66 protein-coding genes and 2 pseudogenes are annotated in these 56,531 nt (G+C 36.9%); 33 read left to right on the top strand and 35 right to left on the bottom strand.

Annotation, left to right across the window (positions count from 1 at the left end):
* Positions 1-8: 8 nt before the first annotated feature.
* A complete protein-coding gene (locus AN486_RS00340) occupies positions 9-1,436 on the bottom strand; it encodes a DUF1565 domain-containing protein (RefSeq protein WP_234413425.1) in 1,428 nt (475 codons plus the stop codon).
* 355 nt (positions 1,437-1,791) lie between these two features.
* Here AN486_RS00340 and AN486_RS00335 point away from each other — a divergent pair, with 355 nt between their 5' ends.
* Together AN486_RS00335 and AN486_RS00330 are read left to right on the top strand one after the other, a co-directional pair.
* Positions 1,792-2,829, top strand: coding sequence for a thiamine phosphate synthase (locus tag AN486_RS00335; RefSeq protein WP_053540378.1), 1,038 nt, complete (start codon positions 1,792-1,794; stop codon positions 2,827-2,829).
* A 121-nt stretch (positions 2,830-2,950) separates the two neighbouring features.
* Positions 2,951-3,217: a hypothetical protein gene (locus AN486_RS00330; protein ID WP_290598552.1), complete on the top strand. Its 267-nt coding sequence runs from the start codon at positions 2,951-2,953 to the stop codon at positions 3,215-3,217.
* A 75-nt stretch (positions 3,218-3,292) separates the two neighbouring features.
* Here AN486_RS00330 and AN486_RS00325 read toward each other — a convergent pair whose 3' ends face one another.
* On the bottom strand, positions 3,293-3,439 hold the full coding sequence (locus AN486_RS00325) for a hypothetical protein (protein WP_290598550.1): 147 nt from the start codon (positions 3,437-3,439) through the stop codon (positions 3,293-3,295).
* Between the two features lie 60 nt (positions 3,440-3,499).
* Between AN486_RS00325 and thiS the strand changes: the two genes are divergently transcribed.
* Positions 3,500-3,712: a sulfur carrier protein ThiS gene (gene thiS / locus AN486_RS00320; RefSeq protein WP_168636610.1), complete on the top strand. Its 213-nt coding sequence runs from the start codon at positions 3,500-3,502 to the stop codon at positions 3,710-3,712.
* A 141-nt stretch (positions 3,713-3,853) separates the two neighbouring features.
* The gene (locus AN486_RS00315) at positions 3,854-4,270 is read left to right on the top strand and encodes a cobalamin biosynthesis protein (RefSeq protein WP_234413230.1); all 417 of its coding nucleotides are present in this window, start codon (positions 3,854-3,856) and stop codon (positions 4,268-4,270) included.
* Positions 4,271-4,281: 11 nt separating this feature from the next.
* Here the strand turns inward: AN486_RS00315 and AN486_RS00310 are convergent, their stop codons facing one another.
* The 5 genes from AN486_RS00310 to AN486_RS00290 form a co-directional block, all read right to left on the bottom strand.
* Positions 4,282-4,635, bottom strand: coding sequence for a phage holin family protein (locus AN486_RS00310; RefSeq protein WP_168636611.1), 354 nt, complete (start codon positions 4,633-4,635; stop codon positions 4,282-4,284).
* Between the two features lie 130 nt (positions 4,636-4,765).
* A complete protein-coding gene (locus tag AN486_RS00305; protein ID WP_168636612.1) occupies positions 4,766-5,533 on the bottom strand; it encodes a peptidoglycan-binding domain-containing protein in 768 nt (255 codons plus the stop codon).
* A 310-nt stretch (positions 5,534-5,843) separates the two neighbouring features.
* The gene (locus AN486_RS00300) at positions 5,844-7,115 is read right to left on the bottom strand and encodes a pitrilysin family protein (protein WP_190383134.1); all 1,272 of its coding nucleotides are present in this window, start codon (positions 7,113-7,115) and stop codon (positions 5,844-5,846) included.
* Between the two features lie 13 nt (positions 7,116-7,128).
* Positions 7,129-8,370 carry a pitrilysin family protein gene (locus AN486_RS00295; RefSeq protein WP_053540360.1) on the bottom strand — a complete coding sequence of 414 codons (1,242 nt, stop codon included), beginning with the start codon at positions 8,368-8,370 and terminating at the stop codon, positions 7,129-7,131.
* A gap of 144 nt (positions 8,371-8,514) precedes the next feature.
* Positions 8,515-9,090 carry a cold shock and DUF1294 domain-containing protein gene (locus AN486_RS00290; protein ID WP_053540359.1) on the bottom strand — a complete coding sequence of 192 codons (576 nt, stop codon included), beginning with the start codon at positions 9,088-9,090 and terminating at the stop codon, positions 8,515-8,517.
* A gap of 94 nt (positions 9,091-9,184) precedes the next feature.
* On the opposite strand from AN486_RS00290, the gene AN486_RS00285 reads away from it, so the two are divergent.
* A complete protein-coding gene (locus AN486_RS00285; protein WP_053540358.1) occupies positions 9,185-9,478 on the top strand; it encodes a hypothetical protein in 294 nt (97 codons plus the stop codon).
* A 19-nt stretch (positions 9,479-9,497) separates the two neighbouring features.
* Here AN486_RS00285 and trmFO read toward each other — a convergent pair whose 3' ends face one another.
* The 3 genes from trmFO to AN486_RS00270 form a co-directional block, all read right to left on the bottom strand.
* Positions 9,498-10,820: an FADH(2)-oxidizing methylenetetrahydrofolate--tRNA-(uracil(54)-C(5))-methyltransferase TrmFO gene (gene trmFO, locus AN486_RS00280; RefSeq protein WP_027404427.1), complete on the bottom strand. Its 1,323-nt coding sequence runs from the start codon at positions 10,818-10,820 to the stop codon at positions 9,498-9,500.
* A 17-nt stretch (positions 10,821-10,837) separates the two neighbouring features.
* Positions 10,838-11,053 carry a hypothetical protein gene (locus AN486_RS00275; protein WP_081424281.1) on the bottom strand — a complete coding sequence of 72 codons (216 nt, stop codon included), beginning with the start codon at positions 11,051-11,053 and terminating at the stop codon, positions 10,838-10,840.
* Between the two features lie 264 nt (positions 11,054-11,317).
* Positions 11,318-11,575 carry a hypothetical protein gene (locus tag AN486_RS00270; RefSeq protein ID WP_053540357.1) on the bottom strand — a complete coding sequence of 86 codons (258 nt, stop codon included), beginning with the start codon at positions 11,573-11,575 and terminating at the stop codon, positions 11,318-11,320.
* A gap of 334 nt (positions 11,576-11,909) precedes the next feature.
* On the opposite strand from AN486_RS00270, the pseudogene AN486_RS00265 reads away from it, so the two are divergent.
* A pseudogene (locus AN486_RS00265) lies at positions 11,910-12,125 on the top strand (pyrroline-5-carboxylate reductase family protein); the annotation flags it as partial.
* Positions 12,126-12,172: 47 nt separating this feature from the next.
* On the opposite strand, the gene AN486_RS00260 reads toward AN486_RS00265, so the two are convergent.
* The 8 genes from AN486_RS00260 to AN486_RS00225 all read right to left on the bottom strand — a co-directional run bounded on the left by AN486_RS00260 (position 12,173) and on the right by AN486_RS00225 (position 15,557).
* A complete protein-coding gene (locus tag AN486_RS00260; RefSeq protein ID WP_053540356.1) occupies positions 12,173-12,436 on the bottom strand; it encodes a type II toxin-antitoxin system RelE/ParE family toxin in 264 nt (87 codons plus the stop codon).
* Entirely contained in the window at positions 12,429-12,698 is a 270-nt protein-coding gene (locus AN486_RS00255) for a hypothetical protein (RefSeq protein WP_234413229.1), read from the bottom strand. The genes AN486_RS00260 and AN486_RS00255 overlap by 8 nt, the downstream gene beginning before the upstream one ends.
* Positions 12,699-12,724: 26 nt before the next feature.
* Entirely contained in the window at positions 12,725-12,943 is a 219-nt protein-coding gene (locus AN486_RS00250; RefSeq protein ID WP_081424280.1) for a DUF433 domain-containing protein, read from the bottom strand.
* A gap of 34 nt (positions 12,944-12,977) precedes the next feature.
* Positions 12,978-13,220 carry a DUF2281 domain-containing protein gene (locus tag AN486_RS00245; RefSeq protein ID WP_234413228.1) on the bottom strand — a complete coding sequence of 81 codons (243 nt, stop codon included), beginning with the start codon at positions 13,218-13,220 and terminating at the stop codon, positions 12,978-12,980.
* A gap of 108 nt (positions 13,221-13,328) precedes the next feature.
* Positions 13,329-13,580 carry a hypothetical protein gene (locus tag AN486_RS00240; protein WP_053540354.1) on the bottom strand — a complete coding sequence of 84 codons (252 nt, stop codon included), beginning with the start codon at positions 13,578-13,580 and terminating at the stop codon, positions 13,329-13,331.
* Between the two features lie 89 nt (positions 13,581-13,669).
* Positions 13,670-13,804: a hypothetical protein gene (locus tag AN486_RS00235; RefSeq protein ID WP_256369542.1), complete on the bottom strand. Its 135-nt coding sequence runs from the start codon at positions 13,802-13,804 to the stop codon at positions 13,670-13,672.
* A gap of 16 nt (positions 13,805-13,820) precedes the next feature.
* Positions 13,821-14,561, bottom strand: coding sequence for a hypothetical protein (locus AN486_RS00230; protein WP_053540353.1), 741 nt, complete (start codon positions 14,559-14,561; stop codon positions 13,821-13,823).
* A 33-nt stretch (positions 14,562-14,594) separates the two neighbouring features.
* Positions 14,595-15,557, bottom strand: coding sequence for a hypothetical protein (locus tag AN486_RS00225; protein ID WP_053540352.1), 963 nt, complete (start codon positions 15,555-15,557; stop codon positions 14,595-14,597).
* Between the two features lie 230 nt (positions 15,558-15,787).
* Here AN486_RS00225 and AN486_RS00220 point away from each other — a divergent pair, with 230 nt between their 5' ends.
* On the top strand, positions 15,788-15,970 hold the full coding sequence (locus AN486_RS00220) for a type II toxin-antitoxin system HicA family toxin (RefSeq protein WP_053540351.1): 183 nt from the start codon (positions 15,788-15,790) through the stop codon (positions 15,968-15,970).
* Entirely contained in the window at positions 15,967-16,194 is a 228-nt protein-coding gene (locus tag AN486_RS00215; protein ID WP_199924304.1) for a type II toxin-antitoxin system HicB family antitoxin, read from the top strand. Before AN486_RS00220 ends, AN486_RS00215 begins: the two co-directional genes overlap by 4 nt.
* A gap of 61 nt (positions 16,195-16,255) precedes the next feature.
* Here the strand turns inward: AN486_RS00215 and AN486_RS00210 are convergent, their stop codons facing one another.
* A complete protein-coding gene (locus AN486_RS00210) occupies positions 16,256-16,648 on the bottom strand; it encodes a type II toxin-antitoxin system VapC family toxin (RefSeq protein WP_053540350.1) in 393 nt (130 codons plus the stop codon).
* Entirely contained in the window at positions 16,649-16,897 is a 249-nt protein-coding gene (locus AN486_RS00205) for a hypothetical protein (protein ID WP_053540349.1), read from the bottom strand. It abuts the gene before it with no gap.
* Between the two features lie 74 nt (positions 16,898-16,971).
* On the opposite strand from AN486_RS00205, the gene AN486_RS00200 reads away from it, so the two are divergent.
* From AN486_RS00200 to AN486_RS00190, 3 genes are all read left to right on the top strand, one after another.
* Complete coding sequence (locus AN486_RS00200; RefSeq protein WP_053541349.1) at positions 16,972-17,592, top strand: hypothetical protein; 621 nt, start codon at positions 16,972-16,974, stop codon at positions 17,590-17,592.
* A 37-nt stretch (positions 17,593-17,629) separates the two neighbouring features.
* Positions 17,630-18,064, top strand: a complete 435-nt coding sequence (locus AN486_RS00195; protein WP_015078603.1) for a DUF29 domain-containing protein — start codon at positions 17,630-17,632, stop codon at positions 18,062-18,064.
* Between the two features lie 160 nt (positions 18,065-18,224).
* Positions 18,225-20,906 (top strand): RNA helicase, encoded by a 2,682-nt coding sequence (locus AN486_RS00190; protein ID WP_053540348.1) that lies wholly within the window; start codon positions 18,225-18,227, stop codon positions 20,904-20,906.
* A 77-nt stretch (positions 20,907-20,983) separates the two neighbouring features.
* Here AN486_RS00190 and AN486_RS00185 read toward each other — a convergent pair whose 3' ends face one another.
* From AN486_RS00185 to AN486_RS00160, 6 genes are all read right to left on the bottom strand, one after another.
* Complete coding sequence (locus AN486_RS00185) at positions 20,984-21,292, bottom strand: hypothetical protein (RefSeq protein ID WP_053540347.1); 309 nt, start codon at positions 21,290-21,292, stop codon at positions 20,984-20,986.
* A gap of 126 nt (positions 21,293-21,418) precedes the next feature.
* Positions 21,419-22,270, bottom strand: a complete 852-nt coding sequence (locus AN486_RS00180; protein WP_053540346.1) for a hypothetical protein — start codon at positions 22,268-22,270, stop codon at positions 21,419-21,421.
* Positions 22,271-22,276: 6 nt separating this feature from the next.
* Positions 22,277-22,687 carry a hypothetical protein gene (locus AN486_RS00175; protein ID WP_053540345.1) on the bottom strand — a complete coding sequence of 137 codons (411 nt, stop codon included), beginning with the start codon at positions 22,685-22,687 and terminating at the stop codon, positions 22,277-22,279.
* A gap of 46 nt (positions 22,688-22,733) precedes the next feature.
* Positions 22,734-22,916, bottom strand: a complete 183-nt coding sequence (locus tag AN486_RS00170) for a hypothetical protein (RefSeq protein ID WP_053540344.1) — start codon at positions 22,914-22,916, stop codon at positions 22,734-22,736.
* 91 nt (positions 22,917-23,007) lie between these two features.
* Positions 23,008-23,964 carry a tetratricopeptide repeat protein gene (locus AN486_RS00165; protein WP_053540343.1) on the bottom strand — a complete coding sequence of 319 codons (957 nt, stop codon included), beginning with the start codon at positions 23,962-23,964 and terminating at the stop codon, positions 23,008-23,010.
* A 20-nt stretch (positions 23,965-23,984) separates the two neighbouring features.
* On the bottom strand, positions 23,985-25,292 hold the full coding sequence (locus AN486_RS00160; RefSeq protein WP_290598515.1) for an NB-ARC domain-containing protein: 1,308 nt from the start codon (positions 25,290-25,292) through the stop codon (positions 23,985-23,987).
* Positions 25,293-25,471: 179 nt separating this feature from the next.
* Here AN486_RS00160 and AN486_RS00155 point away from each other — a divergent pair, with 179 nt between their 5' ends.
* The 3 genes and pseudogenes from AN486_RS00155 to AN486_RS00145 all read left to right on the top strand — a co-directional run bounded on the left by AN486_RS00155 (position 25,472) and on the right by AN486_RS00145 (position 27,575).
* Positions 25,472-26,017 carry an RICIN domain-containing protein gene (locus AN486_RS00155; protein ID WP_053540339.1) on the top strand — a complete coding sequence of 182 codons (546 nt, stop codon included), beginning with the start codon at positions 25,472-25,474 and terminating at the stop codon, positions 26,015-26,017.
* A 131-nt stretch (positions 26,018-26,148) separates the two neighbouring features.
* On the top strand, positions 26,149-26,673 hold the full coding sequence (locus AN486_RS00150) for a hypothetical protein (protein WP_053540338.1): 525 nt from the start codon (positions 26,149-26,151) through the stop codon (positions 26,671-26,673).
* A gap of 323 nt (positions 26,674-26,996) precedes the next feature.
* Positions 26,997-27,575 (top strand): annotated as a pseudogene (locus AN486_RS00145) (Uma2 family endonuclease).
* A 62-nt stretch (positions 27,576-27,637) separates the two neighbouring features.
* Here AN486_RS00145 and AN486_RS00140 read toward each other — a convergent pair.
* Positions 27,638-29,134 (bottom strand): HlyD family efflux transporter periplasmic adaptor subunit, encoded by a 1,497-nt coding sequence (locus AN486_RS00140; protein ID WP_290598511.1) that lies wholly within the window; start codon positions 29,132-29,134, stop codon positions 27,638-27,640.
* Positions 29,135-29,454: 320 nt separating this feature from the next.
* Here AN486_RS00140 and AN486_RS00135 point away from each other — a divergent pair, with 320 nt between their 5' ends.
* Positions 29,455-30,360 (top strand): alpha/beta hydrolase, encoded by a 906-nt coding sequence (locus tag AN486_RS00135; RefSeq protein WP_053540335.1) that lies wholly within the window; start codon positions 29,455-29,457, stop codon positions 30,358-30,360.
* A gap of 155 nt (positions 30,361-30,515) precedes the next feature.
* On the opposite strand, the gene AN486_RS00130 is transcribed toward AN486_RS00135, so the two are convergent.
* From AN486_RS00130 to AN486_RS00115, 4 genes are all read right to left on the bottom strand, one after another.
* Positions 30,516-30,878 (bottom strand): hypothetical protein, encoded by a 363-nt coding sequence (locus tag AN486_RS00130; protein ID WP_174763450.1) that lies wholly within the window; start codon positions 30,876-30,878, stop codon positions 30,516-30,518.
* Between the two features lie 11 nt (positions 30,879-30,889).
* Entirely contained in the window at positions 30,890-31,333 is a 444-nt protein-coding gene (locus AN486_RS00125) for a hypothetical protein (protein ID WP_340626559.1), read from the bottom strand.
* Between the two features lie 214 nt (positions 31,334-31,547).
* Positions 31,548-31,784 (bottom strand): DNA-directed RNA polymerase subunit omega, encoded by a 237-nt coding sequence (locus tag AN486_RS00120; RefSeq protein WP_027404411.1) that lies wholly within the window; start codon positions 31,782-31,784, stop codon positions 31,548-31,550.
* A gap of 20 nt (positions 31,785-31,804) precedes the next feature.
* Positions 31,805-32,140, bottom strand: coding sequence for a hypothetical protein (locus AN486_RS00115; protein ID WP_053540333.1), 336 nt, complete (start codon positions 32,138-32,140; stop codon positions 31,805-31,807).
* 494 nt (positions 32,141-32,634) lie between these two features.
* Here AN486_RS00115 and AN486_RS00110 point away from each other — a divergent pair, with 494 nt between their 5' ends.
* The 5 genes from AN486_RS00110 to AN486_RS00090 all read left to right on the top strand — a co-directional run bounded on the left by AN486_RS00110 (position 32,635) and on the right by AN486_RS00090 (position 39,779).
* Positions 32,635-33,423, top strand: coding sequence for a TIGR01548 family HAD-type hydrolase (locus AN486_RS00110; protein WP_053540332.1), 789 nt, complete (start codon positions 32,635-32,637; stop codon positions 33,421-33,423).
* Positions 33,424-33,477: 54 nt separating this feature from the next.
* The gene (locus tag AN486_RS00105) at positions 33,478-34,851 is read left to right on the top strand and encodes a cytochrome P450 (RefSeq protein ID WP_290598501.1); all 1,374 of its coding nucleotides are present in this window, start codon (positions 33,478-33,480) and stop codon (positions 34,849-34,851) included.
* A 146-nt stretch (positions 34,852-34,997) separates the two neighbouring features.
* Complete coding sequence (leuS, locus tag AN486_RS00100) at positions 34,998-37,841, top strand: leucine--tRNA ligase (RefSeq protein WP_053540330.1); 2,844 nt, start codon at positions 34,998-35,000, stop codon at positions 37,839-37,841.
* A gap of 118 nt (positions 37,842-37,959) precedes the next feature.
* Positions 37,960-38,580: a DUF4433 domain-containing protein gene (locus AN486_RS00095; protein ID WP_290598498.1), complete on the top strand. Its 621-nt coding sequence runs from the start codon at positions 37,960-37,962 to the stop codon at positions 38,578-38,580.
* Between the two features lie 8 nt (positions 38,581-38,588).
* Complete coding sequence (locus tag AN486_RS00090) at positions 38,589-39,779, top strand: macro domain-containing protein (protein WP_081424279.1); 1,191 nt, start codon at positions 38,589-38,591, stop codon at positions 39,777-39,779.
* Positions 39,780-39,924: 145 nt separating this feature from the next.
* On the opposite strand, the gene AN486_RS00085 is transcribed toward AN486_RS00090, so the two are convergent.
* Positions 39,925-40,863, bottom strand: coding sequence for an STM4504/CBY_0614 family protein (locus AN486_RS00085; protein WP_290598496.1), 939 nt, complete (start codon positions 40,861-40,863; stop codon positions 39,925-39,927).
* Positions 40,864-41,119: 256 nt separating this feature from the next.
* On the opposite strand from AN486_RS00085, the gene AN486_RS00080 reads away from it, so the two are divergent.
* The 7 genes from AN486_RS00080 to AN486_RS00050 all read left to right on the top strand — a co-directional run bounded on the left by AN486_RS00080 (position 41,120) and on the right by AN486_RS00050 (position 45,965).
* Positions 41,120-42,310 (top strand): AAA family ATPase, encoded by a 1,191-nt coding sequence (locus AN486_RS00080; RefSeq protein ID WP_053540328.1) that lies wholly within the window; start codon positions 41,120-41,122, stop codon positions 42,308-42,310.
* 17 nt (positions 42,311-42,327) lie between these two features.
* Entirely contained in the window at positions 42,328-43,284 is a 957-nt protein-coding gene (locus AN486_RS00075; RefSeq protein ID WP_053540327.1) for a hypothetical protein, read from the top strand.
* 71 nt (positions 43,285-43,355) lie between these two features.
* Positions 43,356-43,787, top strand: a complete 432-nt coding sequence (locus tag AN486_RS00070) for a helix-turn-helix domain-containing protein (RefSeq protein WP_053540326.1) — start codon at positions 43,356-43,358, stop codon at positions 43,785-43,787.
* Positions 43,788-44,141, top strand: a complete 354-nt coding sequence (locus AN486_RS00065) for a PIN domain-containing protein (RefSeq protein ID WP_081424278.1) — start codon at positions 43,788-43,790, stop codon at positions 44,139-44,141. It abuts the gene before it with no gap.
* 171 nt (positions 44,142-44,312) lie between these two features.
* Positions 44,313-44,783: a hypothetical protein gene (locus AN486_RS00060; protein WP_053540325.1), complete on the top strand. Its 471-nt coding sequence runs from the start codon at positions 44,313-44,315 to the stop codon at positions 44,781-44,783.
* Positions 44,780-45,541 carry a DUF1828 domain-containing protein gene (locus tag AN486_RS00055; protein ID WP_053540324.1) on the top strand — a complete coding sequence of 254 codons (762 nt, stop codon included), beginning with the start codon at positions 44,780-44,782 and terminating at the stop codon, positions 45,539-45,541. The genes AN486_RS00060 and AN486_RS00055 overlap by 4 nt, the downstream gene beginning before the upstream one ends.
* Positions 45,542-45,683: 142 nt before the next feature.
* A complete protein-coding gene (locus AN486_RS00050) occupies positions 45,684-45,965 on the top strand; it encodes an antibiotic biosynthesis monooxygenase (protein ID WP_053540323.1) in 282 nt (93 codons plus the stop codon).
* A gap of 24 nt (positions 45,966-45,989) precedes the next feature.
* Here AN486_RS00050 and AN486_RS00045 read toward each other — a convergent pair whose 3' ends face one another.
* Positions 45,990-48,131, bottom strand: coding sequence for a serine/threonine-protein kinase (locus AN486_RS00045; RefSeq protein WP_168636632.1), 2,142 nt, complete (start codon positions 48,129-48,131; stop codon positions 45,990-45,992).
* A 991-nt stretch (positions 48,132-49,122) separates the two neighbouring features.
* Here AN486_RS00045 and AN486_RS00040 point away from each other — a divergent pair.
* From AN486_RS00040 to AN486_RS00025, 4 genes are all read left to right on the top strand, one after another.
* A complete protein-coding gene (locus AN486_RS00040; RefSeq protein WP_168636633.1) occupies positions 49,123-49,611 on the top strand; it encodes a helix-turn-helix domain-containing protein in 489 nt (162 codons plus the stop codon).
* Between the two features lies 1 nt (position 49,612).
* A complete protein-coding gene (locus AN486_RS00035) occupies positions 49,613-50,464 on the top strand; it encodes a PIN domain-containing protein (RefSeq protein WP_290598486.1) in 852 nt (283 codons plus the stop codon).
* Between the two features lie 56 nt (positions 50,465-50,520).
* A complete protein-coding gene (locus AN486_RS00030; RefSeq protein ID WP_053540319.1) occupies positions 50,521-51,567 on the top strand; it encodes a zinc-dependent dehydrogenase in 1,047 nt (348 codons plus the stop codon).
* Positions 51,568-51,945: 378 nt separating this feature from the next.
* Entirely contained in the window at positions 51,946-52,146 is a 201-nt protein-coding gene (locus AN486_RS00025) for a hypothetical protein (RefSeq protein ID WP_039200542.1), read from the top strand.
* Between the two features lie 68 nt (positions 52,147-52,214).
* Here AN486_RS00025 and glnA read toward each other — a convergent pair whose 3' ends face one another.
* Positions 52,215-53,630, bottom strand: coding sequence for a type I glutamate--ammonia ligase (gene glnA, locus AN486_RS00020; protein ID WP_290598477.1), 1,416 nt, complete (start codon positions 53,628-53,630; stop codon positions 52,215-52,217).
* Positions 53,631-54,003: 373 nt separating this feature from the next.
* On the opposite strand from glnA, the gene apcB reads away from it, so the two are divergent.
* Both apcB and AN486_RS00010 read left to right on the top strand, forming a co-directional pair.
* Positions 54,004-54,513: an allophycocyanin subunit beta gene (gene apcB, locus AN486_RS00015; RefSeq protein ID WP_168636636.1), complete on the top strand. Its 510-nt coding sequence runs from the start codon at positions 54,004-54,006 to the stop codon at positions 54,511-54,513.
* Between the two features lie 356 nt (positions 54,514-54,869).
* Positions 54,870-55,451 (top strand): WG repeat-containing protein, encoded by a 582-nt coding sequence (locus AN486_RS00010; protein ID WP_290598472.1) that lies wholly within the window; start codon positions 54,870-54,872, stop codon positions 55,449-55,451.
* Between the two features lie 251 nt (positions 55,452-55,702).
* Here AN486_RS00010 and AN486_RS00005 read toward each other — a convergent pair whose 3' ends face one another.
* A complete protein-coding gene (locus tag AN486_RS00005) occupies positions 55,703-56,104 on the bottom strand; it encodes a hypothetical protein (RefSeq protein ID WP_053540314.1) in 402 nt (133 codons plus the stop codon).
* Positions 56,105-56,531 lie beyond the last annotated feature (427 nt).

The following is a 56,531-nucleotide window of genomic DNA, read 5'->3' as shown; positions in this document are numbered from 1 at the left end:
ATTACCCATTACTTCACAGTCTCAACCACTGATTTTAACCCTTTGCTATTAAAGAGGTTTACTGCTTTAGCGGCACTTTCTTGACTATTGAAAATTCCCACCTGCATCACCCTACGACCTTGCCAAACCTTGGGAAAAGCATCATTAACTAGAGAAACGACTAAATTCTCTTGCTGCTTATTGGCAACCATCACTAACACCCGGTAACTGACATTTTGACCAGTAGCCGTAGACATTTCGGGGTTTGATACAATAGCTGCTTGAGGGGCGACAAATTCAATAGCGCCCGAATCAAGTTGGGTATAATTAAACCGAGGGGAATCCGCTAAATTATTGGGTAATGATGGTAATTGATTGGGATTGGCAACAGGTTGAACTTTTAAGGGTGTTACCGTTCTTTGAGAGGGAGTAAAAGTGATAGGTTTGCGGACTGAACTTGGTGTTAGTGAAGGATTAGTACCAGAAATTCTGTCTGTAGATGCGGTTGTACCTTTCAAATCCACATTACCGCTGATGCGATCGCTAACCAAATTATTTCCAGCCGCAGAAATTACCAATTTAGCAGCTTTGGCATTGATGTCAAGACGACCATTATTGCGAAAGATATTCTTGCCTGGGTCATAACTACTACCTAAATCTGGTTTAGCTTGGGCAATTACAACTAGACCATCTTCTCTGTTATTTTGAATAAAATTATTCCTTAACATCGGTGTAGCATTGGCTTGGATAATAATCCCTGATCTGTTATTCTGAATTTGGTTAGCTACCACCACCGGAGACGCATTTTGGGCAATATTAATCCCAAAACCAGTTTCTTGAAAGATATTTTCCCTGATTTCGGGGCGAGCATTCCCAGAAATAGTTATGCCATTAGCACCATTGCGAACAAAAACATTTTTACTAATACTGGGTGTGCCATCACCAGCGATCGCAATTCCGTCTTGGGTATTATTAGTAAAGGTACTTTCCCGAACTACAATGTTACTGGATTCAATCCATAGTCCATAACCACGAGGATTGGTATTAGTAACGGTAACACCACTCAAACTAGCTTGGTTAGCACCAACAATAGTCACATTTTGACCACCAAACTTGCGACTGAGAAATTCGCCACCACCAGTAATTGTCACAGTTTGGCCTTTATTGTTAATATTGCCCTGAATGGCTATACCTGGTTTCAAAATTAAAGGAAATACTTCTCCACTTTGGGCGCTATATGTACCAGAAGAGAGGATAATTACACTATTGGATGGTGATGCTTCCAAGGCTTGGCTAATTGTCCGCCAAGGTGCGCTGATACTACCATTACCTGTTTTGTCATTTCCTGTACTGGGGTTGACAAATGACTGGTTAATCTGAGAAATTGTTTTTTCACCTTGAAGTATTTGTTCGCCGACCGTCGGAACTTGAGCAAATACACTACTTACACTTGTCATCAAGAGTATTGTACTCGTCACTCCTAAACCAACTGTTAAACTCAGAATTGAGCAACTCAGGGAGTTATGCAGGGTGTTCACAGATTTTTGGGGGATTATCATTGTTTCTAAAACTCCTCTGAAACTTATAGTAACAACACTGAAAGTCTATTTGGATCTGAGACTGGATATCAACAGCTATCTGGCAACTGCTATACAATCAATTTTTATACTATTTATATAGTAGTATGTCCATGATGTTACTTGTATCTTGACAAATTGACCGCGATTAGTTAGCAAATATTTAATAATCAAAATATTAAAATATGAATCAAGCTGGCTATTACTATAAAAACATTAAAAATGAGGTTTTGTAATGGTTTCAGCCCATAGTCACACACAACAAACTGTTTATCGCATTTTAGATGCTAATTTGGATCGCGCTCGTGAGGGTTTGCGAATTATTGAAGAGTGGTGTCGGTTTGGTTTAAATAATGCCCAGTTTTCAGGTATATGTAAACACTTGCGCCAAGAGTTGGGTGCTTGGCATACGGCAGAAATCCGCGCAGCCCGCGATACACCGGGTGATACAGGAACGGATTTAAGTCACCCCCAAGAGGAACAAAGGGCTGATATTACATCGCTATTACAGGCTAATTTTTGCCGTGTGCAAGAAGCATTGCGTGTATTAGAAGAATATGGCAAACTTTATCATGGAAATATGGGGATAGCTTGTAAACAAATGCGTTATCAGGTTTATACCCTAGAAAGTAATTTGATGGGTTATCAGCGTCATCAGTTATTATGGCGATCGCATTTATATCTAGTAACATCTCCCACAGATAACTTATTCGCCATTGCCGAAGCGGCTCTTCAAGGTGGTTTAACTCTGTTACAGTATCGGGAAAAGACTGCTGATGATTTAGTCCGCCTAGAACGGGCGACAAGACTGCGGGAATTATGTCACCATTACGGTGCTTTATTCATTATTAATGATCGGGTGGATTTGGCTTTGGCTGTGGACGCTGATGGTGTCCATTTGGGACAACAGGATATGCCCATTGCTATAGCGCGTCAATTACTAGGAACTCAGCGTATTATCGGACGCTCTACCACAAATCCTCAAGAAATGCAAGGGGCAATTGCCGAAGGTGCGGATTATATTGGTGTGGGACCTGTGTATGAAACACCGACGAAAGCGGGTAAAGCCGCAGCGGGTTTAGAATATGTGAAATATGTATCCCAAAATTGTCAAATTCCCTGGTTTGCGATTGGGGGAATAGATATGAGTAATTTGAATGATGTGATGAATGCAGGAGCGCAACGGGTAGCTGTAGTGCGATCGCTTATCGAATCAGATCAACCTACATTGTCAACTCAGTATTTTCTTTCGCAACTGCACCGAATTAAATAAATCAGGAATGTTGACAGTAATTATGGTAACTGTTCACACTCCCCCCTATCTTTAACGATGAAGTGTGGTCCTTAATATATCGTGTTACCATTATTAATAAATAACCTTGGGAGTTTGACAGATGAATAATTTTAATGTCATCACTTTACCCGATCAACTATATCAAGAACTACAAAAATTAGCTGAATCTGAAAATGATTCCATAGAATCTCAAGTTGTGACACTATTACATAAAGCCTTACAGGAAAAACAACAGCAAACAGAAACACAACGTCGTCAAAATGTTCTAAAAGTCCTAGAGGAAAGTCGCAATCGTCGGCGCTTAAATCCTGCCGATTTTGGATTACCAGATAGTACAGAAATGATTAGAGCAGATCGGGACAGATGACTACTACTTTTAGATGCGTATTAGATACCAGCGTGTGTATCAAATATTTTATTGCAGATCCACTCACCCCTAAAGTTATTGAACTTTTTGCTCATCTTGCTTATCCACCTTTACCATGACAATACCTTGGTCAAAACCCTGAAACCCTTGATTTTTCATTGGTCTACGTAGGTGGACTTCGTTTGTGTAGTAGCGGTAGTAGCGATTTATAATCGCCGTCAACTATAAATGTAACCCAAACTCCTATAATTTTTATAATTCCTAAATTCAAAGTTTTTATTTATGTCCAATCAAATTCATCTCCAAGTCAATGGAGAAACGCGAAATTGTGTATCCCCAACTGCTTTACCAGAATTACTGCAACAGTTGGGTTTTAATCTGCGCTTAATCGCAGTAGAATACAACGGTGAAATATTACATCGTCAATTTTGGACAGAAACTCAAATCAAAAATGGCGATCGCTTAGAAGTAGTCACAATAGTTGGTGGTGGTTAGTTCAACAAGCAGGAATAGATTCAGGACTATATAACCAGCAATGATAGGTTTTCCGTATTTTAAGGATTACAAATCGGCAGATTTTAAGCTAATTAGTTCTTATTTGCGGGATACTCAATATTACAAAACAAAGTGCATAATGTGACAGACAAAAAATTGTTATGGGTAGGAATTGGTTGTCAAAAGGGAGTTTCTCAGAACCTAATTAATACTGCAATTAAACAGGTTTTTCAAGAATACCAACTTATATATAGTGAAATATCTGGAATTGCAACTATTGATAAGAAAGCCTCAGAAATTGGTTTAGTAGAATTTTGTAACTCAGAACAGTTACTTTTGAAAGTCTTTAGTGCTGAACTTTTAAATAGTGTCCTTGTTCCCCATCCTAATCATAGTATTACTAAGTTTGTGGAAACATCTAGCGTAGCTGAGGCTTCGGCTATGCTGGCAGTCTCGAAAATCACATCTGCGAAAATAATATTATTAGTTCCTAAACAGATTTTTCGATTATCAGGGGAAATGGGAGCAGTCACAGTAGCTGTGGCTAAAAGTGATTAGAAACTAAATATTTAGTCAAGCATATTAACTATTTGGTTAATAATACCAGAGACAATTGATAAAACAATTGAACCTAAAAAAGCAGGAATAAAACCCCGAATTTCAAAACCATAACCGGGAGTTATCGCACTAGCAAACCATAGAGTTAAACCATTAATTACAAGGGTAAATAAACCTAAAGTTATTAAGGTAATGGGAAATGCTAAAATCTGCAAAATTGGCCGGACAATGGCATTTACTAAACCAATGATAACAGCGGCAATTAAGGCAGCAGTAAAACTCGTGAGAATAATTCCGGGGACAATTTTAGAGGTAATTAACAATGCTACCGCAGTACCAAGCCAAGTTAAAATAAAGTGCTTCATAGTTTAATGTTAAGTAGGTTGGCGTTGAAAATTGTCGTTATGGCAAAGCAAAAGGCAAGAGGCAAGAGGCAAGAGGGTTTGGGCGATTTTACGTTTCTTTACACAGTTTGTTTTTATTGTGTTCACCTACTTATTGGGAAGTGCGTTTTAAGAAAACTTTCCATGTACCACCACCGACTACACCGTCAGGTTTTAAGCCATAACGAACTTGTGCAGCTTTGACTGCGGTTTCTGTGGATAGTCCGAAATATCCGTCTATTTTACCATTTAAGAACCCCAAGTTTTGTAGTTGTTTTTGCAATTTAATCACTTCTGTACCACTCATGGGTAAACGCAAAATTGGCCATCCTTCGTCAGTATATTGGATACCGGGCATTTGTTGATGGGGAGGAGTGGGTTGAATGCTGGTATTTTGTGGATTTTTGGTGGTTGGGCGTTTGGTAATTTGTGGTTTTGTAACTCTTACCGGTTGGGTGGGAACAGTTGTAAAACTACTGGCAGGTTTGGCTGTGGTAGCGGTAATAGTTGAGGGGCTGGGAAATAGTTTTTGCCATGTGATATTATCTACATTACCAGTGGGGTTTAAACTGGCAGCTTGTTGAAATTGGGCAACGGCAATGACTGTACTTTGTTGATATTTACCATCTACAGCGCCCGCGTAAAAGCCTAAAAGTTTTAAAGCGGCTTGAAGTTCGGTAACTCGTTCACCTTGACTACCCATGTTCAGGGACGGACGATTAATTTTAATGTCTGTGTTAACTTGGACAATTTTGAGTGGTGTGGCTGTGGAAATGAACCCAGTGGAAGTAATTAAGGCGGGTGTTGTGGTTAACAAGATTAAGCAATACCAAGAATTTGCGCCCATGTTGGGAATACTAGCTATCAAAGTATTTTTCATACAACTTTTGTATAATTTTCTGATGCTGATCTTACACCTATTGCGATCGCTTTGTTAGTTGTTAATTTTTTGGGCATGAAGATCAAACATCACCGCATATTTCCAGGATTTTACTAGGTTGGGTTTTCTTGCGTCAACCCAACCTAGTAAGTAATTGGACAAAAATATTTACAGTCATTGCGAGCGAAGGGAAGCAATCACAACCCTTGGAATTGCTTGATTTCACTTCGTTCCATATGGCTAACGCCACGCTGCGCTAACGCAATGACATTGTGTAATTAATTCTGTCTCACTACTTAAATTTAAGGTTTCACAAAATAGCTGTCTGAATGGCTTCTTCTGGTCCAACTAAAGATAGGTATGGTGCTTGTAAATACTTACAAGCGGATGTAATTGCTTCCGTTGCAGTGACATTATTAATTAATTCGGGAAATTGTTGATCAAATTCAATCCCTAAACCCAAAATTTCGTACCAACCATATATTTGAGCAATATGTCCATTAGTTTGTTTACCCAAAGCATATTGACCAATGATTTTATTTTTAGCAGTTTGTAATGCTTCTGCTGACAGTTCGGTGCTACACAATAGTTCTACTTCCTGGCGAAGTCCATTAAAAGCAACTTTGGTATTTTCCGGTGCAGTGCCAATATAAACTACAAAGGCAGCGGGAAAAAGTCGAGTTGAATAAATAGCAGATACGTCATAAGCTAAACCTTGCTTTTCCCGTAATTCTACAAATAAACGACTAGAAAGACCATTGCCTAAATAGGTAGCAAGTAACTTGAGGGCTGCATATTCTGGGTTAGTTACTGATGGTCCTAAATAACCCAGCATGATAATTGATTGTTGTGTATTTAAGGGTTTGAGGCAAGGTTTAGGTGATACAGTAATTGGTGGTAAATTCAGGGTAGGTTGGGCAGAATTTGGTATTTCCCAATCACCAAAAATCTTTGTTACTAATTTCTCAGCTTCTGCTGGGGTAATGCGTCCAGCAATGCTAATGACAATATTATCAGGACGGAAATGAGTTTGGTGATATTCTACTAAGTCAGACCGGGTAATGCTGCTCATCGTTGTTTCATCACCTAAAACTGACATAGAATAGGGATGATTTGGGTACATTACCTGACGCAATTGTTCAAAAGCCAGACTAAAAGGTTGCTCTTTTTGGGAACGAATATCTTGGATTGCTAACCGCTTTTCTAGTTCTACCTGATTTTCAGGAAAAGTAGGCGATCGCAATAATTGTCCGGCTAATGATAAAATGTCAATAAAATCAGTAGTGACAGTTTTCAAAGATAGCAAAAAATAGTCTGTAGCCGCATCTGTGCTTAAACTAGCTCCCACAGATTCAACTTTTTCGGCAATTTCTAAACTCGATAAACCATCACATCCCTTTGTCATCACCGCTGACAACAAATGAGCTAACCCTGCTTTTTCTCGCTGTTCATGACAACTACCAGCGCGAATAAAAATCCGTCCCGCAATAATATCAGCAGCTTGATTTTCTGATACTAACAAAACAATGCCATTACTTAATACGGTGCGATGAATCAGAGAGCGACTATTAATAGTTTGCATTTTCAGTTAATAATTAACAAGGTTTGAGCATGGTGACCGCATAATTAGCTGATGAAAGATACTGTTGAGCTAATTTTTGCAGTTCTTGAGGATTGAAAGACTGGATTTCTTGAGGATAGGTAACAGCTAATTCAGCGTTAGCAATAGTATGATAATAACCATAAAAATTAGTTAGCTGATTTGGTGTTTCCGTAGAAAAGGCATAATCATTACATAAAAACCTTTGAATACGATTTAGTTCTGACGTGCTAATTTCTTGATCTTGTAATTCTTGTAAATGATCACAAATCAAATCCTCAACTCGTTCTAGATATTCTGATTCTAACCAAGCCGTAATTGTCAATAAACTTGATTCTTGTTGGAGAGAAAAATTACAGCAAATCTCTTGAACAAGTTGCTTTTCTTCCCGCAAATCAGATACTAACCGAGAAATTCTCCCTTCTCCTAGCAGGACTGATAATAATTCTAAACCATGAACAGCCCGAATTTCTTCTACTCCCGGTACTTTCCAAGCCATCATTAACCGCGCTTGTTCTAGTCTGGGTAAGATTAACTCATGACGACGAATTCCGTTAATTAGCGGTGCTGGAACTTTGGTAAATTGGGGACAATTATCCCGTTGCGGAAAATCTGCAAACGAACGGTTAACCAATTCCCTCGCGGCTTTTTCACCAATTCCTCCCACCACAACCACAGTCATATTTTCTGGTTGATAGTAACTGCGATAAAAGCAGCGCATAGCTTCCGGGGAATGCTGCATTAATTCTTCCTCAGTTCCCAGTACAGAACGTCCATAAGGGTGGCGTTGGTAAACATTTTTCACAAGAGATTGAAAACCAACCCAATCGGGATCATCATTGTAACTACGGATTTCTTCTAACACCACATCCCGTTCTCTGATAAATTCATCGTCAGGAATGGCTGCATTCAGGAGTAATTCCCCTAAATGGGGAAGAGTATGCTCTAGGTGATTAGCAGCGGTTGTAATGGAATAATGGGCGTAATCGTGGCTTGTTGCGGCATTACTCACCCCGCCAATTTTTTCGATGTGATAATCAAATTCTCCAGGAAGCAGGTTTGATGTCCCTTTGAAAATCATGTGTTCTAGAAAATGTGCCATTCCAAACCAAGGTTCTGGTTCTAGGTTAGTTCCCGCACGCACCCAAACGTCAGCTACCACTACGGGTGTAGTGGATATCTCTTGGTGAATGAGTGTTAAACCATTATCTAGTTTGACAACAGAACCGGGAAACACATTGTTAGTTAGTTGTTTTGACAATTTTTATAGTTTCAAGCACAATATAATTTTGTCATTCTAACCTTGTATTTGCTAAAAAATAAAGTTAAGTCATACAGATTTAGTAAATCACCAAGTTTTACGGATAAACAATGCTTACACTCATCCCAGTCTCAAATTGTATGGCTGCAAAAATAACCAATACGTCCAACCAGCCAAATGAATAGCTACAATAATCCAATAAACTGACTGATAGGAAGACTTTTTACTCTTATGGTGAAGTGTATTCTGAGCAATAAAACCACCAATCCATCCACCGATTAACTCCCAGAAATGTAAAGTTTGTTCAGGAGTACGCCAATTTCCATCAGTTGCTTGTTTTTTATCATGTGCATAAAACCAATAAGTAATTAATCCTGTCATTGGATAAATAGCTATCGGTAAAGGATTTCTATAAATCATTGACAGCTTGACTGTTCCCCAAATAGGTAAAATTGATAAAACAAGTAAACCAATCATCCACCCTAGAAATTTCTCCTGAATAGAGGCGTTAATAGCCGTGAGTTTGCCTTTTTCATCAGTTGTTAGTTGGTATTTAATAATATCTCCTTCTTGAGGGCGTTTGCGCTTATTTCTTAAACTGGAGATATGCAAGAAAACTTTCTTTTCTGTATCATCTAATTGAATAAATCCAAATCCGCGATCATCTTTCCAGATCGTTAATTTCCCTTTGTGCATTTAAAAATTTTTGAGGTTATTTAACTTGATTGTGGTTTAATTAATTTTATACATTATTTTTGTGTATAATAAACTAAAAATATTAAATGTTTTTATGAAGACACGCCCAGGAATTTTATTACTTACTTTAGTCATCCCTGGTTTATTGGTAGTATTGATATCCCTTTATTATTTTGGTACTGATTATGACGCACTAATAAAAGCTGAAAATTATTTAGAAAAATTGGTAAAAGAGGAAAAGCCTAATGAAAGAACTTTACAATTTGCATATCATCGAGCTTTAGCCCATCGAATTAATGTTTTTGCTGATGCTACTTGGGGATTATTGGGAGGTGTGATTACAGCAGTGGGAATACATGGTTTAGTGATGTTGAAGGAGAAAGATTAAAACACTTCCTCCTATTAATTTAAACGGCTAAATTTTCCGTTTTCCAAGTTGCCAAATCTGCCAAGGATCTATCCCGATAACGTCCGTATTTTTCCGGTTTACTCTTAATTTTCACACCCAAATCTGGCACAATGCCAAAATTAGGAGCCATCGGTTGAAAATGCTTTGGTGCGGCGGATCTGATAAACTCAAATAAAGCCCCCATCATCGTTGTCACGGGCAAAATTAGGGGTTCTTTTCCTAAAGCTAATCTAGCAGCATTTGTTCCCGCTAACCAACCTCCAGCAGATGCAGCAGTATAACCTTCTGTTCCTATTAATTGTCCCGCAGCCAATAACGTTGGACGTTCTTTAAATTGCAAACTTGCAGACATCAACTGTGGTGCATTTAAAAAAGTATTGCGGTGCATGACTCCTAATCTGACAAACTCGGCTTTTTCTAAACCGGGAATCATTTGAAATACTCTTTTTTGTTCACCCCAACGTAAATTAGTTTGAAAACCTACCATATTCCAAAGTTGACCGGCTTTATCTTCTTGTCGTAATTGAATTACCGCATAATTACGTTCTCCATTGCGAGGATCAGATAAACCCACTGGTTTGAGCGGTCCATAACGCATGGTATCTTCTCCCCGTCTTGCCATTTCTTCAATTGGTAAACAAGCTTCAAAAAATTTCGCTGTTTCTTTTTCAAAGTCTTTTAATTCTGTTTGTTCCGCTTGACAAAGTGCTTCTCGAAATTGTAAATACTGCTCTTTATTCATCGGACAATTTAGATAAGCTGCCTCACCTTTGTCATAGCGAGAAGCCATAAAAGCAATATCTTTATTGATAGAATCTCCCGTAATAATGGGACTCGCAGCATCAAAAAAGTTGAGATATTCCATCCCCGTAAATCGCTGTAAATCTGCGCCTAAATCGGGACTGGTTAAAGGACCAGAAGCTAAAACAACAATACCTTCAGGAATTGCGGTAACTTCCCCGCGACGGAAATCAATTAAAGGGTGATTTGCTAAGGTTTGGGTTAGATCTTCCCCAAATTGTCCTCTGTCTACCGCTAAAGCCCCACCAGCGGGGACTGCGTGTTCATCTGCTTTGGAAATGACAATAGAACCGAGTTGGCGTAATTCTTCGTGTAAGAGACCGGCAGCGCGATCGCTCGCCATAGCCCCGAAAGAGTTACTACAGACCAATTCTGCCAAATTTTCGGTATGATGGGCAGGACTGAAGCGTTTAGGGCGCATCTCGTGGAGAATCACAGGCACGCCAGCTTGGGCTATTTGCCATGCTGCTTCTGTTCCCGCGAGTCCGCCGCCAATTACTTGTATCGGTTCTTGTGTCATAGCCGTTTTTTATACTATCAATCATTAGGAGAATGCCAACCACTTATTACCCACCGTTTACGAGCAAATATAATCACTGGGTTGTTCATGCGTAGCCTAATTATTGTAGCGCGACCTATAGCAGTTATACCTTCCACTCTTGTACCGTCAGGACTCCAGGTAAAATGTTCTGACCATTTCTGTTTGCGAGGGTGAAAAAGTGATTTTGTTTCGCCAGTTAAGTAGGTTAGCATTGAAAATCGTCGTTATGGCAAGGCAAGAGGCACTCATGCAAGAGGCAAGAGTGAAGAGGGTTTGGGCGATTTTACCTTTCTTTACACAGATTGGTTTTATTGTGTTCACCTAAGTAAGTAGGTGAACAGAAAAATTTAAAGGTATATAACGGTATGTAAAGTTGTCTCAATGCGAGATTCTGATTGGGTTTCAGCCATTTTACAAAACGCAATACCCCTCATTTTTATTTTGTTTACCTACTTAGACAAACGTTTAGGTCTTCATTATACTAAAAAAGTTCCCAGTAACCCAAAAGCTAACAGTAAATTTGGCAAAATGCGACATAAATAATCTATTTGTTCACAGGTAAAGGTAAATCCCTTGATTGTTTCCTGACTATAAATTTGATCTATTAATGCTCCTGTGTTTACCTGTTCTAATTGTTTACTAGCTTCTTGAAATCTAGCTTCTAATGTTTGGATAATTTTCCGTTGTCCCCCCGCTGATATTGTTTTGATTAATCTTTGGACTTCGTTAGTCAATTATTAAATGGAGATAAAGAGATATGCGAAGAAAAATAGTAAATAGAGATGGGATAACAACCAGCAAGAGAGTGATGAGAATCAAGTAAAGTGGTATTGGTGGCATAAAGATGACCTTTGGTAGTGCAAGAAGTTTGTGAGAATTGGGTAATTTAACGTAAAACCTGTAGCCCGCCTGGGAATGAATTCCCAGTCTAATAGCAAAAGTCATCTTCAGATGACTAAAAATCCCCAGTTTATACTTGAGAAGGTAATAACTTGCGTTTTTACATCATAGCGAAGCGCTCCGTAGGAATCGCTGTCCTCAATTTCATTCACTTAGCATAGAAGAGCGATCGCTCAACAACTAGCTGTACAAACGGTCTTAGGAACAGCTACACTGTTACAAGAAACAAAAATCCACCCAGCGGAACTCAAGGATAGAGTTACCAGTCCCGGTGGTACAACTATTGCCGGTGTCAGCGCCTTAGAAAAAGCCGGTTTTCGTTCTGCTGTCATTGAAGCCGTCAAAGCCTCAAAAGAACGCGCTCAGGAATTGGGGAAAGGGTGATAAGTGAGGTTGTTGATCCAATCTACCAGTAAAATCATAACTCACATTTACTGTTCATATACTTCGCTGCGATGAGCGATAGCCACAACAAATACCTGCACCACTTCATCCTCTATCGAATAGATTACCCTGTAGTCGCCGATTCGGTAGCGATAGTACCCTGCATAATCTCCCTTGAGGGCTTTGATGTTAGGGTGCGACTGGGGGGTTTGCTCTAACTGCTGTAAACATCGGGCAATTTTCTTTGCTAGGGCTTTATCAGCATTAACATAAACCTTTTGGGCATCGGGATGGAGAACAACTTCATACATCAGAGCGAAGGGTTCTCCAGTTTGTGTAATGGGTTTTAGGAGTTGTTTGATTTTGCTTAACTCGTTCTAGCAATCCAGGAATTGCTAAAAGTTCTTGGGTTGCAGCTTCGCTTTCAGCATTTGCTAAGTAAGCCGCAAAATCAGCAAGCACTTGTAATCTTTCTGGTGATAGTTGTTTGAGTAAGTCATTAAGCTGATTTTGTAACTCTGTCACGGATACTAAAATCTCTGATGATCTATCTGACCCTGGGGAATTATCCATAGTATTCATTTGCTTGCTTCCCAATTTTAAGGCCTAGTGTTTATTATAAGGCAACCAGTCTCATAGGCAAGAGCTTCATGTATATCTGCTTCTTCAAGGTATGGGTAAACCTTGAGGATATCATTTGCACTGTGTCCAGATGCCATTAAGCAAACGATAGTACCAACTGTAACACGCATTCCCCGGATGCAGGGTTTGCCGCCCATTACTTCTGGGTTGCGGGTAATTCTGGTGAGGTTTTGCATAGCTGATTAGATTGGGAAACCAGAAATGGCTGCGTTAATATTTTCCATTATCACTCTTTTTTACTGAATTTCCCAAGGCTGCAATTGAAAGCAAAAAGTTTTTACTAGTTTTTTGGGATTGTTTTTGAGTTGCTTTATAGCGCAGGTAATCAACAAAATTGATGAGTTCAGTGAGTGAATCTTCTGGCAATGTCTTAATTGACTCAATAATCTGCTCTCGGTTTTTGGTTAAAGTATCCATATATTGATTTAAAGGAATGCGGCTTACTTCAAACACACTATTCTATTTTGACTGAAATTGCTAAATTAGCTGTTAGAAAATGTTGTAGTTCTTGGATCTGTTGATCACATTTGTTGATATCAAACTTATAAGGAAAAAGTGTGATCACGAATAATCTTCCTTTTTGCGGTCAATAATATCAATTATCAAAAAACCCTGATCTGTTTTTTTAAATAGTAGCCGTACTGTGGGATCTACTTTGACTACCCACGTATCTGTATCCTCAAGTTTATCAGACTTTAATCGCTGTGATTTATCAACATCTAGCTGCTTTATTACTTTAGAAACCCTATTTTTCTGACTTGATGGCATGGTTTCATAAGCCATCAAAGCTTTTTCTCTAAATTGCACAGTCATATTTATATCTCCATAAACTAGCAGCAGGGGAAGAAATCAAAGGTTTACCCCTATATCATAGCCTTATTTAATCGCTTCATTAACGTACCCTAAAATATAGTGCGATAGCGAAACGCTCCGTAGGAATCGCTATCCTCAATTTCATTAAATTGGTCTGGGAGAACGATCGCTAAACAACTAGCTGTACAGACAATCTTAGTAACATCAACACTATCTATTAGCAAGCCGTCAAATTGTGATTTAATTCACAAGAAGTAACTTATAACTTGGCAGTTCGGTAAACTGATCATAGAACTTGGTCTTTATATCTAAAATTTCTCTTTCCATCTCAAGAAAATATTCTCCATTTTTTTCAGTTTCTAGCATTTCTCTTAAACGTGATCCCAATCTACCTGAGTGAGTAGATGATAAAAGTGATGCTTTCTCCATAGATTCTCTAGCATCGTGACAATAGTGAGGATAGTAAAAGCGTGATTGATTGTCTCCACTAATACTCAGTTGCTTAGACATTCTTTTCCAAAATTCACCATACTCAACTGAGATCAAAATCTCACCCCAAAATCTCAATACAGTTAATAACTTGATGTCGCATAGTTCTGCTCCAGCAACACTGATAAGCGATTCAATCTCCTCAATTGTACGAGTTGTTGTAACTGTTTGACGAGAACCTGAAATCTCGGACTGCGTAGCTCCAAGAGAAATTAAGTCATGAACTAATTCTTCCCTGTGTGATGGCGTATTTCCATTGATATCAGGGTACTCTTCCCGTAAAATCTTTCGAGCTATCTTGGTAGCTTCTATATCTGTAAGACCATCAATCGCCATATCATAAACTTTAGTAAATTCGAGCGAAAGGAATCTTCGCTGAAGAAGTATTTGAAGAAAATCCTTTTGAGATATAAACTCAATTCCTTGAAAAACTTTGTGACTTCTAAATAAAGCAATCAGTTTCTCTTCTTCGTTGTCAAGATTGGTAATCATTAGTGTTCTCTATTAAACGTTAAAGGATTATAATTAGAATTTGTCAGCCATAATACTGATTTCCGTTCGCCAATTTCTCACATCAGAAAATTCCTGTCCAATACTCCATAACATTGCTACTTCCCTAGAGACTGATTTTCCCAGAATAGAAGTTTCACTCTGTACTTCGATTTGAGGGGCTTTTATAGCAAGTTGTCCATGAAAGAACAGGCTTACAAAAAAGTGTTCATCAACATTATATACAGAAATTGAAGGCATTGCATTATAAAGCTTAATCTGCAAATATTTTCTGTTTTCCTCGTCTACTCTCTCAGCAATGTCACTTAATACATCAAGACAATGTTCTACACCTGATCTAACTTGGTTTTCTTGAAATTTAGAAGTACCAAACCTGTGTAATGCTTCACTACGTAATGTTGCAATACCCGAATTAGGGTACAGCATCAGAATCTGCACAGTGTTTTTTTTACTTAAAGCATCTACTAAGGCATCAGCTAAAAAATCAAGATTTGGAATCCATGTATTCAAAATAGTAACTTTTTTTGATCTACCAATGAGCTTCTCAAAATCTTTATCATATAAGCTTTGATGAACAGCTACTATTCCAGCATAATGAGCTTCTTTCAGCAACTGAGACATAGTTTCTATATCAAATTTGGATAGAATTTCTTCAATCTTGAGCAAATGCCCAATTTTAGTAGTTGGTTCACGTAACTTCTTAACTACATCCTCAACCAATAATTCAGATAACTTTTCAGTATCATTTTTATGACGAATAGATTGAATACGTCGATATATAACAAATGACAATATGAAAAGAAAGGGAACTGGTATCAAATTTGTAAGTATACTTTTTAGAAACTCCAATATCCCTGGAGGAATATTTTGTATTGAAGAAACTACGAAGTAGGTAGCTACTAATGTTATCAATGCGACTATAGCTACGATAAATATTAATCTTTCAACTTCTGCCAAAAGTTCGGTTTGTCTTTTCATGTTTTTTATTGGCACTTAATTTTTATGTATCAAAAAATTTATCTTTTGTATAAATTTTTCTATACCCAGACTATAATATCACACTACTGGTGCGTTTTGCGGGTCAAGGGTGTTGGTATCCAAAATGTACATCTAAAGGCTCTCTCTCATAACCTCATAACTTGTGCTTTTGCTCTCAATGTAGTAAATCACTAATCAAGTTATGATGGTAAATAGTCTGCTTGTAAATTATGAAGGTTAAAGAAGTTCTCAAAATCCTGGAAGCAGATGGTTGGTATATAGATCGCATCAGAGGTAGTCATCGTATCCTCAAACATCCAAGCAAATCAGGTATCGTAGTTGTACCCGGAAAACCAAGTGATGATATTCCAGTCGGTACACTCTCATCAATTTGGAAGCAAGCAAAATTATGAACGAAAAAATGATTGAGTACACAGTCATCTACGAACGTGGCCAGACAAACTGGGGCGCTTATGTTCCCGACTTACCCGGTTGTGTCAGTATTGGCGATACCTTAGCAGAAGTACAGGAAAATATTAAAGAAGCGATCGCATTATACCTAGAAGTATTAAAAGAAGATGGACAACCTATACCCGAACCATCCACGCAAGTTGGTAAAGTAGCAGTAACGATATAAACACAGCTACCGGAAACAATTCACCATGCAAGGACTAGCCGTTAAGCTTATTGATTAGTAATCAATACCAGTCAACAATTGTGAGTCCCGAAACCCTGGAAAACTCCTTGATATTGTGAGTAACTAAAGTTGCTTGCAATGCTATGGCTGTACCAGCAATCAAAACATCCATTTGACCGATTGGAGTTCCTTGCTGCTCCAACTCAGCACGAATTTTAGCAGCAGCAAGAGCAGCTTCTCTATCAAACAAAACCAGGTTAACCCGACTCATAAGTTCTTGAAGTTGTTGAGTGCGTTTTGCGGGTGAAGTGGACTTAGCAATACCAACTTGTAATTCAAAAAAAACAATCGTAGGAATACTAATTTCTTGAGCAGAGACATTAGCAAAATTTTCAGCAACTTGTCCTTGACCTTTGAAATAATAAATCAGTGTGTTGGTGTCCAAAACGTACATTTAAAGGCTCTCCCGCAGAATGTCTTGTCCTGATTCAGCGCGAATTTCTTCTAAAGTGGGAAAGTCATCTGTCCAAGTTCCAGCAAGTGAATAAACAAATTCTGACCAAGGTAACTCGTCAATATTTTTAACAGTTTGGTTAGTATTTAGATGTTTAGCACGGATAAATTCAGCAAAAGTCAGAATCGCATCAGCTTGATCTTGGGGAAGAGTTTTAGCGATCGCATAAATCTGTTCAGCAATAGTCATAATAGAGTTTTAGATAAAATCAGGTCGGTGAAATTATTTTATCGTAGATGCAACTACTGAGACAAAAATCCACTATGCAAACACTAGCCGTTACTGAAACTATCACCACCATCGCTGAAGCAGAAAAACGATTTGGCTTGAGTCGCAGTGAATCAGAGGATTTTTTTACAGAATGGCATGATCAATTACCTGAAATTAATCCCAATGACCACACCAACCTAGAAATTCTCTGGAAACGTTATCTTTATCACCGTTCAGGTGGGCATTTATTAGAAAGTACAGTAATGCTATTACTCGTTTCTCCATTACTTACCGTTGCAGGTTTATATGATCCACCTTTTCGCATCAAAGCAGAAGAATCTGTACAAATAACAATAGCTGATAGCGAAGAAACTCTCCAGGGTGGAATAGATTTACTGGTATTACAAGACCGCCTATGGGTAATTGTTTTAGAATCAAAAAAAATCATGTTATCAGTTTGGTCAGCATTGCCACAAACCCTGACTTACTTAATGGCTAGTCCCAACACTAATCTACCTAACTTTGGAATGTTAACCAATGGCGACGATATTGTGTTTGTCAAACTAGAAAATCAACACTATGCCATATCACGAGTATTTGCCCCACTGTCTACCCAAAACGAATTAGAATCTGCCTGTCGAGTTCTGTACAAAATTGCCGAAATAGTAAAATGATAAAAAAGTGTAAAATTAGGGAAAGAGGAAAAATACTATGCTAACCCAAACAGATTACGCCCTCTGGATTGAAGAGACAATTAATCTATTGAAAGAGCAAAATTATCATAGTGTTGACTGGGAAGACTTAATTGAGGAGATTGAAAGTTTGGGAAGGAGTCAAAAGCGAGAATTGCGAAATCGGCTCATCACAATGCTAGAACATTGTCTTAAACTTTGTTATTCAGACTACGTTCAAGACTATCGTGGTTGGACAGAAACAATTAAGCGTAGTCAGCGAGAATTGAAAGGCTTATTGGAAGACTCTCCCAGCTTAAGACCGTATTGGGATGAAATATTTATAGAATGTTATATCAGCGCATTAACGACTCTGCGAGAGAACTCTGATTATCAATCTTTTTCTTTTCCTGATGATTGTCCTTTTCCTCAAGAAATAGATCAAATTTTGCAACAAACTTCTTGGCGGAAGTAGTCAGTGTAATTGCTTGGCGAGGTCTCCGCAAAATTGCCGAAATAGTAAAGTAATTAAAAAAAGCTCAGTCATACCTTCACAACTTGGGCTTTTCATATCAACGTAGGAAACCACGAATCACGTTATGATAGTAGACAGTCTGCTTGTAAATTATGATTGAGTGAATTATTCTGCCTCTGCTAATGAAATTGACATTGAGTCAATATTCCCCTTTGAATTAGATCAATTCCAGAAAGAAGCGATCGCCTCCCTCAATGCTGACCGTTCAGTAGTTGTCTGTGCGCCCACAGGTTCAGGAAAGACCCTCATCGGGGAATATGCCATCTATCGCGCCTTATCTCGCGGGAAACGGGTATTTTACACCACTCCCTTGAAGGCGTTATCTAATCAAAAACTCCGAGACTTCCGCGAAAAATTTGGCTTTGATCAAGTTGGACTCCTCACCGGAGACGCTTCCATTCATAGGGATGCACCAATTTTGGTCATGACCACAGAAATTTTCCGCAATATGCTCTATGGCACGCCCATAGGTCAAATTGGCATCTCCTTAGCCGACGTTGAGGCTGTAGTGCTAGATGAGTGCCACTACATGAACGATCGCCAACGGGGTACAGTCTGGGAAGAATCCATCATCTACTGTCCCCGCAGCGTCCAACTTGTAGCCCTTTCTGCCACCGTTGCCAACAGTGATCAACTTACCAGTTGGTTAAATCATGTTCATGGTCCCACAGACCTGATTTACTCCGATTTTCGCCCCGTTCCCTTAGAATTTAACTTTTGTAATCCCAAAGGATTGTTTCCGTTATTAAATGAAACTAATACCAAAATTAATCCCCGCTTAGTCAAAAAGGCTAAAAAAGGATATTGGGAAAAAGGCAAAGCTGGTAGACCAGAACCGCCCGGTATTATTTATACCCTGAGCCAACTCCAAGAACGGGATATGCTTCCCGCCATTTACTTTATCTTCAGTCGTCGGGGCTGTGATAAAGCCGTTGAAGAAGTTGGTGATTTATGGTTAGTTAATAATGATGAGTCCCAAATCCTCCGCCAACAAATTGACGAATTTTTACGCCGTAACCCCGATGCTGGCAGGGCTGGACAAGTTGCCCCACTGTATCGAGGTATAGCTGCCCATCATGCCGGCATCTTACCAGCTTGGAAAGGATTCGTCGAAGAACTGTTTCAGCAGGGATTAATTAAAGTAGTATTCGCCACAGAAACCTTAGCAGCGGGAATTAATATGCCCGCCCGGACAACAGTTATTTCTACTTTGTCTAAACGCACTGATAACGGACACCGCTTACTCAATGCTTCGGAATTCTTGCAAATGGCAGGGCGGGCTGGTCGTCGCGGGATGGATATGCAAGGTTATGTAGTAACATTACAAACCCCCTTTGAAGGCGCAAAAGAAGCATCCTATTTAGCTACATCCAAAGCTGATCCCTTAGTTAGTCAGTTTACACCCAGTTACGGTATGGTTTTGAACCTGCTGCAAACCCACACCATAGAAAAAGCCAGAGAACTGATAGAACGCAGTTTTGGACAATATATGTCCAATTTGCACCTCCAACCAGATTTTGAAGAACTGGGACAATTTCAAAGCGAATTATCGCAAATTCAATCACAACTGGCGGCAATTGATGAAAGTGAATTGATGCAATATGAAAAACTGCGTCAACGCTTGAAAGTAGAACGCCAAATTTTCAAAACCCTGCAAGAACAGGCACAGGAAGATAGACAGGCACAACTGGCAATGATGCTAGATTTTGCCATATCTGGAACTATGTTGAGTCTCAACGACAGAAACGCCATGTCACCCCTACCAATAACAGTAGTGCTGGTTGACAAAGCCGTGAGTGTGGGTGAGACATCTTACTTTGTTTGCTTGGGGCAAAATAACCGTTGGTATGTGGCAACTTCAGCAGATATATTAGATATGTATGCAGAAATGCCACGAGTAGAAGTTCCATCTGAGCTAATACCACCTTCAGAATTGAGCTTGAAACGAGGACAATCAATTCGTGGTGATGAAAGCACCATTGCGATCGCTCAAAGCATACCCAATCCTGAAGAATTTAACCATCTACCCACAGAAGTAAGAGAACAACTCAGTCGCCTAACTGCTGTCCAAGAACAGTTAGAAAACCATCCCATTTATAAATCGGGTAACATTGCCAAAATATTCAAAAATCGAGCGCGTTGTGTCGAATTAGAAGCAGAAATTGAACACCTACAAGAACAGGTATCACTACAGTCTCAAAGATATTGGGAAGAGTTTCTCTGTTTAATTGAAATTTTGCAATTCTTTGAATGTTTGGATAACTTAGTTCCCACAAAATTAGGAGAAATTGCGGCAGCCATTCGCGGTGAAAATGAATTGTGGTTAGGTTTAGTTTTAGCCAGTGGAGAATTAGATAATATTGGTCCCCATAACCTAGCAGCAGTAATAGCCGCCTTGGTGACAGAAAGCCCCCGCCCAGATACTAAGGTTGATTTCAACCTGTCTACAGAAGCAGATGCAGCCTGGTTAACATTACAACCTATTCGCCGTTCTGTGTTAAAGGTACAGTATCGTCATGGGGTAGCCTTACCTGTAGGTTTAGAAACTCGTTTTATCAGCTTGATTTCCTTGGTGGAACAATGGGCGCTAGGGGTAGAGTGGAAAGCATTATGTGAGAAAACCACTTTAGATGAAGGGGACGTAGTGCGAATTTTACGCCGCACTCTAGATTTATTATCCCAGATTCCTCATGTTCCTAATTTACCAGATGTATTGCGACGCAATGCTCAACGAGCGATGCAATTAATTGATAGATTCCCTGTGAATGAAGCAATGGAATAATTAGGGTTTATATAACTTATATTTGCAGTCAGATCCCCGACTTCTCTAAGAAGTCGGGGACCTCAAACCCTTACGGTTTAAAAATCAAAGATGAAACTTTTACCTTTTCTAATTGCTTGTAAGGCTTTGATCTGATGGGAATAAAGTTGGGTTATTCCTAATGATTGTAGGGCTTTGATTAGTTGTTTTGGTAGGTCTTTGGGGATGGTTTTGAGGTTGGGTTCGGTGGCGGGAATTGTTTGTTGATAGAGTATTTCTTCTGCTAGAAATTCGGTGATTTCTGTTGGTTCTGGGGGATGATTATTTGAGGGGGAATTTTCGGGAATGGGTGTGGTAGGTGGTGTCCACAGGCTTTGTAGTAATAAGCTGTAATTGGGCGTGTTCATGGTGGTGTTTTTTGAACTTTGCCCTCATAAATCCCCCATTGGGGGAAGATATTAAGTTGACAGAAGTAAACTCTGAATTTACAAAGTTATTTTTGATAAATGCTATAGTAATTTACTAGAAAATTATCATCTGGCAAAGATTTTCCTCTCTGAAGGATGTTTGTAATGGGGTTGATTAATTGTTGGACATAAATAGTCAAAGGAATTATCAGTATGTTCTAGTTGCATATTCCGGGGTGCATTTAAAGCAATGACAGCATCTCCAATTTTTTCACAACGGTTGCAGTCACAGGCTGTTGCTCCTTGAGCTAATATTTCTTTTAAATTATTGGCAATATTAATAAATCCTCTAGTATTTGAGTTTTTGGGTAGTTGAGCAGCAATTTGAATTAATTGCTCAATTTCTGCACGGTATTGTACTAAAAGAACTTGGTCAATCTGACAGTTGCTGCGACATTTTTTTACATCTCCAAATTCATCAGCAAACTGTTTTAAGCCAGCAGCCAGATTTTGTAAGTCAAGGGTAAGCGGTACAAGGGCGCGGGTACAGGTGGTAGAATCTGTATTGGTATTATTAAACTTTTTTCTGAGTAGAAGTTCAAAACGTTTGATATAAATTCCTAAAATAGAGATAGCTTTTTCTTTATCTTGGGGACTACTAAAGTTGAGTTGGTGGGTGCTAAAAAGTTGGGGAATAAGTTGTAAAATAGCTTTAAGTTCGCTGGTTTTAAATCTATTACTCCACAGTGCGATCGCATCGCCAATATTATTTATAGTTTCTAGGCGCAGCACAAAGTAGAAGGAAATAAGATTAATCAGATAACTGCGCCTCATCTCCATCTGCACGTAATTAGAAATATAAAGCGTTTGGTCAGTAAGTTGAGATTCAAAATACTGCTTATAGACTTGCGTACCTAGTAGCAAAGAACGTAAAACTGAGGTATCTAGAAAGTGTTGAGGAATAGATTTATCATCCATTTGCTATTATTCCTCGTCTTCATGTATATCCAGGCTTTCATCAAGTTTGACTCCAAATGGTATGGTATCAAAGCCTAAGTTTTCTAGGGTTAAAATTGCTGCTTCAACTGATGAATTGTTGATTGTTTCTTGATTGACTAGGGATGTAAGTAATTCACAAACTCCTTGATATTGACTGGCATTATAGTCAATCCAACGATTAGAATATGCAAGTGCATCATGTAATGCCATTACCACTTCTGTATAGGGGTCAAAAGGTAATTTATCGCGCATAATACGCATGGTACGCAGTAAGTTATCTGCATAGACAGATGCTATTGGTTCTCCAGAGCAAGAGGCGAGCTTTTGTAAATCTACTAAGATAGTCTTGGTAAGTTCTAATCCTGAAACTTCTAAGACATTCTGCTTAATGTTCATTGTTTTTGTTTAATAATTTTTGAGGGTTTAAGTTAGCTATTGGCTTCTATTTTAATACATATTTATTCCTATTGATAATTATTGGTGGATAGAGTATTTCTTCTCCTATAAATTCGGCGATTTCTGTTGGTTCTGGGGGATGATTATTTGAGTGGGAATTTTCGGGAATGGGTGTGGTAGGTGGTGTCCAAAAGCTTTGCAGTAATAAGCTGTAATTGGGCGTGTTCATGGTGCTGTTTTTTGAACTTTGCTCTCATAAATCCCCCATTGGGGGAAGATATTAAGTTGATAGAAGTAAACTTTGAATTTGGTGTTATTCGTCAGTAAGTGTGAATTGGTGTTTGGCTTTTTTGGGCTTCTAATCGCTCACGAAGACTCGCAGCGCGATCACGTACAGCTATTATTTCAGTACCAGCTACAAGTTCTGCTTCACTAGCTAAATTTATAGCTTCATCTTTATTACCTTCTATCTCAGCTAATTCAGCCATTAATAACAATACACCAGCAATTGTATCAGGACGATTAATCTCTTTGCTGAGTTCAAGACTTTCTTGATAATATTCTCTTGCTTGTGTATAATTTTGCTGAAATAAGTGCCATTTACCCAAATTTAACAATGGGTCAGGTAAAAAATAACGATTTTTTTCTCTTAGTTCAGGATATTTTTCTAGCAAAAACTGGTAATTTTTTACCGATAGGTTAAGTTGGTGATAACTTTCATCAAAATTTTGTAACTCTAAATGAATACATCCAATAACATTGGGTAATTCAGCTTTTTGAAAATCCCATTTATCATCATACTGATGTATTTTATGATTAGCTTCTACAATATTCCACGTTTGATTGTAATAATTTAGAGCAACATTTAGTAAATTCTGGCGATGTGACAATACTCCTAAATATCTCAATAAGCGACATTCTCCCTTAATATCTTTAATTAACCGATATTTATTTAATGAATCATTAAAATATTTTTCGGCAGTTATAAAATCCTCCCATTCCATACAAATCCAACCTATTTCGCTTAGTAATTGTCCTTCTATTTGTATAGAATTAAGGGATTTAGCAACTCGAAGCACAATATTCCCACAACGAAAATAGTCATTCCAGTAACAGAAGGAAAACAAGTCACCACTAGCTTTTTCCCAAATTTGATATAGCGAGTTAAATGATCTTTCGCTTTCACTATTTAATGGCAAACACTTCTGTTCAAATCTTAGTAATAAACTAAATAAATTTTTTCTTTCTTCAACGATTGTTAAATCTACTGTAGTCATACTTGATCTACCTATGATTTTTATATATCAATACCAAACTTTGATTTAGCAATTTGTTCTAAATCTTGAAGTGAGGGTTGCCAATTATCAACCAAGCCATTACGTACACTACTTCTAATCCAAGGATGTAAATCATATCTCAGATTGCTTTTTTCATCTGTTTTGTCTTCTACTAAATACCAACGTCTCAATTCAGATAGTGCTGTATTTAACTGCAAATTCGATAATCCTCGAAAACTAGATAACTCTAGTTGAGTAACACCTGCATCATTCTGACCCATATAACGCAGTACATCCTGTGATATATTGTTGATGCGTTGCCATGCTGTTTCTAAAGTAAACTTATAAAACTGTTCTACTTCTCCCTGAGCTTGTTCTAACCCAGCTAGGACTGGCTCAATTGCATTGTAATGTAAAATACTGCTGACCACAAAATGCAGTGCTAAGGGAGCGCCACAAGAAAGTTTATGTATTCTCTCAATTTGTTCATTACTTATATTTTCTAGTATAGGTATCTCATTGTATTTTGCTTCATCCTTTAATAATTCACCAGATGATGTTATATCTAGTCCTTCAATTGGAATCAGCCCTACGTAGGGAGGCTTGGTTTTCACACGACTAGTTAAAAGCGCCCGACTCGGACTAAGTATGCGGTTAAGTTTTGAAAGAATACTTTCTAAATCTGCTGTTTCAGCGTTGTCTAATACAACAAGTAATTTTTCTTCTTTAAGACGTTGGTGAACTCCTTCTACCGGACACTTAAGTTGTTGATCAGCTATTTCATGAAGAAACCTATTCCAATTTAGCACTTCATACTGATTTTCTTCGCTAATACGACCATCAACTAATTCTGTTTGTCTAGCTGTCACCCACAGAACATCTGCAAAAGTATTATTTTTCAGAGCAGTTTTAGCAATTTGTGTAGCAGCCTCTGTTTTTCCATACCCTGCACTACCACTAAGAGCAAGAATAGATGGTTCTTGTGGATCAGATAAGCGGGATAAAACTTTTTCAACTAGATCCTTGCGCCCCCATAAACGACGACAGCGAGTATTTGGGATATATAACCCACGTTGGGTATTTACTCCACCTTCTCCACCGTCTATTTCTGACTCTAGGTCGGCAATCTCTCTCCATTCTAACCCTAATTCATCACATATACTTAGGAAAAATCGCCTGTCTATAGCTACTCCAGCAAAAAATTTGCTTACAGTCTGCCGAGTACAATTTGCAGCCCCTGCTAAGTAATCTTGCGTGCAATCTTTACCATTGAATTTTTTTTCAGCCTTTTTCAAGCCTGATTTTGATGCTCGAATTGACCGTACCATTACTCACCCCAAATAAGTTTTACATCTTATACAAGTTTTACATAACTTTGACATTGAAATCAAACCTAGTTTCCAAAAATTCAGGTTGAAATAGATTTATTGGCACAAGCAACCATTTCTACTCGGTTGCTAATAACACTTTTTCACAGCATCTAACTACTAGCTAACAGGGAAATTGTATGAATCACTTGTTGAAAGTTGCAACTGGAGCATTATTTATTGCTGGCATTTCTCTTGGTAATGCAAATTTAGCTCAAGGAGCAGTAACCATTGAACGTATAAAGAATAATGACGGAAGCGGTTACGCATTGAATTTATACAACTTGAATTCAAGAGTCAATTTGTACGACTTAAAAAATCCAGACAGTTTAGAAAAGTGGGATTTTGATGTTTTAGGTTCTGGGGATCGCCAAACAGGCTTTGCGACCGCAGAAGTAAGAATAAAAAGTAACTACAATTCTAACTACTGTATGACAGCAAGCTCTGCTAATAATAATGCTTCAATCTATGTACGCCCTTGTGGACAAGCAGCAAACCAGAATTTCATTAAAGAAGACATATACAATGGATCATTTACTGATGTTCGATTCAGACTTAAAGGCACAAACTCTTGCATTAATGCTCCAAATGTAAATCTATGGAACGGAGGATATGTCTTTATGTATGCTTGTAATGCAACACTAACTGGAGATCCTGAACAAACCTTCCGAATTCGCTCTCGATAAAGAATGTAGAGAAGTTCAATAAAATCTATTCTAAGGAAGTTGAGCTTTTTTAGGTGCATTTATAGAACATTCTTCACTAGGGTCTATATGACCCTAGTTTTTTATCACTCTAGCTTTTTAACAAAAAAATCATGAGTAAATTGTATCTTTTTTCTATTGTTATAGTATTTTTAATTACATACTCATTAGATGCTTTAGCGGCTGGAGGAGGCGATCCAACAGCAGATCAAGTTGTAACAACTGGAACGAATACTACTTCTGCTCCCAATACTGGAACTGCATCTGATTTAAATACAAACAGTATTAATCAGGGTTTTTTACCTTATCCCGGTTTTTCTAGCTCTAGCTATAGTGGTTATAGTAGTACATTTACTACTCAATGTGGGTTTTCAATTTCCACGGCGTATGGAAACAATGGTAATCCTTTGAGTAATAATGGTTGGCAAATTGTTTCCACATTTAACACAAATCCCTGTGTCAATCAAAGTAATGTGGAAAAATTCAGACAGGAGAATGAAAATAAACGTGAGACAATAAGAGCAAATGCTCAAATTATTAATACTTGTATTAATGGACGAGTACAAGCTGTCCAAAAAGGTATTAATCCTGATATTGTTTGCAAATTTGAGTATTTCCAAATACCAAAGAATCCTTAATACTAAGTTTGAAATAAATGAAATCCCCCTTTGACTACAATTTTTATTTATCAATTCCACATTAGTGAATTTGGATTTTAGACCGACATCAAACATCCAATCCAAAATCCAAAATTATCCCTTAACTTCCTCCTAATTAAACCACCTGAAACAACCTACAAACACCAAGAATCACCACCAATAAATCCCTACCATCAGCACCCCTCTTCATTTTGTAGACCTTTAGTCGCTTATCCACATTATTAGCCACAAACACCAAAGGACAAGGTATTGTTGATGAAAGCGATTTTAATTTGTGTTGAGCGCAGATGAGGTAATAAAAAATGATTGCTGTAAAAGATAAGTTTCCTAAGTTAACACCTGAAGAATATTTTGTCTGGGAAGAACAACAACTGCTTCGCCATGAGTATCTTAATGGTGAAATTTACGCTATGAGTGGGGGGACTCAAAATCATGGACGGATTGCTAGTAATATTATTTTCATTGTTAAAGGTCATTTACGGGGCGGTGGTTGTCAGGTTGGTAATTCCGATTGTCGTGTAAATATTGTGGAAACGAAAGATTATGTTTATCCTGATGTGAGCGTTACTTGCGACGAGCGTGATAGGACTGCAATCCAAGCAATTCAATATCCCTGTCTAATTGTCGAGGTTTTATCTCCCAATACAGCCAGTTATGACTGAGGGGATAAATTTAGATTGTATCGTCGCAATCCTAGTTTGCAAGATTATGTTCTGGTTGATGCTGAGAAAATAGCGATTGATTTATACCGCAAAAATGAGCGCGGTAATTGGGAAATTTTTAATTATCAGGTGGGGGATAATATCGAACTACGAAGTATTGATTTAAGTTTTCCCATTGAGTCGGTTTATGAGGATATTGTTTTTGAGGAATTAGGATAAATTGTTTTGAGACTCGTTCCTGGGCGCAGACCCTGCGCCCCTACATCCTGAATCTGTGATTTTTATCTCACAGAAAATGCCTCGCTAAAACGTCGAGTAATCGGTTCAATAATGAATGTTAAAACTGACTTTTTGCGAGTGACTATTTCGGCATTAGCCGCCATACCTGGATTGAATTCTACCTCTTGTCCACGTACATTCAAAGAATGTTTACTTAATTTAATTCTGGTAGGAAAAACCAAACCTAAGTCTTTATCAATTATGGCATTGGGACTGATTTGTAATACTTCACCGTCAACTACACCAAATTCTTGAAACGGGAAAGTGGCGATTTTAACTTTTGCTTTCATTCCCTGATTAATAAAACCAATATCACGGTTAAGAACTTTTACCTCTAGCAGCATTTCTTCTCCTTCCGGTAAAATTGATAATAGTTCTTCTCCAGATTGAACTGGACCTTTAGTAGCTTTAATTTTGTAAATTGTTCCCGCAACGGGGGCTTTAATAGTTTCTCCGTCTTTTTGTTGTTTGGCTTGTTCTAATTGACCGGCAACGGTAGCTAATTCTTCTTTGCGTTTATTGATTTGGGTGAGAATTTCACTTTGACGTTCTGAGGTTAATCGAATGTTTTGATTTTTGGCTGTTTGATAAGCCTGTTCTGCTTGATTTATTTCTTGAAATTGGGCAGCAACATCTTTTTCTAAAGAGGCAATTTTATCTTTTGCTTCTGTTAAATTATTTTGATTTTTGGTAACTTCATCGGCATTTCTGATAATATCTGCATTAGCACGATTTAATCTTTCTTTAGCATCTAAATAATCAACTCTGGTTAAAGCCCCTGGTTCAACTAAGGTACGAAGATTTTCTTCTCGTTGTTTAGCAATAGATAAATTATTATCTAACATAGAACGTAGGCTTTTGACATTTTCTAAGTTTTTTTGCACATTGGTAAAACTGGTTTTTGCATTGGCTAAATTTTCCTGTAAGCGACTCAAACGGACTTTGGCTTGATTGAGAATTGATTGTTGACGTTTGGCTTCTGCTGCTGCTGCTGCTTGTTTGGCTTTATAGTCTAATAACCGCGAGTTTAAAAGTTCATCTTGGAGGATTGTTCCCGCAGTTTTGCCTCCAGAACGTTCAGCTTGTAATCGTTGTAAATCATCTTCAATTAATTTACTAGATTTGGCTAGACGGTTGACATCTGTTTGCTGAAAATTGGGATCACGTTGAATGAGAATTTGATCTTTGGTGACGCGATCGCCTTCTTTCACCTTGACTGCTAAAATAGAACCATTACCCAAAGCTGTCACCGGTCTAACTTGGGTAGAAGAAATTAATTCTCCTGTTGCTGTGGCGACTTCATCAATTTCTGAAAAATGCGCCCAGGAAATTGTTCCAAAGATGATGAAACTAATTGTTCCTGCTAATAATCTTGTATAAAGCGGTGGTAATTCCTGGACAGCTTTCCCCAATTCATAGGATAATTGTTCTTCTGGTTTCGCAAATCTTTCTTTTGTTTGACGCGCTTGCACAGCATTTGCGGCTAGGGAAAATTTCATAATTTGTCAGATTTCTAGAATTATTGAACGCAGATGAACGCAAATAAACGCAGATAAAGACGGATAAATTCATGGATTTGCTGATTCTGTGTAGCCTCACATAAAGTTGGTATGACTAAATGTTTAATGGTAATCTATGCCAATATAAAATATTGTTATGTAAGTCACTACTTTTTCAGATCCCCGACTTCTTTGAGAAGTCGGGGATCTATATCTATATTAATTATCTGTATTTATTCCTACAGTTAGAAGCAAATTTATCTACAATATACGTTAATAAGCTAGTAGCTTACTAGACAAGGACGTAAAAAATTAACTCTATGATTTACCATAGCAATGCGATCGCATCTCGTAAAGAGGGAAAATTTTCAGGTGTGTGTGGGCTTGATTTGTATTACCAAAGTTGGCATCCTGGCGGTGAAATCAAGGGAATCTTAGTCATAGTCCATGGACTCGGAGGACATAGCGGACTTTACAAGACGATAGTTGACCATTTGTTACCAAAAGAATATGCTATCTATGGCTGTGATTTACGTGGTCACGGGCGTTCATCTGGTCAAAGAGGTTACATTAATACCTGGGCTGAATTTCGTGATGACTTACAAACTTTCCTCAATTTAATTCGACAACAACAACCAGGATGCCCAATTTTTCTATTAGGACATAGCATGGGGGGAGTAATTGCCTTAGATTATACTCTTCGTTATGTGCAAGATAAATCTGCGTTGTCAGGTGTGATTGCTTTTGCACCCAGCATTGGTCAAGTGGGAGTACCCCTGAGTCGCGTCGTTTTAGGTAAATTACTCTCCCAAGTGTGGCCCCGTTTTTCCTTAAATATTGGCTTGGATGTCCGCGCAGGTTCACGAGATCAGAAAATCTTAGATTCCTATACTCAAGATAAATTACGCCATACTCTCGCTACTGCTAGGTTATCTACGGAGTTTTTTGCCACAGTAGATTGGATTCATAATCATGCGAAAAAATGGCAAGTACCATTGTTAATTTTACATGGTGGTGCGGATAGAATTGCCTTGCCAGCAGGAAGTGAAATATTTTATCAAAATGTTATCTATCCAGATAAATTAAGAATTGAATATCCTGGAGGTTATCATGATTTACACTACGATATTAATTATCTTCAAGTAATCACTGATTTACTTAATTGGATGGATCAACATTTACCTGCTACGGTAGTTCCATTAGAATCAACGATCAGTAATGAATAATCAATAATAATACAGTAGAATTCAGGAGTCAGGAGTCAGGAGTAAAACTGGTTTACAAGCATATTATAGCCCCCTCCTCGCTTGCGGGGAGGGGTTGGGGGTGGGGTTAAAAAATGCCCTATACATATACATTTGCATTTAGTGTATATTGACAGTTAATTAATCCGAAATAGATAAAAGCCAATAAGTACCAAAATAAAAATCATAGTTGTAGAATAGACAATTACATCTTTCACTAAAAAGGAAATCCAATCTTTTCTCAACTCCTGTTTAAACTTGAGTTCTCGTAATTTACGCTCAAGTTCTATATCTTCTTGATCAGGTAATCTAGTGTAAGGAATAATTTGGATATCATCAATAACTTCCTCTGTTGTGTCTGGATTTTGCCAATTATCCAATCCATGATTAGATTCAGTAGAAATAATTGGTAAATTATCTAAATTGCCATTTTTAAGTTCTTTTTTAATGACCTTCTTCGCAATTTTGACGATTAGATCTTCTAAATTTTTATCCACCATATCTGGTAAAGTTACATCTTTTGAGCAGGGGGACTAAAAATATTGACTAAAACTTGGACAAGGTTGTTTCTTTGACGACGGGTAAGTTTACTAATTACCATGCGATCGCCAACTAAAGGATTTTGTGTTAAAATGTCATTGCCTGGATAACTATCAACATATATAGTCTCATTCGCATCCAAATAATCAGCCAAAGTCAGTTTCCAATCCAGGCGATAAATTGGGGATCTACCCTTATTATAAATATGATAGCGAATTAGGCGACTAGCCAAAGTATCTGTAGCTACAATTTTTCCAGTTACTTTACTAACATATTGGTTTTCTTGGGGAAAATCAGGAATTTGTTGATATACTTTTTGCCAGACATCGCTAGGAGTAAATATTTGCGCGGCTGCGGGTGCAATATGCAATAAATTAGTATTTCCTATTCCCAAAACAACTATTATCACCGACATTAAAGTAATGATAAATGGTGAAAAAAATTGCCCTATCAAAAGTTTTTGCTGTTTCATTTACATTACCCAAAATACCGCCAAACTTAGAAGTAGGGCGACTATAAGTCGCGTCTACACAGATAAAACCCACTTTCGTGGGTTAAATTTCTATGAGTCCACGAAGGTGGACTTTGCTTGTGTAGCTGCGAATTTTATTCGCCAGGATTTTTTTAAATTACAATTCACCGATAATTTCTGGCTGATTTAATTCATCAGACATTTCAATAATTGCTCTGAGTACAGGCTTCATGATAGAATCTTCGTTATTTTCAAAATCTTCATAACGTCGCCGTTTAGCACGATTTGCCACCTGTACGGTAATGCGATAGCGGTTTGACGCAGCACTAATTAATTCTTCAGAACGGTGCATGATTTGAGACTGAGTTGTCTCGAACTTGGAACGCTTAAGCATAATTGATGACTCTGGAGATTCTATCCTAGTTTACTCGGATTTTTCAAATTTAGATATGGAAACGGGAACGATCCTTGAGAAATTTGCCTAAGTAGGACAATGAGACTGAGAATTTGCCGGAATTGTTGGATTTTTTGTTTAAAAAGTTGGTTCTCTAAATGGAGATTTGCAATCTTTTTTTTAGCTAAATAAATATTATCTGGCAACCTATGTAAAGCTGCATAACTAGCACATTCATATTGATTAAATATATCCGTTATCAAGGCTAGAGTATTTTTGGCTTTTCGTAATTGTTGAGCTAAATAAAAGAGCATAATAGAAATAAAGATGTTAATCAGGACAACGATAGTTACCATACTTTATATTGCTTGCCACTGATTTAATCGCAATTGTAGCCTTATTATATCAGCATTGTCAGTTTTTAGCCTTTTATCTATAGGAATTAAAAAATCAGGCGTTACTGATAGCCTGCGTGGCGATAGCCATATGGAAAGATGAAATTGGTAAATTTAACCTTTGCAACCTTAATTCTTTGCGCCTTTGCGCCTTGGCGTGAGACATATTCATATATTTTAGGACTTACGCACGCTCACTAACTTACCATCATATGAATGAACGAAATTGCGTCGTTTTCGGCTTTGGGAATAACTTATTGAGTAGGGTGCGTCAGATAGAGGAAATCTGTTTTTTACCAAATTATTGGGTCTGACGCACCCTACAAGAGATAAAATCCACATCACATATTTAGAAAACTTTGTCAATGCGTAAGCCCTATATTTAATCAGCAACACCAAAAATCAAATTAGAATTACTATAGAATTTTGTATATCATCCTTTTCTAGTTTCTGTCATGACCGCAAGCACAAGAGCAATAGTTGTATTTGATATAGACGGGGTTATCCGTGACGTTAGCGGCTCATATCGTCGGGCAATATCTGATACAGTCGAACATTTTACCTGCCAAGCCTATCGTCCCACACCAACAGACATTGACAACCTCAAATCAGAAGGAATTTGGAATAACGATTGGGAAGCCTCCCAAGAATTAATTTACCGCCATTTTGTCAGTCAAGGACAACAGCGAGAACAACTACAATTAGATTATGAAAATATTGTTACTTATTTTCAAAGCCTTTATCGGGGTACAGACTCCGAAAATTGGAACGGCTACATTTGTCATGAACCTTTATTAGCACAGCCTAGTTATTTTCAAGAACTCACGCAATCTGGTATTGCTTGGGGTTTTTTTAGTGGTGCTACTCGCTTGAGTGCTAACTACGTTTTAGAAAAACGCTTAGGTTTACAATCTCCTATCCTAATTGCTATGGAAGACGCACCCGGTAAACCAGATCCTACCGGACTTTTTGCGACTATTAACATCTTAGAAAATGGTAATAATCAAAAACAAACAGTTGTCTATGTAGGTGATACTGTAGCAGATATGCACACTGTAGAAAAAGCCAAAGCCATAGATAATTCTCGGATTTGGTTAGGTGTTGGAGTATTACCTCCCCACGTTCAGGAAACAACAGCAGTTAGTGAAGCTTATACACAAAAGCTGATACAAGCTGGGGCAAAGCTAGTGTTTAATAATGTGCAAGAATTAACAATGAAAACGATTTCTCAATTAGAATCGTGAACTCATACCCGCCGATTTTTCTGAATTATCTAGAACAATAGAGAATTTATCAAAATGTCTAATTTAAAACTACCTAATGGACCGAACACTCACCCTTGGATACAAACATTCCAATGGGTAAAAAACCCTTTGGGATATCTGGAAGAATGCGCCAAAAATTATGGTGATACTTTCACCTTAAGAATCGGTCCACTTTTTAAACCACAAGTATTTATTAGCAATCCCCAAGGGATTCAACAGATTTTTACCACAGACCCCAAACAGCTAGATTCTGGTACGCCCGCAGGATCGGGAGTGCCGCTTTTGGGACCAAATTCTCTCTTATCCTTAGAAGGTAAAACTCACCAAAGGCAGCGAAAATTATTAACTCCTCAATTTCATGGGGAACGGATGCTAAATTATGGTGAATTAATTAATAATATTACTCAGCAAGTAACTAGTAAATGGCAAATTGGGGAAGTTTTTCCAATTTTGTCTTCTATGCAAGAAATTTCTTTTCAGGTAATTTTAAAAGCTGTATTTGGATTGAAAGACGGGGAACGTTACGACAAACTCAAACAGAATCTAATTGCTATTCTCAATCCCAAAAGACCTTTGTTCAGGGTAGCAATGATTATGTTTCCATTCTTGCGACGGGATTTAGGTGCATGGAGTCCTTGGGGACGCTTTTTAAGATTACGTCAAGAGCTAGATGATATCATTTATGCAGAAATTCACGAAAGGCAATTACAACCAGATCCATCTCGGACTGATATTCTATCTTTAATGATGGCTGCTCGTGATGAAGTTGGAGAAGCAATGACAGATATAGAATTACGTGATGAGTTGATGACTTTGTTAGTCGCAGGTCATGAAACTACAGCCAGTTCTTTAGCATTTGCTCTATATTGGATTCATTCTCAATCAGGAGTCCGTGAAAAGCTATTAGCAGAATTGGATAGCTTGGGTGAAACTCCTGATGCAAATGCAATTTTCAAATTGCCTTATTTGAATGCTGTTTGTTCAGAAACACTGCGTTTATATCCAGTAGCAATGTTAGGATTAAATCGCTTGGTGAAATCACCATTAGAAATTGCAGGTGAAAAATTTGAGCCGGGAACTATTGTCGTTCCCTGTATTTATTTAACCCATCATCGCCAAGATTTATATCCTGATTCTCAACAATTTAAGCCAGAGCGTTTTTTAGAACGGCAATTTTCTCCTTCTGAATATTTACCTTTTGGTGGTGGTAATCGTCGCTGTATTGGCATGGCTTTTGCATTATTTGAAATGAAAATTGTGTTGGCAAAAGTGCTATCTAATTGGCATCTAAAATTAGCGGAAACCGAACCAGTTAAGCCTGTTCGCAAAGGCTTATTATTAGGTCCTGGTGGTGGTGTCAAGATGATTCTCAAGGAGAAACGTCGGCAAAATCAACCAGTTATCTAAAAAGCGCGTTAGTTAAAGAACCTGCCTCAGAACGAATTTTTGTGGAACATTGAGTGGAACATTTAATTTCTAGCCACAATACCTTCGCGGCAGTCGAGATTATGCCACAATAGCGAAATTAGCTAACAGCATTAGGAGTTTTAGTTGTGGAGTCCCCCCAAAAAACGTTATACCAACCAGCCACAATAGAGGAAAAATGGCAAAAAACATGGTCAGAACTTGGCTTAGATAAAACACCTCAAGATCAAAATAAGCCAAAGTTCTACGCGCTTTCCATGTTCCCTTACCCATCCGGTAGCTTGCACATGGGTCATGTACGAAACTATACAATCACAGATGTGATTGCCCGCCTCAAACGGATGCAAGGGTATCGGGTATTACATCCAATGGGTTGGGATGCTTTCGGACTACCCGCAGAAAACGCCGCCATTGATCGAGGTGTACCCCCTGCCAAATGGACATATCAAAATATTGCCCAAATGCGGCAACAATTACAACGTCTCGGTTTATCCTTAGATTGGGAAACTGAACTTGCTACCTGTTCCCCAGATTATTATAAGTGGACACAGTGGATTTTTCTGCAATTTTTACAAGCAGGTTTAGCTTATCAAAGAGAAGCCGCAGTGAATTGGGACCCCATAGACCAAACTGTATTAGCAAACGAACAAGTTGATAACGAAGGACGTTCTTGGCGCAGTGGGGCAATAGTTGAACGTAAATTACTACGTCAATGGTTTTTTAAGATTACCGACTACGCCGAAGAATTATTAAATGACTTAGATAAACTCACAGGTTGGCCAGAACGAGTTAAATTAATGCAAGCCAACTGGATAGGAAAATCCACAGGTGCTTATTTAGAATTTCCTATTGTCGGCTTAGATGAAAAAATCGGCGTTTATACTACCCGTCCCGACACTGTTTATGGCGTGAGTTACGTCGTTTTAGCCCCAGAACACCCCTTAACTCAGGTTATTACCACATCAGACCAAAAAGCAGCAGTAGCAGCCTTTATCAAGGAAGTCAGCAACCAAAGCGAGTTAGAACGGACTGCGGAAGATAAACCAAAACGGGGTATTCCTACCGGGGGAAAAGTCGTGAATCCCTTCACTGGGGAAGAAGTACCCCTATGGATTGCAGATTATGTTCTCTATGAATATGGTACAGGTGCGGTAATGGGTGTACCTGCCCATGATGTCCGCGATTTTAAATTTGCCAAAGAACAAAATTTAGCTATCAAAGTGGTGATTGTGTCAGAAGAAAAAATCAACACAACATCTATTTTAAAATCATCTTTTAGTGAAAAAGATGTCCAAATACGTGCTTATGAAATTTGGCAAAAAACTGGTAATTCAGATTCACAAACTAACTACTTTCAAGCTAAACGTGAACTTGAAATTGGATTTAATGAAGAAGATATCCAAATACGTGCTTATAAAGTTTGGCAGAAAACTGGTAATTCAGATTCACAAACTAACTACTTTCAAGCTAGACGTGAATTGGAAAAAGAATTTCAACGGAAACAAAAAAGCACTTTCATTTTAGATGCAGCTTATACAGAAGCGGGAATTTTAGTTAATTCTGGTGACTTTAATGGCATGAATTCTGTAGATGCGAAAAAAGCCATTATCGAATTTGCCGAAAAACACAACTTTGGTAAATTAAGAATACAATATCGCCTCCGAGATTGGTTGATTTCTCGACAACGTTATTGGGGCGCACCTATCCCTGTTATTCACTGTCCTGAATGTGGAATTGTGCCTGTCCCTGACAAAGATTTACCTGTACAATTACCGGAAGATATTGAATTAAGTGGTCGTGGTGGTTCACCTTTAGCACAATTGGAAAGTTGGGTAAATGTGCCTTGTCCAACTTGCGGTACTCCTGCGAAACGGGAAACCGATACAATGGATACTTTTATTGATTCTTCCTGGTATTTCTTGCGTTATTCTGATGCCAAGAATGAGGAAAAGATTTTTGATTCTGGTAAAGTAAATGATTGGATGCCCGTAGATCAATATGTGGGGGGAATTGAACACGCAATTTTACATTTATTGTATTCGCGTTTCTTCACCAAAGTATTAAGAGATAGAGGTTTATTTAACTTTGATGAACCATTTCAAAAGCTGTTAACTCAGGGAATGGTACAGGGTTTAACTTACATGAACCCAAATAAAGGTGGTAAGGATAAATGGATTCCTTCCAATTTAGTTGATGCTAATAATCCTGTAGATCCACAAACTGGAGAACCTTTACAACGTCTCTATGCTACCATGTCTAAATCAAAAGGAAATGGTGTTGCACCGGAAGATGTAATTAATAAATATGGCATTGATACGGCGCGAATGTTCATTTTATTTAAAGCACCTCCTGAAAAAGATTTAGAATGGGATGAGGCTGATGTTGAGGGACAATTCCGCTTTTTAAATCGCGTTTGGCGGTTGGTGACAGATTATGCTGCTGCGGGAGTTTGTCAGCAAAAAGCGGAAGTTGATAAGTTAAATAAAGCCGAAAAAGATTTGCGTCGCGCCATTCATATTGCGATTCAAGCAATTACGGAAGATGTGGTAGATGAATATCAATTTAATACGGCAATTTCGGAATTAATGAAGTTAAGTAATGCCTTAACTGATGCTGATTGTCATAATTCGCCAATTTACGCCGAAGGGATTCTAACTTTGGTGATTATGTTAGCGCCTTTTGCACCGCATATTAGTGATGAATTATGGCAGTTATTGGGGAATAAAAGTTCTGTGCATACCCAAACTTGGCCAAGTTTTGATCCTGCGGCTTTGATAGCTGATGAAATTACTTTGGTAATTCAAATTATGGGTAAAACTCGCGGTGCTATTCAAGTTCCTTCACAATCTGATAAGGCGGAATTGGAAAAATATGCGCGGGAGTCGGAGGTTGGACAACGTTATCTTGAAGGTAAAGAAGTTAAAAAGGCGATCGTTGTTCCTGGTAAGTTGGTGAATTTCGTTTTGGGTTAGGTTTTTTGTAGGTTGGGTTAAATAAAATGCAACCCAACATTTATGGTAACATACTGATGGGTGGTGTTGAGTTTCGCACCTCCACCCAACCTACAACTTAAACTATAGATAGAAAAACATGAATAGCAATTTCCCATATCAATATCTTGAAAAATATAATATCAAGTACCTTTATCATATGACCGCTATTAGCAATCTACCTTCCATATTACAATATGGACTATTATCACATAATGAGGCTCATAAGTTAGGTCTGGTAACAGATATATCTGATCCAACTGTACAGTATCTCAGAAGTAATCGTATAATTAATGATATAGAATTACATAATTATGTACCTTTTTATTTTTCTCCAAGAAATCCCATGCTTTATGTGAGAAGAGAAATACAAAACCAAATAGTTTTTCTTGGTGTAGATCCTTGTTTACTTTTTCAGTCAACAACAATATTTTCCGATGGTAATGCTGCTTCTCTTGATACTAAATTCTATCGAGGTGTATCTTTACTAGATAATCTACATTGGGATATAATTAATGCAGGATATTGGAATGATATTCCTGATGGTAAAAGAATAAAATGTGCTGAAATTCTGGTATATCCTAAAGTTTATATTAACAAGATTTTGAAGATATTTTGTTGTTTACCAAATCAAGTCGAACAAGTTAGAGCTATTATTGACTCACTTTCAATAGATGTTAATATTGTAGTGGAGATAAATCGAAATCTATATTTTTTCTGAGGATATGTATGTTAAAATACACTGATACTACTGTGTTTAATGTTGGCGCACAAACTATAGTCAATACAGTCAATTGCGTAGGTGTTATGGGAGCAGGATTAGCACTAGAATGTCAATTGCGTTTTCCAGAAATGTTTCAAGATTATGTAGAAAGATGCAAAAGCAAGTCTGTCAAAATTGGTAAACCATATTTATATCGGTCTTATGGTAATCCTTGGATAATGAATTTTCCCACAAAAAATCATTGGAAATATCCTTCAAAAATTGAATGGATAGAACAAGGTTTAGATTATTTTGCCAAAAATTATGAACGAGGATGTATTCAATCAATTGCTTTTCCAAAACTAGGCTGCGATAAAGGAGGATTGAATTGGAGAGATGTTCAAACCATAATGGAGAATTATCTTCAAAACCTTAATATAGATATATATATATGTCTTGACCGTGAATCAGAAGCAACTGGAATTGAAGGTGTGATGACTGAATTATTGAACAATAAACAAAATACTTTCTGGGCTGATAAATTAGGTATAAAAAATGATATATCAAGGAAAATATTAGAATCTTTACCAATAAAAAGATTTAGAGATTTAGGTAAAATTGAAGGAGTTGGTAAGCAAACCTACAGAGACATATTTAAGTTTTTATATTCAGTTGCAGTTCAAGAAGATTCTATCTCCAGTCAAGACCATGAAATAGCAAATGTGAGTCATCTAATATTTCCTGTTAATACTTCAGTAGAAGTAACAGAAATAGGTGATATTGCAGTTACCCAAACAGAAGACAAAAATGCCACTAATGAACCTATCATTATTAAATCTAACAGTGGTTATCAATTAGATACAAAACGGCGTAATTATCTAATATGCGAACTTAAAAATTCAGTAGGTTTAGAGTTTAATGAATTACACAAACTTAAATGGTGTGATTTCATGACTGACGAAGTTACTGGACAAATAGCTGTATTTGGCAAGGTTATTTCATCATCAATATGGCAAGAAATTCAATTAATGAAGAATAATTCAAATTTAGACTCTCATGTATTTTTTAATAGTAAAAATGCAAGTAACTTATCAGTTAAGACTATACAAAAAATTATTCGTGATGCGACGAAAAAGACTGAAGATGTTAACAAGTTAAATTCTCAAATATTACAAGATATTCCAGAGAAGCAACTAGAGTTAAATTTAACTTACTAATACATTGGGTATATCATCTTAATGTTATGTTAAATTGAGTTTGTAGGTTGGGTTAAATGAAATGCAACCCAACTTATGTATTATTGTTGATTAATGTTGGGTTTCCTTGCGTCAACCCAACCTACAAAATATGTGTTTTTAGTATTTAAGGAAGGGATTTTTCAGCTTCTATCAAAAATAAAATTGTACTTGCTGTTAGATGAAGCTGGTAAGCTGCAAAATATTGTGGAACATTAACAGGTTGAGAACCTTGTCCATGTGCTGCTTGTTTATTTCTTATAGTAGGAATACCACCTACAAGACCTTGCCTGAGTGATGAAAATTGATCTTCTAAATAAATTGGAATTAGATGATTTTGAAAGCAAATTTTAATAAGTGTTTTGGCTGTATCTGTAGTAGGTTCAAAATTCCAGCCTTGATTATTACAAATTATCTTCATGGTGCTTTCAAAAGCTTTGAGACATTCGTTGAGACATTCTTTGTAATTCCCATGTCTATAATGTTCATGGGCTTTCAAAAATTCCTCATTTGCTCCCTGAAATCGAGTATCACTTAATAATTGTAAAACTGGCTTGACTGCTTCAGTATGGATAATCTGAGAATCAACTCTTATAATTTCACCTGACTCATACTGATAGCCTATTCCATGTTCCCTAAATCTAAAGTTCAATTCCTTGATTAATTGATCAATTGTATTTGATATATTTTTTATTGTATCACCTTTGTTATATAATTTTTCAAAAAATTTAAAGGTTAATTCAACGCTATCAAGAACCTGTTCTATTTCTTCCGCTTCTATTATAAAATTCAATACTCTTTTAGTATATAGCATATTATTTCGCACATTGAACATGAATGAGATATCTGAACCCAAACTTAATATGCCATGTTCACGACATATTATATTGTGAATATCCAGAAAAACTTGTTCACTTTTATTTGTCTCATAAACACCAATAAGATCCTTTATAATATGAACAATCTGTACACGGAGAGTCCCAGGAATATTATCATACTGATACACATCAGGGACATCTCCCATAAGTTTTTTTTGCCGTTTTGAGTAGATATCGAAGACGTTCATGACTAAATAAACTATATAGACGATACATATATGATACAATATTTTCAACTATCTTGTATGTAGCAATTAGTAATTTGTAGGTTAGGTTAAATGCAAACCAACACATTTATTATTGTTAGTTGATGTTTGGTTTCCTTCCGTCAACCCAACCTTGTATCTTATAGGTATGTTAGAGGAAGAAAATAAGTAATATTGCACTGGAAAGGGAGTATAATGGGCATGGTCTACTTGTAAAGTTAAAACACTATATTTATTTATGAACATACAAAGAATCCAAGTACCTGATTTTCGGGCTTTGAAAAATGTAGATATTAATTTTGAGAAGGAATTTACTCCGCGCATTTTTCCCCTTGGTAGTCAAAATGGAGGGGGTAAAAGTACATTGTTACAGTTGATTTTTGTTTTGTTACACTGTTCTCATAATCCTGATAGAGTGGAGTTTATACAAAATTTACTAGATGGTTTTCATGTTAATGATGAATCTGGTAAAAGAAAATTAGCTATCATTGATATTTGGGATGGTAATAAAACTGTAACACTTGATTTTTTTATTTGTAGTGAATCTTATATTGTTAATTTGTTAAATCAAGATGATCTACATAGTGAATCTTATATTGTTAATTCGTTAAATCAAGATGACGAACAAGTTAAATTAACTAGTTTTTATGAAGAAAAATTAGAAAAATATATTAGTTTATTCTTTATTTATAATTTTCAGTCCGCCGAAAATTTTATAGAGAGATTAGTTTGTCAAGTAGATGGAATAGATGATATACATGATGTAAGTAAGTTTGTAATTGAATTATCAAATAAAATATTTCTAACTGCTCATATTTCACAAATATTTTTATTTCTACAACCAGATAACAGAAAGTCACTATTTAAAACTCAAGCAAACAATCAAACTAACTATTATCAACAAATTAAAACAGCTAATTCTAAATTACCTGGATTTTTTACTTATGACTTTCTATCAATAGATATTCTGATTGAAGTCTTTAAAAAAGCACGAAATGATGATTTTGCACAAGCTGTAAAACAAAGAGGAAATTATGGTAATAATTATGTAAAACTATTAGATGAACTCAATAATCTTTTAAGTAACAAGAAAATTAATGTACAACCTGATTTATCTGGAATTAATTTTAAAATTGATGGTGATGAAACAGAACTTTATCCAGAAGATTTAAGTCATGGAGAATTAAAAAGATTATGTATATATATGTGGTTAAAACATAATAAAATAGAAGATGCTATTGTATTAATGGATGAATTAGAAATATCTTTTCACCCAGATTGGCAATATCAAATAGTTAGAGATTTAGAAGAATGGGGTGCGACTAATCAATATATTCTCGCAACTCATTCCTATGAATTATGTAATGCAGTTACACCTGCTCATGTTAAGGAATTAGATCCAAAATTACAAGCAAGAAAAATTAAATAATCAACCTAATTAAGAATATGAGTTTTAATGAGCAGGAACTAAAAGAACATTGTTTAAAGATTATTCGAGATAGCAGAATTAGAAATAAAATTGTCATTCTCTGCGAAGGTCTTATTCCCCCAAAAGTAGAAGGTAGACGCTCACCGCAATTATATAAGCAAATGGAACAAATGCCAGATGCTAATTTTTATAATGCTTGTGTACCAACATGGTGGAAGGAATATAGACCAATTTTTTTTAATTGTGGAGATAGAAATGATGTTTTAAATACATTCTTTGGAATTTTAGATTTACATAATGCTGATAGCCGCCAATCATTTTTAAATCCTGATAAACTTTTTGCGATTGTAGATTTAGATATTCAATTTGCAGATATAAAAGAAGATTACAAGTTTAAAAATACGGATGATATTTTCTATAGCATTTATAATGAAACAAAGATTAATGAAACGCTTCTAAACCATCATCGTATATGGGTTACTGGTTTAATTCATAAGGAAGCTTACTTTTTAAAACCTGATATTCAGGAAGTTTTTGATAACCAATATATTATTTCTCCTTTATATAAAGAAACTCCTGTTAATTTAGAAAATATTTATTTAGATATGGTTAATGATATGACTAATGATGCAGATTTACAAATTCATTGGTCAAGAGTAATTAAGAGAATTAGTCACCTTTCTAATTTTGATGATATGGAAATAGATAAATTTCAATATTTTTGGGAAGAAGAGTATGAAAATAATCAAAGTTTAGATTATAAAAATAAATTAATAAATGCGTTATTAATGCTGGTTAAATCTAAAGAATATTGGAAGCAAATTTTACCAGATGATAATTGGCCGCATTCACCATATAAATTTAGAGAACAATTATCTTTGGAAATTGGTAAATTTTATTCAAAACAAGATTGTATTGTTGAAAATCATATTCCTTTTTTCTTTAAGACGCTATACAAATTAATTGAAGAATAAATAATTTTGTAGGTGACTTTTTTAGAAAAATCTGGTACTATTGAGAATGGGTATATAAATCATTGCAAGTAATGAAAGTGAAGCTTCGCAACAATGCAAATTCTTCTCGTACAGGTGTAAATCGTTCCAGTAAGTACATAGTTGTTTATCACAAAAAGGGAGAAACACTAGGGATGAATAAAATATTTAACCCAATTATGAAAGATATGAAAGATAATTCTATTGTTAAAGCCTTTTTAGATTTTATAGCTAGAAATAGAAAGGCAAATCTTGCTACTGCTGATCAAGTAACCACACAAGAAGCGGCTAAAATTCTCAATGTTTCTCATCCTTATGTGATTCAATTATTAGACTCTGATGAAATTCCTTGTCATAAAGTCGAAAATCGTCGCAGAATATTCTATCAAGATTTGATAGAGTATAAAAATATAATTGATGCTAAACGTAGAGAAACTTTAGCAGAATTAGCAAATCAAGCTCAAGAATTAAATATGGGATATTAAATGCAAGCAAGTGGTTTGATAGTTGTTTATGATGCTTGTGTTTTATATCCTGCACCACTCAGGGATTTTTTGATGTGGTTAGCTTTAACTGATTTATTTCAGGCAAAATGGACTGATAAAATTCATGAAGAATGGATAAATAATGTTTTAAAAAATCGTCCTGATCTGACTTATAAACAGTTAGAAAGAACCAAAAATTTAATGAATCAAAATGTTCGAGATTGTTTAGTAACAGAATATGAACAATTAATTGATGAATTAGAACTTCCAGATGCAGATGATCGCCATGTTTTAGCAGCAGCTATTAAAAGTGATGCTGAAATAATTGTATCGTCGTGCTTCATTGCTTACTGAAGGTATGGAAGTTGATCTTGATGAAGAGTTATCAGAGGATTTCATATTTGAATAAATGTTAATGAGTGGATAGATTCATCCTGTCTTTAGTGAAAAATATAAAAAATTGATGATTATCGCTTCTAAGTATGATATTTTCATTTATTATGGAAAAAACAAATTTGTTAATTAATGTTAAGTCAAGAAAAATTTGAAACCCTTATATTAGATCCTAATAAATTTGTTGAGGGTGACATTATATGGGATAAAAATAAAAGAAACCCTCCTGCTTTTGAATTTCGCGTTAAAATCGTATCAGATGAGTCTTATCCACTTATTATTAAGGGTTGGTATAACTCTTTTGCCAATAAGCTTAGTTACGCAATTATTCATCTTGATTTCGGTAATAGAATATACGGTCTAGATTTAGGTGAAGACCATGAGAATCCTGATCGTGTAAAAATAGGTAGAAAGCATAAGCATCGTTGGGTTAATGACTATTTTAATGATAGATTTATTGGAGATAGAAAAGCTTATGTTCCAGATGATATTACTGCTTTAGCCAATGATCCAATAGGAGTCTGGGAGCAGTTTTGTTTGGAATCGAAAATAACACATAATGGGATCATGCAAAGACCACAAGTATTAGCATTAGATTTATGACACTCAATATTTGTGAAAAAATTAATCAAACTATTGGAGGGCTATTTGCTTGCTCACCTGTAAATGAATTTGTGCAAATATCTACTCCTTTTATTCTTCCTGATGGTAGTGTAATAGATTTATTTTTAAAAGAGAAAGAAGAATCCTATGTATTAACCGACTTAGGTGAAACTTTTGGTTGGCTTTATTTACAAACTGCTGCTTATAGCCTATCAAAAAACCAAGAAATAATTATTAAAGATATAGTTATCACTCATGGAATTGAACAATTTAATGGGATGCTAATTACTCGTTTAAAAAAAGATGATAATTTAGCTGATGCAGTTCTTCGTTTATCTCAAGCAATAATTAGAGTTGCTGATACTAATACGAAACTAAAAGTACCAACTTTTGAGCCTATTACTGAAGAAGTAACAGAGTTTTTAAATAAGAAGAACTTAAATGTTGAAAGAAACAAAAAATTTAGAGGAATGTCTGGAACTGATAGGACTGTAGATTTTTGTGTCTATCGTCCTAATGGTAATACTTTAATTAATACACTTAGTACACCTCTTCGTCGAACGGCGAGAATGAGAGTAGATAAAGTTTTTACTACTTGGTCTGAGATTAGTGATTTAAAGGAAAGTAACTATAACTTTATTTCATTAATTGATGATAGTACAGATTTGTGGAATGAAAATAATATCACTTTGTTAAATCTTGTATCTAATGTAGTGAAGTGGTCTAATAGGGATGAGCTTCAGAAGTTTCTTGAATAAAAATAAAAGTCCTCCAGTCGGCTTAAACCGGCTTTTGCTATTAGACTAAAAATTAATTCCCAGACGGTTATTGTAAAATTTGACTACGCTTTTCAAAGCTTTTATTCAGCTAATCAATAAACACTACCAATTAAACAAAATTATGAAATATGTATTGATTATCCATGAAGTTGAAGACTATGAAGCATGGAAAAAGGTTTTCGATGATGCTACCGATATCCGCAAGGAAGCTGGAGAAATAGCATATCAGGTTTTAAAGTACGAAAGTAATCCCAATAAAATAGTGCATTTTTCATCATGGACATCAATAGAAGATGCAAAACGGTTTTTTGAATCTCCCAAACTCGTGAAAATTAGACAAGAAGCTGGAGTTAAGTCTCCTGATTTCATATATTTAGATCAACTAGAATCGGGGACGTTGTAGAGTTATAATCCGTAATCTCACAACCTACCGAAATTTATTTTTATCAAGTACCAAAACTCGACGGGGAAAATTTTTGTCATCATTGACTGGAATCTGCCAAATTTTAATTAAATTATCTTCACCACCACTAACTAGAAACTTCCCGTCAGCACTAAAAGCAAGGGAGGTGACAGCATTACTATGTCCCGTCAATGTTAGTATTTCCTCTCCTGTAGCTACGTTCCAGAGTTTAATGGTGTGATAGATTTGTTCTTCAGAAATATTTCGTCCAGCACTTGCTAAAATTTTACCATCAGGACTAAAAGCAATAGTATTAACACTATTATCTTCTACCATGAGAGTCCGAATTTCTTTGAGGGTTTGCAGATTCCATAATTTAATTGTGCGATACCTTCGGTCAGCGCTTACGCTATCGCGGCTGGAACTTGCTAAAATTTTACCATTAGGACTAAAAGCCACAGCTATAACTGTTTGTGAACTGGTAGCTAAATTCAGAATTGGTGCTTCTTGATTAAGATTCCATAATTTAATCGTTTTATCAAAACTACCACTTGCTAAGGTAACACCGTCAGGACTAATATCTACAGAACGCACCCAATATTTATGACCAATTAAAGTGCGAATTAGCTTACCTGTGATTAAATTCCAAACTTTGATAGTTTTATCATCACTAGCACTAACTAGAATTTTACCATTACTACTAATAGCTAAACTATGAATCGCATCTGTATGACTCTTTAAGGTGTGAATTAATTGATTTGTTTGTAAATTCCAAATCTTAATAGTTTTATCATCACTAGCACTAACTAAAGCTTTACCATTAGGAGTGATAGCTACTGCATTGACATTTTGGGAATGTCCCTGAAGACTAGCAATTTCTTTACCTGTAATGATATCCCATAATTTAATATTATGACATAGACTGTTATTACTTTTTTCGCAATCCCCAGCACTGATAATTAATTTGTCATTTGGACTCATAACTACTGACAAAACTTTGCTTTTATGTCCAGAGAAAGTATTGACTAAAGACAAATTTTTTTCTGATGTTGCAAATGTGGGTGGACTATTGCGAGGTTGACTCCAACTAAATGAAAAGTTAGTTTTTAATTTGCGAAATTCTCGATAACCGGATTCTACTAATGCGAAAGAGACAACTATCCCAAAAATGAAAATTAAATTTCTAACCCAAGTATATTTTGATGAGTGTGGTTGAGAATTTTTTCTAGGTGATTTTATGATTTTATGCTTCGCTGCTGGCAGAATATGATTATGTTTTTTCATCAAATCTCTAATTACTTCATCAGCAGATTGATAACGACTATCTATTTCTTTTTGAAGCAATTTATCTATAATTTCTGATAAGTCTGAACTCAAAGGAAAGCGTAAATACTGCTGCCAATTTTCTACCCAAGCATAACCATATTCCATCCATAATTGAAAAGGAGAAATTCCTGTTAATAGATGAAAACAAGTAGCGCCTAAACTAAATAAATCACTTGCGGGATAGGCTTTTCCATCTCTAATTTGTTCGATGGGAGAATAACCATGTGAACCGATAGAAGTACCATTTTTTCGCTGTACCTGTGCGGTTAATTGTTTGGAAGAACCAAAATCAATGAGTGTTAATCTCCCATCAGTTTTTCGGCGAATAATATTTTCTGGTTTAATATCACGATGAATTACTCCATGTTGATGCACAAATTTGATAATTGGTAATAAATCTAATAAAATAGATTGAATATCCCAATCTTTATAAATTCTTCGAGATTTCAATTCATTAAATAAATTTTGACCATCAATAAATTGTTGTACTAAATACAGACAATTATCTTGCTGAAAATAAGCTATAAGTGTGGGAATTTGGGGATGTTCTCCTAATTCTTGCAGTCGTCTGGCTTCTTCGGAAAATAGTTGAGTTGCTTTTTTTTGTGACCAAGTACCTTGAAATTTTGGTGCTAGTTGTTTAACTACACATAATTCATTTAATTTATCAATATCTTCGGATATATAAGTTCTGCCAAATCCGCCTTCATCAGAAAGAACACGGAGGACACGAAACCGATTTCTCAAAAGTGGCACTAACGGAGTGTGACAAGTTTGACAAAGTTGATGATGATCTGGATTTTGAGGATTTGAACAATCGGGATTTAGACAGCAGATCATGATCTATATGGTGCATCTGCATGATAAAATATATAGATAAACCTAGATTTGACTATGGCAATTAGTAATTATATTTAACCTGGAAATACAAAAGTTACTTTTCTTAAATATGGAAAAGCTGAAAATATCTATTACTGCCAATTTTCTCAATTATAGTTTATCTGAAATTGAAGATAAAGGCATTTTGCCATTATTATGTTCTCTGTGTATTTTGATTAAAAATTACATTTATTTTTTAAGTAAAAACAATTGTTTCTTATGTATATTCTCCCATAAAAATCATTTATTAATCTGTATTTTTATTTACAGATATGTAAAATTGTGATAAAAATTAAAAATATTTTATTGACATTTTGTTTGTAATTATTCAGAGGTGACAAAATCTAATATCTATTCTATTACAGGTGATTAACAAAATTCTCATATCTTTAGTTAGATAGCAGTTATACAGATAAAAACCACTTACCCTGATTATCGTTTCGGATATTGCGTTTAGTGAAAATAAAAGATATTATCTAAATACGATAATATATCACAAATCTAACCATTGTCAGTAACCCAGCCCTAAAGGGACTGAGCCTGCAAGAGAAATCAAACAAGCTGTACTGACCAGACCACCCTGAGCATAGTCGAAGGGTAGCCGTTATTTGAGTCACGACACCCCGGAATGCGAAGCTAGTTCCCTGCCCTGTCGCTTGTGATTAAACAGTTCTAAGGTCACTGGAACAGTGTTACAAGCCTAACAAGCTCTTATAACTGGTCGAAGCTAACATCACCCCAGAAATGGGAGGCTCTTTGGAGCAAAACATTATGCGTACAGAGTTGAGAAATTTGAATCGGTAATTGTCCCGTTGAAAGTACATCACAAAAGTACCCCGAATTTCCCAACTCCAAGGCGGTAATGAAAAAAGATTCAAAGCGGTTAAAACCGCACGAATCGCTTTCCTCTCAGCACTAAAGTGGCTGAGTTTCCCACTTACCGCGAGGTCTTATGAAGAATATCATGCCTGTCCAAAACCAGCCTGTAGAGGCAATTAAGTCTCATTTTCATGTAGTAGAGGAACAGTTATCAATCAAACACCTGGAAAATTTACTCAAAGCTCAACCTTCTCAACCAAAATTAGTAGCAGCAGACGGTCAAGAAATTATTATTCCCGACTCAGTGTATAAGATATTACTTCAAGCTGTTCATGCAATGGCTTTAGGTAAGGCCATTTCTATAGTCCCCCAAGAGCAAAAATTGACAACACAAGAAGCAGCAGACCTTCTTAAAGTTTCCCGTCCTTACCTGATTAAGTTATTAGATCAAGGTGAAATTCCTTGTATTAGGGTAGGAACACATCGCCGTGTCCGTTTTGATGATTTGATGAAATATAAGGAAGAACGAGATACTAAGCGTAGGGAAGGAATTAAGCAATTTACTCAGTTTTTGGAAGCTGAAGGGTTCTATGATGATGAGAGTAGCGAATTAGATCAGTAAAATGGTACTCTCTGTAATTTTAGATTCCTGTGTCATCTACCCTATGCCTTTGTGTGATACTTTGATGCGTGCTGCTGAGGCAGAATTATACGAACTTCATCTTTCACAAGAAATTCTGGATGGTGCTACTCGCAACCTAATAAAAAATGGAAGAATGAAAACTGATGCTCAAGCAGCATACTTTCAAGAACAAATCAAGACAAACTTTCCTGATGCGATGGTGGAAGTACCTTCACAGTTAATAGCAGCAATGACCAACAATCCAAGGGATCGTCATGTTATTGCTGCTGCTATAGTTGCTAAGGCAGAAGTCATCGTTACTGTTGACATGGATGGTTTTCCCACAGAAGCTTTAGCTCCTTGGGGTATTGAAGCTTGGCACGCCGATGATTTTCTGGTGTACCTTGATGAGCAAAATCCAGGAACAATGATTAAAATTATTTGGGAACAGTCTAATGAGCTTAAAGATCCAAAAAGTGTTCCTGAGATTATTGACAAGTTAGAAACAACTAATTTAAATAGAAAGAATAGAGTACCAAAATTTACTCGTACTATTCGCTGCCAATTCTATGGTGACGAAATTGTGCAAAGTGCCAAAAAAACATTAGATAAACTAGGTAAAGTAGCACCAGATGGTGGGCGGTACTATGAAGGTAAGCGATATAGTCTTTGGCAAAAAGGGGAAATTTTAACAATTACTGCTAAAGACAATCGTGATGAGATTCTCAGACTTGAAAATGGCGAAATCGGGGGATATCTTTCATCAGCAGATGTTGAAGCATTCCAAATTTTTGAACAAAGCTTAGAAACACAATTAGAAAAAGCTAAAAGACAGAAAGATAAAACTCCATAACTTAACCTCACCCACAAAATGTTAAATCTAGTAACGTTGAATAGTGGAAAACCAACGTGAAAGCACAAGTATTTAGAGGCGTAAATCAATTATCCTACGAAGAAGTCCCAGTTCCTACCCTAGACGCAGATGAAGTGCTAGTACAGGTGAGGGTTGTGGGTTTGTGTCAGTCAGATATTAAAAAGATTCGTTATCCTTTGTATGAACCGCCCCGCATATTTGGACATGAAACCGCTGGAACTATTGCGGCTGTTGGTTCACAGGTAAAAGGGTGGCAAGTAGGACAACGGGTAGCGGTGATGCACCATATACCATGTATGCGTTGCGCCTATTGCTTAAATGATAATTTTTCCATGTGCGATGTTTATAAAAATATCTCGACTACCGCAGGTTTTAACGCCAGTGGTGGCGGTTTTGCGGAGTATGTGAAAGTTCCAGCCCACATTGTCGAAAATGGTGGCTTAATTCCCATCCCTGATGATATCAGTTTTGAAGAGGCGAGTTTTGTTGAACCCACTAATTGCTGTTTAAAAGCGGTGAAAAAAGCTGAAATTGCACCTGGACAAACTGTATTAGTAACTGGTGCAGGTCCCATTGGGTTAATGTTTATGATGTTGGTGAAGTATTTTGGAGCGAAAGCGATCGCTACTGACCTCTTGCCATCTAGAATTGAAAAAGCTCTAGAAGTAGGCGCAGAAGCGGCTTTTGATGCCCGTGACGCTGATTTATCTACCAAAATTCAAGCTTTAACTGGGGGAATGGGTGTTGATGTCACCTTGTTAGCTGTTCCCAGTGACAAAGCATTTTTCCAAGCTTTAGACTGCACTCGCAAAGGTGGAAAAATTCTCTTCTTTGCGGAGTTCCCAGACGAGTTGACAATCCCCATTAACCCCAATACTCTCTACCGTCGGGAAATAGACTTAATGGGGAGTTATAGCTCATCCTACCGCCTGCAAAGCCTATCTGCGGACATCGTATTTAATCGCCGCATTGATGTGAAAGCCTTAATTAGCGATCGCTATCCCCTCCAAAATTTATCACAAGCCGTAGACCAAGCGATCGCCCCCACGGCGGAAACTTATAAGATTTTGATTTATCCATAGTGGAGGAGTAGGGGAGTAGGGGGAGTAGGGGAGTAGGGGGAGTAGGGGGAGTAGGGGAGTAGGGGAGTAGGGGGAGTAGGGGAGTAGGGGAGTAGGGGGAGTAGGGGAGAGAAATATTCTTTTGCAACTGACAACTGACCAATTTCATGAAGTTTTATAACAAAAATATCATTTTGTAGTTTACGCTACAGAATTTTATGTTCTCATCGAAAATGCAAGCAGGATAGAGGAGATATAATCATATCAATCCTATTCATTTAAGATTCTGTTAAGATTCTGTTAAGATTCTGTAGTTTACGCTACAGATTTTTGTGTTATCATCAGATTGCAGGGAATAGTAAATTATTCCTTAGTAAATAAATACAGGGAGGTAGTGTTATGTCTATTCAAGAAAAAGCCCGTCAACTAATGGTACGTCAACATCAGCAAGCTAAGAATCGTCAACAATCCATGTTAATGCGTGCTGCACAAGAACTTGGTTTGCATGAAGAAATATCTCACTACTGGAATCCCATTCAAGGCAAAATGGACCCCGCTACCCAAACGCTTTATGGACGTAGCCAAGCGACTATGAGTTAAGTGAAAAAGAAAGCCACCCCAGAGGGTGGCTAAAAAATTCACTAGTTGTACGTTAGTAATTGTTGTAATTAGCAATCGTAATACAAGAAGAACTCATAAGGATGTGGACGCAATTGCATTTGCTTAACTTCGTTAGCAACCTTGTAATCAATCCAGTTTTGAATGAAATCTTCAGAGAAAACGCCAGTTTCAGTCAAGAAAGCATGATCATTTTCCAAAGCTTCCAAAGCCAATTCTAAAGAACCAGGAGTAGAAGGAATCTTAGACAATTCTTCTGGTGAAAGTTCATAGATATTTTTATCTAAGGGTTCACCAGGATGAATTTTGTTTTTGATACCATCAATCCCAGCACAAAGCATAGCCGCAAAAGCCAAGTAAGGGTTAGAAGTAGCGTCTGGACAACGGAATTCTAAACGCTTGGCTTTGGGGTTGTCTCCAGAAAGAGGAATCCGCACAGAAGCAGAACGATTACCTTGGGAATAAGCCAAGTTTACAGGTGCTTCATAACCAGGTACAAGGCGTTTGTAAGAATTGGTAGTGGGGTTGGTGATTGCCAACAATGCTGGAGCGTGTTTGAGAATACCACCAATGTAGTAAAGTCCCATTTCGCTCATACCAGCGTACTTGTCACCTGCAAATAGGGGCTGACCATTTTTCCAGATAGATTGGTGACAGTGCATACCAGAACCGTTATCGCCAAAAATGGGTTTTGGCATGAAGGTGACGGTTTTGCCATACTTTCTAGCAACGTTTTTGATCACATACTTGTAAGTCATCAACCAATCAGCGGCTTCAATCAACTTACCAAATTTGAACCCAAGTTCGCACTGACCACCTGTTGCAACTTCATGGTGTTGCTTTTCAATGGGTACGCCACAATCTTTCATGGTTAGCAGCATTTCTGTCCGCATATCTTGAAAGCTGTCAGTGGGAGGAACTGGGAAATAACCTTCTTTGACGCGGGTTTTGTAACCCAGGTTAGGTTTTTCGTCTCTACCAGTGTTCCAACGACCTTCTACAGAATCTACATAGTAGTAACCGGAGTTGGCGGTTTGGTCGTAACGGACATCATCAAAAATGAAAAATTCAGCTTCAGGACCAAAGAAAGCTGTGTCACCAAGTCCGGTGGAAGCTAGATAATCTATCGCTTTTTGGGCAATAACGCGAGGACAACGGTTGTACCATTGGCCAGTACGTGGTTCTTTAATACTACAAATGATACTGAGAGTTGGCTCTTTCATGAATGGGTCAATCCAAGCGGTGTTAGGATCAAGCACCATGGTCATGTCAGATTCTTCGATACCTTTCCAACCCCGAATACTAGAACCGTCGAAAGGTACACCGTCAGAGAATGAACTTTCATCAATCTGGTCTTGGTACATGGTCAAATGTTGCCAAGTTCCCAGTGTATCAATGAATTTCAGATCAATCATCTGAATTTTTTCGTCTTGAATCTTCTTCAAGATTTCTTTTGGGGTTGTCATTTTTACTTTACTCCTGATGTAGCCAATTACCTAATATAAACCCAGAGTCTGCCCAAGCATCCTCACCTTGTTACGCTAACCCAAGTTGTCATACACTACCTGGAATATCGTAAATAGTTAACTTGACCTGATTTTGTCGTGTTTGTTACAGATTGCCTGGATTACAGGTTATGTTAACCTTTCTTTCTTAATCTGTACAAAACTAGAAAATTCATGATCAGGGGTCAACTTTGGCATAAAATCCTTAGATAGCAGATGGATAGTTTTTGTGCCAGTGTCTATTTTATGTGAATTGGCACAGAATCTTGTTGGTGCTTCATGGCAACCAAATTAATATCAAATCATAGATAGCTAATGATTGGGAGAAAAAAGAATGCGTGATGCCGTTACAACTTTAATTAAGAATTATGACGTAACCGGACGTTATTTTGACCGGAATGCCATTGATACTCTCAAATCCTACTTTGATAGTGGAACAGCTAGAGTCCAAGCCGCAGCCGCGATTAATTCCAATGCAGCCGCAATTGTGAGACAAGCTGGGGCAAAGTTATTTGAAGAACTACCAGAATTGATTCGTCCTGGTGGCAATGCTTATACAACCCGTCGCTTTGCCGCTTGTTTGCGAGACATGGACTATTACCTGCGCTATGCTACCTATGCGCTAGTGGCTGGTAATATGAATGTTCTGGATGAGCGTGTATTACAAGGACTCAGAGAAACTTACAATTCCTTGGGTGTACCCATTGGTTCAACTGTTCAGGGTATCCAGATAATGAAGGGTATTGTTAAGGAACAAGTAGCGGCTGCTGGTATTGCTAATACTGCTTTTGTGGATGAGCCTTTTGATCATATCACTCGTGAATTGAGTGAGATTGATGTTTAATTCATAGACCTGGCGATTAGAAAGATGCCTCCGGCACGCTTCGCGAACGCGGCTACACAAACAAAGTCCGCCTTCGCGGACTAAATACATATCGCACTTTGGCTTTTTTGGCAAGGTGCGTTTATTTTTTTTAATAATTGTCAGAATCAGGATTTACAGGATGTTTGTTTGAGTAATGTATTGTATATTACTGGATAGTAGATAAATTTGGTTGTTACATCTACCAATGCTGAGGAGAACATATACTAATGGTGTTTCAGAAAAGGTCTTGGCTGCTGATTTTATTATTGCTGGCATTGGTAGGTGCGATCGCTTTTCCCATTATCCACATATCAAAAACTGAAAACCTATATCCCATGAGTATGTTGCAAAAGGGATATGAAACCAAGACTGAAAACTTATACCCCATCAATTTTAGCGGTAAGGGATATGGATATGTCAACCAGGCTGCACAGTTGGTTATTGAACCTCAGTTTGATAAAGTAGGAAAATTTTCTGAAGGATTTGCACCTGTAATAGTCAAAAACAAATGGGGCTTTGTCAACCTTAAAGGGAACACAAGTATTACCTTACAGAATAATATTGCTGATGAGTCAAATGATAGCAAGCGTGATGATCACAATAAATCTTCAACTGATTTGTCCGAGAATATCTTGCCAGGATTTCTAGATAAAAAACTCACAGACAAGTATCGTGATGAGGATGATATGCTATCAAGTTCTTTTTCAGAAGGTTTGGCAGCTATCAAACTCAATGGCAAATGGGGATTTATCAATCAGAATGGAAAATTAGTAATTCCATATCAATTTGACGAAATTCAAAAGTTTTCTGGTGGGCCAATGACTACAGATAATAATATCAATATCCAAACTTTTATGATCTGCTGTTGGTATTCCTTGACTACGAGCAGAAGCCCAAAGTGTAGATGCTTCTTTTAATAATTCCCAGTCTATAGGTAAAAACGAGATTATTTCTTGGAGTTTATCTAAATTCTGAATACTATTTAAGTGAGGTTTTTTCTGATATTCTAGAATTAGATTTCTTCTAATCTCAAAATCACAAATTTCAGAGGAGCAGATATACACACCTTGTGAAAGCAATTTGTAAAGCCATTCTCTACATTTATTTGGTTCACCGATTTTATTAGGATTGGCAATAATTCCCAATACACTAGAGTCAATAAATACTATCATACTTCTGAATATAATTTTTGTCCTTGTGGTCTTTCAGCATCCATTCTTTTTTTGAGGTTTTCAAAGATTTCTTCTCTTTCCCTAGATTCTTCATCAGAAATATTTTGATATTCCTGTATTTGTTGTGCTAAAATTGCCATTGCCTTTTGATTTTTTTGAAGTTGTTCTTGTTGATTCCATGTTGATTTATGGGTGCTAACTGGGGTATTTTGATCTAGTTTTGATTGCAAAATTATTTTCAGATTTTGAGCATCTGATGATTCTAAATTGATGGGATGAGGATATCCTTCTAAAATGAGTTGATAATCACTATCAATATTATTGTTATTGGGAATTAGGGCAATAAATCGGGTGATGTTGAGGATTTTACCGCTAGGAAGTTCTATGGAGGTGTTCATGGTATTCTCCTTTGTTTCACTAATTATTAAACAGTTCTTTAATTTTATCATGGATATTTTCCAAATTTGATCAAAATAGCCTGTTGCTTTGCCAGGGTTATTCGCGTTAGTGTGGCGTTAGCCATAACTGGGGTCTAGCCGGGATACGCGCAAAATGGGACACGATGCAAAGATTTGTAAATATACTTGCTTTGTAGTTGGACTTAAGATATAGTTTCGGGATTTTATCGTTGAAGCTGGTAACTATATCTTTTCTGGTGGAAATAAATAGAACTCAGTTAAATCAAGTTAAAATTACTAATCTCATCTAATGACTGTGGTATTGCATTCAAGTCAATCAAATAATCGCCGAATCGCTTAATATGACTAGTCATGTATGGACTTAAAACAGCGACATCATCACGGGTAACTAAATGACCTTCCCGCT

Source organism: Anabaena sp. AL93 (genome assembly GCF_001672085.1).
Taxonomy (GTDB): Bacteria; Cyanobacteriota; Cyanobacteriia; order Cyanobacteriales; family Nostocaceae; genus Dolichospermum; species Dolichospermum heterosporum.
Note: the sequence above shows the minus strand (reverse complement) of the source record. Positions and strands in the feature narration are given on the sequence as shown.

Excerpts from the sequence above, each read along its gene's own strand:
- AN486_RS00340 (WP_234413425.1), bottom strand. The coding sequence starts at position 1,436 with ATGACAAGTGTAAGTAGTGTATTTGCTCAAGTTCCGACGGTCGGCGAA.
- AN486_RS00335 (WP_053540378.1), top strand. The coding sequence starts at position 1,792 with ATGGTTTCAGCCCATAGTCACACACAACAAACTGTTTATCGCATTTTA.
- AN486_RS00330 (WP_290598552.1), top strand. The coding sequence starts at position 2,951 with ATGAATAATTTTAATGTCATCACTTTACCCGATCAACTATATCAAGAA.
- thiS (WP_168636610.1), top strand. The coding sequence starts at position 3,500 with ATGTCCAATCAAATTCATCTCCAAGTCAATGGAGAAACGCGAAATTGT.
- AN486_RS00310 (WP_168636611.1), bottom strand. The coding sequence starts at position 4,635 with ATGAAGCACTTTATTTTAACTTGGCTTGGTACTGCGGTAGCATTGTTA.
- AN486_RS00305 (WP_168636612.1), bottom strand. The coding sequence starts at position 5,533 with ATGAAAAATACTTTGATAGCTAGTATTCCCAACATGGGCGCAAATTCT.
- AN486_RS00300 (WP_190383134.1), bottom strand. The coding sequence starts at position 7,115 with ATGCAAACTATTAATAGTCGCTCTCTGATTCATCGCACCGTATTAAGT.
- AN486_RS00290 (WP_053540359.1), bottom strand. The coding sequence starts at position 9,090 with ATGCACAAAGGGAAATTAACGATCTGGAAAGATGATCGCGGATTTGGA.
- AN486_RS00285 (WP_053540358.1), top strand. The coding sequence starts at position 9,185 with ATGAAGACACGCCCAGGAATTTTATTACTTACTTTAGTCATCCCTGGT.
- trmFO (WP_027404427.1), bottom strand. The coding sequence starts at position 10,820 with ATGACACAAGAACCGATACAAGTAATTGGCGGCGGACTCGCGGGAACA.
- AN486_RS00275 (WP_081424281.1), bottom strand. The coding sequence starts at position 11,053 with ATGCTAACCTACTTAACTGGCGAAACAAAATCACTTTTTCACCCTCGC.
- AN486_RS00260 (WP_053540356.1), bottom strand. The coding sequence starts at position 12,436 with ATGTATGAAGTTGTTCTCCATCCCGATGCCCAAAAGGTTTATGTTAAT.
- AN486_RS00255 (WP_234413229.1), bottom strand. The coding sequence starts at position 12,698 with ATGGATAATTCCCCAGGGTCAGATAGATCATCAGAGATTTTAGTATCC.
- AN486_RS00250 (WP_081424280.1), bottom strand. The coding sequence starts at position 12,943 with ATGCAAAACCTCACCAGAATTACCCGCAACCCAGAAGTAATGGGCGGC.
- AN486_RS00240 (WP_053540354.1), bottom strand. The coding sequence starts at position 13,580 with ATGACTGTGCAATTTAGAGAAAAAGCTTTGATGGCTTATGAAACCATG.
- AN486_RS00230 (WP_053540353.1), bottom strand. The coding sequence starts at position 14,561 with ATGATTACCAATCTTGACAACGAAGAAGAGAAACTGATTGCTTTATTT.
- AN486_RS00225 (WP_053540352.1), bottom strand. The coding sequence starts at position 15,557 with ATGAAAAGACAAACCGAACTTTTGGCAGAAGTTGAAAGATTAATATTT.
- AN486_RS00220 (WP_053540351.1), top strand. The coding sequence starts at position 15,788 with ATGAAGGTTAAAGAAGTTCTCAAAATCCTGGAAGCAGATGGTTGGTAT.
- AN486_RS00215 (WP_199924304.1), top strand. The coding sequence starts at position 15,967 with ATGAACGAAAAAATGATTGAGTACACAGTCATCTACGAACGTGGCCAG.
- AN486_RS00210 (WP_053540350.1), bottom strand. The coding sequence starts at position 16,648 with ATGTACGTTTTGGACACCAACACACTGATTTATTATTTCAAAGGTCAA.
- AN486_RS00205 (WP_053540349.1), bottom strand. The coding sequence starts at position 16,897 with ATGACTATTGCTGAACAGATTTATGCGATCGCTAAAACTCTTCCCCAA.
- AN486_RS00200 (WP_053541349.1), top strand. The coding sequence starts at position 16,972 with ATGCAAACACTAGCCGTTACTGAAACTATCACCACCATCGCTGAAGCA.
- AN486_RS00195 (WP_015078603.1), top strand. The coding sequence starts at position 17,630 with ATGCTAACCCAAACAGATTACGCCCTCTGGATTGAAGAGACAATTAAT.
- AN486_RS00185 (WP_053540347.1), bottom strand. The coding sequence starts at position 21,292 with ATGAACACGCCCAATTACAGCTTATTACTACAAAGCCTGTGGACACCA.
- AN486_RS00180 (WP_053540346.1), bottom strand. The coding sequence starts at position 22,270 with ATGGATGATAAATCTATTCCTCAACACTTTCTAGATACCTCAGTTTTA.
- AN486_RS00175 (WP_053540345.1), bottom strand. The coding sequence starts at position 22,687 with ATGAACATTAAGCAGAATGTCTTAGAAGTTTCAGGATTAGAACTTACC.
- AN486_RS00170 (WP_053540344.1), bottom strand. The coding sequence starts at position 22,916 with ATGAACACGCCCAATTACAGCTTATTACTGCAAAGCTTTTGGACACCA.
- AN486_RS00165 (WP_053540343.1), bottom strand. The coding sequence starts at position 23,964 with ATGACTACAGTAGATTTAACAATCGTTGAAGAAAGAAAAAATTTATTT.
- AN486_RS00160 (WP_290598515.1), bottom strand. The coding sequence starts at position 25,292 with ATGGTACGGTCAATTCGAGCATCAAAATCAGGCTTGAAAAAGGCTGAA.
- AN486_RS00155 (WP_053540339.1), top strand. The coding sequence starts at position 25,472 with ATGAATCACTTGTTGAAAGTTGCAACTGGAGCATTATTTATTGCTGGC.
- AN486_RS00150 (WP_053540338.1), top strand. The coding sequence starts at position 26,149 with ATGAGTAAATTGTATCTTTTTTCTATTGTTATAGTATTTTTAATTACA.
- AN486_RS00140 (WP_290598511.1), bottom strand. The coding sequence starts at position 29,134 with ATGAAATTTTCCCTAGCCGCAAATGCTGTGCAAGCGCGTCAAACAAAA.
- AN486_RS00135 (WP_053540335.1), top strand. The coding sequence starts at position 29,455 with ATGATTTACCATAGCAATGCGATCGCATCTCGTAAAGAGGGAAAATTT.
- AN486_RS00130 (WP_174763450.1), bottom strand. The coding sequence starts at position 30,878 with ATGGTGGATAAAAATTTAGAAGATCTAATCGTCAAAATTGCGAAGAAG.
- AN486_RS00125 (WP_340626559.1), bottom strand. The coding sequence starts at position 31,333 with ATGTCGGTGATAATAGTTGTTTTGGGAATAGGAAATACTAATTTATTG.
- AN486_RS00120 (WP_027404411.1), bottom strand. The coding sequence starts at position 31,784 with ATGCTTAAGCGTTCCAAGTTCGAGACAACTCAGTCTCAAATCATGCAC.
- AN486_RS00115 (WP_053540333.1), bottom strand. The coding sequence starts at position 32,140 with ATGGTAACTATCGTTGTCCTGATTAACATCTTTATTTCTATTATGCTC.
- AN486_RS00110 (WP_053540332.1), top strand. The coding sequence starts at position 32,635 with ATGACCGCAAGCACAAGAGCAATAGTTGTATTTGATATAGACGGGGTT.
- AN486_RS00105 (WP_290598501.1), top strand. The coding sequence starts at position 33,478 with ATGTCTAATTTAAAACTACCTAATGGACCGAACACTCACCCTTGGATA.
- AN486_RS00095 (WP_290598498.1), top strand. The coding sequence starts at position 37,960 with ATGAATAGCAATTTCCCATATCAATATCTTGAAAAATATAATATCAAG.
- AN486_RS00090 (WP_081424279.1), top strand. The coding sequence starts at position 38,589 with ATGTTAAAATACACTGATACTACTGTGTTTAATGTTGGCGCACAAACT.
- AN486_RS00085 (WP_290598496.1), bottom strand. The coding sequence starts at position 40,863 with ATGAACGTCTTCGATATCTACTCAAAACGGCAAAAAAAACTTATGGGA.
- AN486_RS00080 (WP_053540328.1), top strand. The coding sequence starts at position 41,120 with ATGAACATACAAAGAATCCAAGTACCTGATTTTCGGGCTTTGAAAAAT.
- AN486_RS00075 (WP_053540327.1), top strand. The coding sequence starts at position 42,328 with ATGAGTTTTAATGAGCAGGAACTAAAAGAACATTGTTTAAAGATTATT.
- AN486_RS00070 (WP_053540326.1), top strand. The coding sequence starts at position 43,356 with ATGAAAGTGAAGCTTCGCAACAATGCAAATTCTTCTCGTACAGGTGTA.
- AN486_RS00065 (WP_081424278.1), top strand. The coding sequence starts at position 43,788 with ATGCAAGCAAGTGGTTTGATAGTTGTTTATGATGCTTGTGTTTTATAT.
- AN486_RS00060 (WP_053540325.1), top strand. The coding sequence starts at position 44,313 with ATGTTAAGTCAAGAAAAATTTGAAACCCTTATATTAGATCCTAATAAA.
- AN486_RS00055 (WP_053540324.1), top strand. The coding sequence starts at position 44,780 with ATGACACTCAATATTTGTGAAAAAATTAATCAAACTATTGGAGGGCTA.
- AN486_RS00050 (WP_053540323.1), top strand. The coding sequence starts at position 45,684 with ATGAAATATGTATTGATTATCCATGAAGTTGAAGACTATGAAGCATGG.
- AN486_RS00045 (WP_168636632.1), bottom strand. The coding sequence starts at position 48,131 with ATGATCTGCTGTCTAAATCCCGATTGTTCAAATCCTCAAAATCCAGAT.
- AN486_RS00040 (WP_168636633.1), top strand. The coding sequence starts at position 49,123 with ATGAAGAATATCATGCCTGTCCAAAACCAGCCTGTAGAGGCAATTAAG.
- AN486_RS00035 (WP_290598486.1), top strand. The coding sequence starts at position 49,613 with ATGGTACTCTCTGTAATTTTAGATTCCTGTGTCATCTACCCTATGCCT.
- AN486_RS00025 (WP_039200542.1), top strand. The coding sequence starts at position 51,946 with ATGTCTATTCAAGAAAAAGCCCGTCAACTAATGGTACGTCAACATCAG.
- glnA (WP_290598477.1), bottom strand. The coding sequence starts at position 53,630 with ATGACAACCCCAAAAGAAATCTTGAAGAAGATTCAAGACGAAAAAATT.
- apcB (WP_168636636.1), top strand. The coding sequence starts at position 54,004 with ATGCGTGATGCCGTTACAACTTTAATTAAGAATTATGACGTAACCGGA.
- AN486_RS00010 (WP_290598472.1), top strand. The coding sequence starts at position 54,870 with ATGAGTATGTTGCAAAAGGGATATGAAACCAAGACTGAAAACTTATAC.
- AN486_RS00005 (WP_053540314.1), bottom strand. The coding sequence starts at position 56,104 with ATGAACACCTCCATAGAACTTCCTAGCGGTAAAATCCTCAACATCACC.